This window comes from Shewanella sp. 10N.286.52.B9 (assembly GCF_002873635.1).
Lineage (GTDB): Bacteria > Pseudomonadota > Gammaproteobacteria > Enterobacterales > Shewanellaceae > Shewanella.
Map to the genome: position 1 here is coordinate 1 of NZ_MCTY01000006.1, position 47,192 is coordinate 47,192.

The 47,192-nt window shown below is 42.3% G+C and carries 40 protein-coding genes, 1 pseudogene and 1 riboswitch; of the genes and pseudogenes, 19 read left to right on the forward strand and 22 right to left on the reverse strand.

Features of this window, described 5'->3' with window-relative positions:
- Positions 1-203: 203 nt before the first annotated feature.
- Positions 204-1,265 (reverse strand): polysaccharide lyase family 7 protein, encoded by a 1,062-nt coding sequence (locus BCU91_RS00620; RefSeq protein WP_102440716.1) that lies wholly within the window; start codon positions 1,263-1,265, stop codon positions 204-206.
- Between the two features lie 443 nt (positions 1,266-1,708).
- Here BCU91_RS00620 and BCU91_RS00625 point away from each other — a divergent pair, with 443 nt between their 5' ends.
- The 4 genes from BCU91_RS00625 to BCU91_RS00640 all read left to right on the forward strand — a co-directional run bounded on the left by BCU91_RS00625 (position 1,709) and on the right by BCU91_RS00640 (position 7,046).
- Positions 1,709-2,911 (forward strand): ammonium transporter, encoded by a 1,203-nt coding sequence (locus BCU91_RS00625; RefSeq protein WP_102530678.1) that lies wholly within the window; start codon positions 1,709-1,711, stop codon positions 2,909-2,911.
- 316 nt (positions 2,912-3,227) lie between these two features.
- Positions 3,228-3,650, forward strand: a complete 423-nt coding sequence (locus BCU91_RS00630; RefSeq protein WP_102475665.1) for a hypothetical protein — start codon at positions 3,228-3,230, stop codon at positions 3,648-3,650.
- A gap of 385 nt (positions 3,651-4,035) precedes the next feature.
- Positions 4,036-6,351, forward strand: a complete 2,316-nt coding sequence (locus tag BCU91_RS00635) for a TonB-dependent receptor (RefSeq protein ID WP_102530679.1) — start codon at positions 4,036-4,038, stop codon at positions 6,349-6,351.
- Between the two features lie 14 nt (positions 6,352-6,365).
- On the forward strand, positions 6,366-7,046 hold the full coding sequence (locus BCU91_RS00640) for a Fe2+-dependent dioxygenase (RefSeq protein WP_102530680.1): 681 nt from the start codon (positions 6,366-6,368) through the stop codon (positions 7,044-7,046).
- Positions 7,047-7,066: 20 nt separating this feature from the next.
- Here the strand turns inward: BCU91_RS00640 and BCU91_RS00645 are convergent, their stop codons facing one another.
- On the reverse strand, positions 7,067-7,975 hold the full coding sequence (locus BCU91_RS00645) for an AraC family transcriptional regulator (protein WP_102530681.1): 909 nt from the start codon (positions 7,973-7,975) through the stop codon (positions 7,067-7,069).
- Between the two features lie 282 nt (positions 7,976-8,257).
- Here BCU91_RS00645 and BCU91_RS00650 point away from each other — a divergent pair, with 282 nt between their 5' ends.
- Positions 8,258-9,778, forward strand: a complete 1,521-nt coding sequence (locus BCU91_RS00650; RefSeq protein ID WP_102530682.1) for an aldehyde dehydrogenase family protein — start codon at positions 8,258-8,260, stop codon at positions 9,776-9,778.
- 126 nt (positions 9,779-9,904) lie between these two features.
- Here the strand turns inward: BCU91_RS00650 and BCU91_RS00655 are convergent, their stop codons facing one another.
- Entirely contained in the window at positions 9,905-10,612 is a 708-nt protein-coding gene (locus BCU91_RS00655) for a hypothetical protein (protein WP_102440709.1), read from the reverse strand.
- Between the two features lie 326 nt (positions 10,613-10,938).
- On the opposite strand from BCU91_RS00655, the gene BCU91_RS00660 reads away from it, so the two are divergent.
- Positions 10,939-12,969 (forward strand): S9 family peptidase, encoded by a 2,031-nt coding sequence (locus BCU91_RS00660; RefSeq protein ID WP_102530683.1) that lies wholly within the window; start codon positions 10,939-10,941, stop codon positions 12,967-12,969.
- Positions 12,970-13,158: 189 nt separating this feature from the next.
- Here BCU91_RS00660 and traF read toward each other — a convergent pair whose 3' ends face one another.
- The 3 genes from traF to BCU91_RS00675 form a co-directional block, all read right to left on the reverse strand.
- Positions 13,159-14,364: a conjugal transfer protein TraF gene (traF, locus tag BCU91_RS00665; protein WP_157936253.1), complete on the reverse strand. Its 1,206-nt coding sequence runs from the start codon at positions 14,362-14,364 to the stop codon at positions 13,159-13,161.
- 198 nt (positions 14,365-14,562) lie between these two features.
- Positions 14,563-15,087, reverse strand: coding sequence for a hypothetical protein (locus BCU91_RS00670; protein ID WP_102530685.1), 525 nt, complete (start codon positions 15,085-15,087; stop codon positions 14,563-14,565).
- Positions 15,080-15,829, reverse strand: coding sequence for a helix-turn-helix domain-containing protein (locus BCU91_RS00675; protein WP_102530686.1), 750 nt, complete (start codon positions 15,827-15,829; stop codon positions 15,080-15,082). The genes BCU91_RS00670 and BCU91_RS00675 overlap by 8 nt, the downstream gene beginning before the upstream one ends.
- A 557-nt stretch (positions 15,830-16,386) precedes the next feature.
- Here BCU91_RS00675 and BCU91_RS00680 point away from each other — a divergent pair.
- Both BCU91_RS00680 and BCU91_RS00685 read left to right on the forward strand, forming a co-directional pair.
- On the forward strand, positions 16,387-17,196 hold the full coding sequence (locus tag BCU91_RS00680; RefSeq protein ID WP_102440718.1) for a cytochrome C: 810 nt from the start codon (positions 16,387-16,389) through the stop codon (positions 17,194-17,196).
- 17 nt (positions 17,197-17,213) lie between these two features.
- Complete coding sequence (locus BCU91_RS00685) at positions 17,214-17,711, forward strand: hypothetical protein (RefSeq protein ID WP_102440704.1); 498 nt, start codon at positions 17,214-17,216, stop codon at positions 17,709-17,711.
- Positions 17,712-17,799: 88 nt separating this feature from the next.
- Here the strand turns inward: BCU91_RS00685 and BCU91_RS00690 are convergent, their stop codons facing one another.
- Both BCU91_RS00690 and BCU91_RS00695 read right to left on the reverse strand, forming a co-directional pair.
- On the reverse strand, positions 17,800-18,165 hold the full coding sequence (locus BCU91_RS00690; RefSeq protein ID WP_102440703.1) for a response regulator: 366 nt from the start codon (positions 18,163-18,165) through the stop codon (positions 17,800-17,802).
- A gap of 163 nt (positions 18,166-18,328) precedes the next feature.
- Positions 18,329-18,511 carry a hypothetical protein gene (locus BCU91_RS00695; RefSeq protein ID WP_076538754.1) on the reverse strand — a complete coding sequence of 61 codons (183 nt, stop codon included), beginning with the start codon at positions 18,509-18,511 and terminating at the stop codon, positions 18,329-18,331.
- Positions 18,512-18,954: 443 nt separating this feature from the next.
- Between BCU91_RS00695 and BCU91_RS00700 the strand changes: the two genes are divergently transcribed.
- Complete coding sequence (locus BCU91_RS00700; RefSeq protein WP_102440702.1) at positions 18,955-19,800, forward strand: SDR family oxidoreductase; 846 nt, start codon at positions 18,955-18,957, stop codon at positions 19,798-19,800.
- A 302-nt stretch (positions 19,801-20,102) separates the two neighbouring features.
- Positions 20,103-20,417: a DUF3861 domain-containing protein gene (locus tag BCU91_RS00705; RefSeq protein ID WP_102440701.1), complete on the forward strand. Its 315-nt coding sequence runs from the start codon at positions 20,103-20,105 to the stop codon at positions 20,415-20,417.
- Between the two features lie 151 nt (positions 20,418-20,568).
- Here the strand turns inward: BCU91_RS00705 and BCU91_RS00710 are convergent, their stop codons facing one another.
- From BCU91_RS00710 to BCU91_RS00735, 6 genes are all read right to left on the reverse strand, one after another.
- Positions 20,569-21,954, reverse strand: coding sequence for a sodium:alanine symporter family protein (locus tag BCU91_RS00710; RefSeq protein WP_102440700.1), 1,386 nt, complete (start codon positions 21,952-21,954; stop codon positions 20,569-20,571).
- Positions 21,955-22,110: 156 nt separating this feature from the next.
- Positions 22,111-22,243, reverse strand: a riboswitch (glycine riboswitch).
- A 322-nt stretch (positions 22,244-22,565) separates the two neighbouring features.
- The gene (locus BCU91_RS00715) at positions 22,566-24,014 is read right to left on the reverse strand and encodes a methyl-accepting chemotaxis protein (RefSeq protein WP_102440699.1); all 1,449 of its coding nucleotides are present in this window, start codon (positions 24,012-24,014) and stop codon (positions 22,566-22,568) included.
- A gap of 206 nt (positions 24,015-24,220) precedes the next feature.
- On the reverse strand, positions 24,221-24,784 hold the full coding sequence (locus tag BCU91_RS00720) for a chalcone isomerase family protein (protein ID WP_102440698.1): 564 nt from the start codon (positions 24,782-24,784) through the stop codon (positions 24,221-24,223).
- Positions 24,785-24,884: 100 nt separating this feature from the next.
- On the reverse strand, positions 24,885-25,733 hold the full coding sequence (locus BCU91_RS00725; protein ID WP_102440697.1) for a hypothetical protein: 849 nt from the start codon (positions 25,731-25,733) through the stop codon (positions 24,885-24,887).
- Between the two features lie 124 nt (positions 25,734-25,857).
- Positions 25,858-27,048, reverse strand: a complete 1,191-nt coding sequence (locus BCU91_RS00730; RefSeq protein ID WP_241900991.1) for a DUF5692 family protein — start codon at positions 27,046-27,048, stop codon at positions 25,858-25,860.
- Positions 27,049-27,104: 56 nt separating this feature from the next.
- Positions 27,105-28,007: a hypothetical protein gene (locus BCU91_RS00735; protein ID WP_102440696.1), complete on the reverse strand. Its 903-nt coding sequence runs from the start codon at positions 28,005-28,007 to the stop codon at positions 27,105-27,107.
- A gap of 657 nt (positions 28,008-28,664) precedes the next feature.
- On the opposite strand from BCU91_RS00735, the gene BCU91_RS00740 reads away from it, so the two are divergent.
- Complete coding sequence (locus BCU91_RS00740; protein WP_102440695.1) at positions 28,665-28,997, forward strand: DUF6482 family protein; 333 nt, start codon at positions 28,665-28,667, stop codon at positions 28,995-28,997.
- Positions 28,998-29,080: 83 nt separating this feature from the next.
- On the opposite strand, the pseudogene BCU91_RS00745 reads toward BCU91_RS00740, so the two are convergent.
- A pseudogene (locus BCU91_RS00745) lies at positions 29,081-31,040 on the reverse strand (transcriptional regulator); the annotation flags it as partial.
- Positions 31,041-31,343: 303 nt separating this feature from the next.
- Positions 31,344-32,390 carry a phosphotransferase gene (locus BCU91_RS00750; RefSeq protein ID WP_102530688.1) on the reverse strand — a complete coding sequence of 349 codons (1,047 nt, stop codon included), beginning with the start codon at positions 32,388-32,390 and terminating at the stop codon, positions 31,344-31,346.
- A 223-nt stretch (positions 32,391-32,613) separates the two neighbouring features.
- Here BCU91_RS00750 and BCU91_RS00755 point away from each other — a divergent pair, with 223 nt between their 5' ends.
- Positions 32,614-32,874 (forward strand): DUF5062 family protein, encoded by a 261-nt coding sequence (locus BCU91_RS00755; protein ID WP_102437611.1) that lies wholly within the window; start codon positions 32,614-32,616, stop codon positions 32,872-32,874.
- Between the two features lie 84 nt (positions 32,875-32,958).
- On the opposite strand, the gene BCU91_RS00760 is transcribed toward BCU91_RS00755, so the two are convergent.
- The 3 genes from BCU91_RS00760 to BCU91_RS00770 all read right to left on the reverse strand — a co-directional run bounded on the left by BCU91_RS00760 (position 32,959) and on the right by BCU91_RS00770 (position 36,042).
- Positions 32,959-34,785, reverse strand: a complete 1,827-nt coding sequence (locus BCU91_RS00760; protein WP_102437613.1) for a mechanosensitive ion channel domain-containing protein — start codon at positions 34,783-34,785, stop codon at positions 32,959-32,961.
- Positions 34,786-35,053: 268 nt separating this feature from the next.
- Positions 35,054-35,584, reverse strand: coding sequence for a GNAT family N-acetyltransferase (locus BCU91_RS00765; protein ID WP_102530689.1), 531 nt, complete (start codon positions 35,582-35,584; stop codon positions 35,054-35,056).
- Between the two features lie 2 nt (positions 35,585-35,586).
- Positions 35,587-36,042 (reverse strand): cold shock domain-containing protein, encoded by a 456-nt coding sequence (locus BCU91_RS00770; protein WP_241904009.1) that lies wholly within the window; start codon positions 36,040-36,042, stop codon positions 35,587-35,589.
- Between the two features lie 155 nt (positions 36,043-36,197).
- Between BCU91_RS00770 and BCU91_RS00775 the strand changes: the two genes are divergently transcribed.
- The 6 genes from BCU91_RS00775 to BCU91_RS00800 all read left to right on the forward strand — a co-directional run bounded on the left by BCU91_RS00775 (position 36,198) and on the right by BCU91_RS00800 (position 44,134).
- Entirely contained in the window at positions 36,198-37,550 is a 1,353-nt protein-coding gene (locus BCU91_RS00775) for an amidohydrolase (protein WP_102530691.1), read from the forward strand.
- A gap of 101 nt (positions 37,551-37,651) precedes the next feature.
- Positions 37,652-38,146, forward strand: coding sequence for a peptidylprolyl isomerase (locus tag BCU91_RS00780; RefSeq protein WP_102530692.1), 495 nt, complete (start codon positions 37,652-37,654; stop codon positions 38,144-38,146).
- Between the two features lie 51 nt (positions 38,147-38,197).
- On the forward strand, positions 38,198-38,977 hold the full coding sequence (locus BCU91_RS00785) for an EcsC family protein (RefSeq protein WP_102437619.1): 780 nt from the start codon (positions 38,198-38,200) through the stop codon (positions 38,975-38,977).
- A 157-nt stretch (positions 38,978-39,134) separates the two neighbouring features.
- Complete coding sequence (locus BCU91_RS00790; RefSeq protein ID WP_102437621.1) at positions 39,135-40,808, forward strand: VCBS repeat-containing protein; 1,674 nt, start codon at positions 39,135-39,137, stop codon at positions 40,806-40,808.
- Between the two features lie 299 nt (positions 40,809-41,107).
- The gene (gene hcp, locus BCU91_RS00795; protein ID WP_102530693.1) at positions 41,108-42,769 is read left to right on the forward strand and encodes a hydroxylamine reductase; all 1,662 of its coding nucleotides are present in this window, start codon (positions 41,108-41,110) and stop codon (positions 42,767-42,769) included.
- 102 nt (positions 42,770-42,871) lie between these two features.
- Entirely contained in the window at positions 42,872-44,134 is a 1,263-nt protein-coding gene (locus tag BCU91_RS00800) for a hybrid-cluster NAD(P)-dependent oxidoreductase (protein ID WP_102530694.1), read from the forward strand.
- A 106-nt stretch (positions 44,135-44,240) separates the two neighbouring features.
- Here BCU91_RS00800 and BCU91_RS00805 read toward each other — a convergent pair whose 3' ends face one another.
- Positions 44,241-44,567, reverse strand: a complete 327-nt coding sequence (locus BCU91_RS00805; protein ID WP_102437626.1) for a DUF2956 domain-containing protein — start codon at positions 44,565-44,567, stop codon at positions 44,241-44,243.
- 186 nt (positions 44,568-44,753) lie between these two features.
- On the opposite strand from BCU91_RS00805, the gene BCU91_RS00810 reads away from it, so the two are divergent.
- Positions 44,754-45,020: a YecH family protein gene (locus BCU91_RS00810; RefSeq protein ID WP_102437627.1), complete on the forward strand. Its 267-nt coding sequence runs from the start codon at positions 44,754-44,756 to the stop codon at positions 45,018-45,020.
- A 114-nt stretch (positions 45,021-45,134) separates the two neighbouring features.
- Here the strand turns inward: BCU91_RS00810 and gltS are convergent, their stop codons facing one another.
- Positions 45,135-46,358, reverse strand: coding sequence for a sodium/glutamate symporter (gltS, locus tag BCU91_RS00815; RefSeq protein WP_076538815.1), 1,224 nt, complete (start codon positions 46,356-46,358; stop codon positions 45,135-45,137).
- 567 nt (positions 46,359-46,925) lie between these two features.
- Positions 46,926-47,135 (reverse strand): molybdopterin-binding protein, encoded by a 210-nt coding sequence (locus BCU91_RS00820; protein ID WP_076538818.1) that lies wholly within the window; start codon positions 47,133-47,135, stop codon positions 46,926-46,928.
- Between the last annotated feature and the right edge of the window lie 57 nt (positions 47,136-47,192).

Below are 47,192 nucleotides of genomic sequence, written 5' to 3' on the forward strand. Positions count from 1 at the left end.
AGGCAAATGTTTAACAGTTTTGTATAGATAAGAGGCCGGTTGTTTATATCGATAAGCGACTGATTGGCGCAGCTGTTGAGGCAATGAGTCCTGAATCAGGGTTAAAATTAATAATTAACGCTACAAAAAAACGCCCAATGACAATGCATTGGGCGATATAGCTAACGGCGATTTAACGCCATTAAAGATCAATAAAATAGCGGTTACTGATTAAGCTCTAGCTCATAGAAGCTTGCTTGAGCATAGTCACCGGCTTCCATACCACGCCACTCACAGTTTGAGCTGCTGGCTTTGGTATTACATTGATTGTAAACACCGGCTTTGTAGTACATCCAATCAGCTTGGTAACCTTGGTCAACTTCGTGACCTTGGTAATTACCTTCTGCTAGGTTCACATCAAAGGTTTTAACGATTTCGTTTGCTTCACCAGGATTTTTGGTGAAAGTAAGCTTCATGATGTCACCTTCAACATTCACTTCATAAGAGAATATTTCTCCTAGACGGATACCATCTTGTGGATCGTCATGGTGCTCACGTAGGTTGTAAGTGCCGAATACATTATGGCGAATATCTTTACGTAGCTTCTTGCCGTTACTATCTCTGGCATCTTGTAATTCTGGTATTGGATTTAGCTCATAGTTCCAAGACAGTGAACCAAATTCGTGACCTGGCAGCTTACGATATAAGATTTTTAATGGCTCGTTATCAGAACCATGAATTTGGCCAATAACCACTGCAAAGGCATTGTTCTTGCGGTATTCACCACTGGTACTGACTTGATCAACTGCCAATGTAGCTTTCAGTTGGCCGCCAATTGCGCCGTACTCGCTTGCATCTGGGTGAGAGGCAATTACAAAATTGGTTTTTGGATCATCGTATTTTTCAGCCAACATGCCGCGTAATTCGCTACGGGTGTTTTTACTATTTGGCGTTGTAGGCGCTTCATTTGGTGCAACAAAAACCAAGGCACCGGTTTTAGGGTCGGTATAAAACCACTCAGGGTGAACGTAAGGGGTTTGGGTATTACCAAGGTCGTGGCGATTAATCTCTAAGGCTTTGCCTTTACGCGAGCCTTCTGTAGTTAGCTCAGGAAGGGTGATTTTCCATTTTGTTAGGTCAAAGTTTTGTGCTGGCGCTTTAGTCGCATCAAGATTGTATTTAGTGAGATCGTAGTTGAACTCTTTTTTTACTTGTGGAGCCGGTGAGGTCGCGGAGCAACCTGCAAGAATAGCAACCGCTAGTATACTAAGATGGAGCTTTTTCATTGTTTTTACCCTTAGGATTAACTCTATTTCATTGCTTAAGGATACTACAGTATTATTGTATTACAAAAGTGTGATCGAGATAGGGAAATGAATTTTTTGCTGCACAATTAAGCTAACTTTGTGCACTATTTGAGGTTTAGCCGTGCTGTCAGTGGTTTTCACTGTAAAAATATTGATATCAAGCATGGGTTTGCACCAGTGAGTGGCGGTTAGTTTGTTGAGTGATCCACAATGGTGCAACCCTTGTTATTTAATATTGCTTTAGCGACTAGCTAATCGTTATTTATGCACTTATTTAGGGCGTAATTGGTGCTATTTCACCTTATTCATCAATGTCTTGCACCTTACTGGTACAAATTAGTATGACAAAACCTTAATAACGGAATAATTCTTGCTTTTGTAAGTCCCTGAATTTAATAAAAGAAAAACTTATGGGGATAAGCATGGATAACATTAGTGATGCAATTAGCGTCATGGCACAAAGTGCAAATACATTATTTATCTTACTTGGTGCCATTATGGTGCTGGCAATGCATGCGGGTTTTGCCTTTTTAGAAGTCGGTACTGTTAGGCATAAAAACCAAGTGAACGCGCTGGTTAAAATCTTAACTGATTTTGCTTTTTCAGCGCTGGCGTACTTTGTCATTGGCTACCAAATAGCATATGGCAGTCACTTTTTTGTCAGTGCTGATGCGCTAACGGCTAATAACGGCTACGAGCTGGTTAAGTTCTTTTTCTTACTCACCTTTGCAGCAGCAATCCCTGCCATCGTATCGGGTGGCATTGCCGAGCGCGGCAGTTTTAAACCTTTCTTATTAGCATCAGCTTTGATCGTGGCGTTGGTATACCCACTGTTTGAAGGCATGATTTGGAATGGTAACTTTGGTTTTCAAACTTGGTTAAATGACACCTTTGGCGCTGAGTTCCATGACTTTGCAGGCTCGGTAGTGGTACACGGTATGGGTGGCTGGTTAGCGCTGGTGGCGATATATGTATTGGGCTCTCGCCAAGGCCGTAAACCGGGTGTGGCATTTGCACCCTCTAATATTCCGTTTCTGGCACTCGGTTCATGGATACTGATTGTCGGTTGGTTTGGCTTTAATGTTATGTCAGCGCAAACCCTTGATGGCATTAGTGGCTTAGTGGCTGTAAACAGTTTAATGGCCATGGTTGGCGGCACCATTATCGCGTTGATTGTCGGTAAAAATGACCCTGGTTTTATCCATAACGGCCCGCTTGCAGGCTTGGTGGCTGTGTGTGCTGGTTCTGACTTAATGCACCCAGTAGGGGCATTTATTGTTGGCGGTGTGGCCGGTGGTTTATTTGTGATGGTGTATACCCGTTTACAGCGCAGTGCCAAAATTGATGATGTATTAGGCGTTTGGCCATTACATGGTTTATGTGGTGTGTGGGGCGGCGTTGCTGCAGGCATATTCGGTCAGCAAGCTTTTGGTGGATTAGGTGGCGTAAGCGTAATGTCTCAAGTGGTTGGCACTGTCGCAGGGGTTGCTGTGGCGCTTATTGGTGGTTTTATTGTGTATGGCGTCGTCAATAAAATCTCTAGCTTACGTTTAAGCCAAGAAGATGAATTTATTGGCGCTGATCTAGCGATCCATAAGATTGGTTCTACCAACTCAGATAAATAGTCTGTTACGCACTAATAGCGGCATAAATCTAGCGGCATAAATCTAGCGGCATAAATCGCTTTGGTGAGTAATACTTTAATTAAGGCGCTAATAGGCGCCTTAATTGATCTTATTGCTATATTTGATGAGTCTCATGTATTGTCGATGTTAGTTGTGATTTATAAAAAGCACGCTACGGACACTAAACAGGCCTGTGTTTCTGGTAAACTCAGCTTACTTAGTTGCTAAAGCGTTAGCTCGTAACACATTCGTTCTTGAAACAGTTAATCAGATCGGTTTAAAACTGTTTTTAAATTTTGCTTAAAAGGAATCTCCCATGCGCACATCATTAACCTTATCTGCATCTATCGCTGCTTTATTACTTGTTCAAGGCTGTAATGAGCAAGTTGAACCACAATCTGAGCCAGCACCAGCAGTGGTAAAAGCAGCCCCTGTAGAAAAAACGGCTGAAATGGAAAAACCTGATACTAGCTCTGAAAAAGGGATCGCTATGCAACAAGGGACTGTAAGATATTTTGATCTTGAAGGTGGATTTTGGGGCATTTTAACTGACGATGGTCAGCAAATTCTGCCAAGTAACTTAGCAAAAGAATATCAAAAAGATGGTTTACGTTTGAGCTTTAGTGCCGCTGAAGTGACTGACATGATGACGATTCAGCAATGGGGTATTTTATCGACCCTAAGCAATATTGAAGTTATCGGTCAGGTGGAAAGTAAAGGTGGTAACCCACTTATCTAGTTCTTTAACTAGAACTAGGCTTAGGTCTTTTTAAGACTAGTTTGCTCAGCTTATAAAAATAAGCTTATTTTTTACAATGGGTTGATCTATAACAGGTCAGCCCATTTTTATTGCTGCCGCTTTAATTATTCGCCGCTTTAATCAATACCCCTCTTGAATTAATACCTTCTTTAATCAATGTCTTGTTTAGTCAATGTCTTGTGTAATCCGTAAGTTGTTGCGTGGGACTTGCTAACACAGTTGGTTCAGCAAAACGTCTCACATCACTAAATTTACAATTCAAACACTAATGTAAATGATAATGGTTTCTATTTACATTGTTGTTGCCGCTTTGTTAGTATCGCCTCCTAAATTAGTTGGTTCTAACAAAAGGATTGTTTTTAATATGAAATCTCGCTATCACACGTCGTTATCCCTAGGTGCAAAAGCCGTTGCTACCGCCTTGTTTTTTAGTGGCGCTCCTGCCTATGCTGCTGAAGTAGAAACTGAAGCTTGCGATAAAAGCGAAAATATTGAATGCCAGTCACAAGAAGCCATCGAGCGCATTGAAGTCCACGGGGTGAAAAGTTCGGTGTATTTTTACGATACATCAGGGGATAAACGTCGCGTTGCCGATCTAGTTGATACCCCACAAATGATCACGGTACTGACTCAAGATCAAATTCAAGAATCTGGCTTAACCGATTTAAAAGATATTTTGTCTACCCAAGCGGGTGTGACCTTGGGCACCGGTGAAAACGGTAATGCTTTTGGTGATCGCTATATTATTCGTGGCCATGAAGCCCGCAGTGATGTGTTTGTTGATGGTTTGCGCGATCCGGGCATGACCACCCGTGAAAGTTTTGCCACCGAACAAGTGGAAATAACCAAAGGCCCAAGTTCAACCTTTGCTGGACGCGGATCATCAGGCGGTGCCGTTAACAGTGTCACCAAAAAAGCCTCAACTGCTTATAACTTTGGCCGCGTTGATGCCGCAGTCGGTACCGATGATCACACTCGTTTTACTGTTGATTATAACGTGCCGCTAACTGAAGATGTCGCGCTGCGAATTAACGGCCTGATTGCCGATGAAGATAAGCCGGGCCGTGAAGGCATTAGCTCAGAAAGAAATGGCGCCCAGTTGTCATTGGTGTTTGAAGCTACTGACGACTTGTCATTTATCGCCGATGGTTACTACATGAAGGCCGATGATGTGGCTGATTTAGGTAGCTACTTTGACCAAGATACTCGCAAGCCAATCGAAGATATTCCAGTTTATGCTCAAGATTCTGACTTTCTCAGCTCTGATGTCAGCACGTTTACCTTGCGTACCGAATATGACATTTCAGACAGCTTAACTTTCTACAATGCTACTCGTATTGGTCGCACTGAAAATGGCTATATAACTACGGGTATGAGTGGCACTAATCGCGCAGCCAGCGATGTTGACGCGCCGGGGGCTGAAACCTTAACCATTAGCACCCATCAAGGACGCCAAGATGTTGAATACTGGAACACTCAGTTCAACTTATTCTGGAATACCGATATTTTAGGTATGGAGAATAAGTGGGTATTTGGACTCGAATATAGCGATGAATCAGTGGATAACGGCTTGTATGATATCGTCAATAATAACGCCACTAATTGTATCGTCGATGGCCGCCGAGGCGAGTCTGGTGCTTACTGTATTATTGATGGTAATGGCGATGAAGTTGATAATATCGACCAGCTGATGGGCCGTACTTATTCAAAAGGGGCATCTGATGCCATATATAACATCGAAACCATCTCGGCTTACTTCATGGATACCGTGGCAATCACCGAAGAGGTAGAACTCTTTTTCGGCTTCAGACAAGATAGCTTTGATTACACCAATGACACTTCAAGTAGCCGTAATGGTGATATTTTATATGACTATTCCGACAGCATGTATAACGGCCATGTTGGCTTAGTGTATAGCCTGACAGAAGCAGGCAATATATACGCCAGCTACAGTACCGCGACTAACATCAATGGCGGTGAGTCAGACCTTGGCGCAAGTTGTGGTTATGGTGGACTTTGTGGCACACCTGAGCAAGTACTGGCAGCGGATCCAGAATTGGTTGAGAATATTGAGCTTGGTACTAAATGGATGCTGTTTGACGATAGCGTGATGTTTTCTGCCTCGGTATTCCAAATCACTAAAGATGATGTAATGGAAAGTGTAGGTGATAGCTATTCAACCTTAGGTAGCCTCAATACCGGTAAAAACCGTGTTGAAGGGATTGAAATTGGCATGGTGGGTAACATTACTGATGCCTTTAGTATTCAGCTTTCAGCGTCATTAATGGACTCAGAAGTACTTGAATCATTTAATGAAGATTATATCGGTAAAAAACTGAGTAACTTTGCTGATGAAAGTGCCTATTTACAGCTCCGTTATGAGATTAATGACATGTTTGTCATTGGTGGTGGTTACACTTATCAAGGCGAAATGTACGGCGGACAGCCTGACACAGCAGCAGGATATGACACTGAAAATGGCCGTTACAGCATAGAAGTACCCGCTTACCAAGTGGTGAGTTTATTCGCGAACTACAATGCCACTGAGGACTTAACCTTCCGCGTTAATGTAGGTAATGTATTAGATGAAGAATACTGGACTGCAGCATATCGTTCAGGGTCATTTATGTACCTAGGTGATGCAAGAAACGCCAATTTAACTGCCACATATGAATTTTAATTAAAGGGATTATCATGATTGTTATTGAGAAAATATTGACTGCTGAAGAAGTGAGTTTTTTCAGGCAGCAATTAGCTGGGGCACCATGGTTAGATGGCAAGCAAACCGCCATGGGCATGGCGGCGTCAGTCAAAAATAACCATCAAGCTGATGCCAATGATGATGTGGTGCGCCAACTGGCTAATAAGTTGTTGGCGCAATTTGGTCATAACCCCAAGGTCGTTTCGGCGGCCTTACCCCATAAAATTTTTCCGCCTTGCTTTAATCGCTATGGTATATCTGAAGAATATGGTTTTCACGTTGATGCAGCAGTGATGCGCATTCCGGGCACTAATGAGGTGCTAAGAAGTGATATGTCGATGACCACGTTTTTAAGTGAGCCAGATGAATATGATGGCGGCGAGTTAATCATTGCTACCGAGTTTGGCGAGCAGCAAATAAAGCTGCCTGCAGGTTACGCGGTATTGTATCCATCTAGCAGTTTACATAAAGTCACTGCAGTAACCCGTGGTGAACGAGTGGCTGCCATTACCTGGATGCAAAGCATGGTGGCTGATGGCAGTTTAAGGCAAAACCTGTATCAGCTTGATCAAACCATTCAAACGCTCATCAGCCAAGGTAATACCGATCGCAGTGAGTTAGATAATCTGCACAATGTTTATCATAACTTGATCCGTCAATTTACTCAGCTGTAAGCTTAAATCCGATTTAAAAGCTAACTCGCTAAATGGCGCAGTTTATAATCAACAGGGCAAATGCCATAAAACTGTTTAAACAGGCGACTAAAATGGCTAGCACTGTGATAGCCCAGTGAATAACACACTTGGGTTATTTGCTGGCCTTGCTCTATCAGCGTCGCCGCTTGAGTTAAGCGGCTTTGCTGCTGATAAACCATCGGCGTGCAGCCCAAATGCTGTTTAAATTGCTGAAAAAACTTACTGCGGCTCATACAGGCTTGTCGGCACAAGGCATTAATATCTAATGGCTCGCTGAGGTGCTGCTTAATATAGTGTAGCGCGGCGTTGAGGCCGTTGAATTGTGGATCGTTATGACTGTGATGCAATAAAAAATCCCGAGTTTGATGACGCATCAAGCGCACAATCAATTCTGAAATCGCTAAATCAATCAAATAGCTACGGTCTTGTTCATTCTCGGTATAAATCGCCACAATTCTGTCTAATAGCGCTTGGGTTTGCTGATTATGGTGGGTATGCACTAAAGATTGTTGGTATTGCCAGTGGCCATATTGCTTATCGATAGGGGCGCTCAGATTAAGTTTATCGGCAATTTGCTGCACCCGCTCAGTTGAAATCTCAATGGCAAGACAGGTGGTGGGTTGATGGATTTTAGCCTCAGGAAAATCAATTTCTACGGCCTGATTGGGCGCCATAATAAAGGATTCATGGGGGTAAAAGGCCGCCTCATAATCATTTACCGAATGCATGACTTTTTTACCTGTCACCATGCCGCAAAATAACAGTTGGTCAGATTGAAGCGCCACCTTTGAGGCTTGCTCAAAGGTATCGTAAATACTCAGTTCAGATTCAGGTCCAGCAAAACTAATCTTATTTTCTACCAGTACGTTTGGCTTGCTGCGCTGCAGTTGTAGGCGTCCACTGATCATCTTGTTCCCTCACAGAGTGATACCAAGTCATTTGGTATGTTTGTTCCTGAACAACAATCCTTGCTTATGCTGTGATAGCTTTTCCCTTAAAACTCGGAGCTAATTCGTTAACTTAAATCATTAACTTAGCTCAGCTTATGGGTAATGTCGCCATGAGCTAGACAGTAGTTTCACAATCATTTGTACTGTGAGTCAACAGCTGTGGATTCTCAGAATAGTCACTTTCCAATAATTGATTTAGCTTAATTAGTTATCCAAAAAATACAATTAGAGGAAAGTAGCATGATTTACGCAGCACCCGGCGAAGCAGGTTCAGAAATGAGCTATAAATCGGTATATCAAAACTACATAGGCGGTCAGTGGGTTGAGCCTGTGAATGGCAAATATTTTGACAATATCAGCCCAGTAAATGGCCAAGTTTTTTGTAAAATTCCCCGTTCAGATGCACAAGATATTGAGTTAGCCCTTGATGCAGCCCATAAAGCCCAAGCATCTTGGGGTAAAACCTCAGCCACGGAGCGTTCTAATATTTTATTAAAAATAGCCGATCGCATCGAGAGCAATTTAACCGCTCTGGCTGTGGCCGAAACCTGGGATAACGGTAAAGCCGTGCGCGAAACCCTTAATGCCGATATTCCCTTAGCAGTTGATCACTTTCGTTACTTTGCTGGCTGTTTACGTGCCCAAGAGGGCAGCGCCGCAGAGATTGATGCCAATACCCTGTCGTACCATATTCATGAGCCATTAGGGGTTGTTGGGCAAATTATTCCGTGGAACTTTCCTCTATTAATGGCGGCGTGGAAGCTTGGGCCTGCGCTCGCTGCGGGCAACAGCGTGATCCTTAAACCTGCGGAGCAAACACCAGCATCAATTCTATTTTTAATGGAGTTAATTGGCGATCTGCTGCCTGCAGGGGTGCTTAATATCGTTAATGGTATTGGCGAAGAAGCAGGTCAAGCGCTCGCAACCAGTAAGCGTATTGCCAAAATTGCCTTTACTGGCTCAACTCCTGTTGGATCGCATATTTTAAAATGCGCCGCTGAAAACATTATTCCCTCCACGGTCGAGCTAGGTGGTAAGTCACCCAATATCATCTTTAACGATGTGGTTAACTTTGAAGATGAATATTTAAGTAAGTGCGTAGAAGGCGCGGTACTGGCCTTTTTCAACCAAGGAGAAGTATGTACCTGTCCGTCACGGTTACTGATCCAAGAAGATATTTACCCGCAATTCATGGAAATGCTGATAGAGCGATCAAAAGCGATCAAGCGTGGTAATCCCTTAGATACCGACACCATGGTTGGCGCGCAGGCATCGAAAGAGCAGTTCGATAAAATATTAGGCTACATTGATATCGGCAAAAAAGAAGGCGCTGAAGTGTTATTAGGCGGCGAGATTGCATCTGTGGGTGATAATTTTGATAGTGGTTATTATATTCAGCCAACCTTGCTTAAAGGCACCAATGATATGCGCGTGTTCCAAGAAGAGATTTTTGGCCCAGTGATATCGCTCACCACCTTTAAGGATGAAGCCGAAGCACTCGCCATGGCCAATAACTCTGACTTTGGCTTGGGCGCAGGAGTGTGGACCCGAGACACTAACTTGGCTTATCGAATGGGGCGTAATATTCAAGCAGGCCGAGTGTGGACCAACTGCTATCACATGTATCCAGCCCATGCGGCATTTGGCGGTTATAAAAAATCAGGCGTGGGCCGTGAAACCCACAAGATGGCCTTAAATCATTACCAACAAACCAAAAACTTGCTGGTGAGTTACGACATTAACCCGTTAGGTTTTTTCTAAGCGATTAATCATGGGATAGTTGCAGCTTGATAGTTAAAGGCTATTTTTCAAGGTCATTTTAACAGGCTATTTTCAAGCTAAATATTAATAGGGCAAACAAGTTAGCTTGCTTGCCCTACTTATAATCTAAGACGACTCTCTTTTAGAGAGATGGGTCATGAGTAAATGAATTAACCCCATATACACAAATGCGCTCCAAGAGATGGCATCACTTATTTTATAGTCTAATTCGGCACAATAACCGACACTGCCATCATATTCTTCATTGGCTTCAGCCCAAAGACTGCTGCTGCCACTAAAAACCATCACCAGAATGCCTAAGCTAAATAGGTTGCTGGTTACTCCCCAAAGTGACCATGATACTAGCTCTATTAGTATGATTAGTCCCAGTGCAATAGTCGCCACCACCTTCTTGGTTAGCAGAGTTTTAGGCAAAAAATGGATGATAAACAGCATCAATAAGGTCATTAAGGCCGCATATTGAAAGAAGGTATAAATGGTGTCTGCGGCAACCGATTTCAGCATAAAGCTGAGCAGTATTCCCGCGCCTAAGACAATAACATTGAAGCCTGCAAAGATTTTTATCGGCAACTTTTGGTCTAATAACAGCGCCCCAGCAATGCTGAAGAACAAATACATGGCTAAAATGGGCCAAAAACCGAGTATATTGAACCACTCAATGGGAATATAACTAATTGCTAAATAATTACAGACTCCCCCCCAAATGATGGCCAGAAAAATCAGCAAATTAAATTGTAATTTACTGATTTTATAATCAGTTAAAAAAACCGCTGAAAGCTGCTGTTTTATCTTGTCTTGATGTGAATCAACCATGTTGCACCATTGTTATATTCCCCTTATTAATCAACAGCTAATTTTAATAATGGTAGCTTTTTTTATAAACTGCTTACAATGGTGTTTAGGTCAAAAACTAGCCTGATAAGCTCTAAATTTGTGGTTTTTGCTTATCAATCTCAGGTTTAAGTTTTATTTAAGTGTTAAGCCTGATGATAGTGATGTGATAACAGTAACAACTTGCCAACTGAGCCACTGCTATTTGTTGATGACGATAGAATTTAGTTAACTTTTATCGCCGCATGAACAGACAAAGTTATTAGCAAAAATAAAATAATTAAAACAAAATTTAAAGGAGACGACACGTGAAGAGAGTCGGGATCGTGCTGTTGTGCATGTTTATGCCAATAGCGACAGCGTTTGCAGAGCAAACCAAAACCCTTTCAGTGGATGTATTGTGGCAACTAAGCCGCATCGGTAATCCTACTATTTCCCCCAATGGCGATTACATCATTGCACCTGTCACTAACTACGATGTGCCTGAAGATAAAGGCTCAACTCAATTATGGTTATTTGATAAAGAGGGCAACAGCCAGCGCCCAATTACCGCTCAAGGTTTACGTGTGAGTGAGCCAACCTTCTCACCAGACAGCAATACTTTAGCTTTTATCAGCAAGCGTGATAAAGACGAAGCGGGTCAAGTGTACTTATTACCAATGAACTCACCAGGTGAAGCCCAGCGCTTAACTGAGGTGCCAAGTGGCGCTTATGGAATTAAGTGGGTGGGTGAGCATATTTACTTTATCAGTTCAGTATTTCCAGGTAAAAACTGGGATCAAGTAGCCGAGCAATTAAAAGCTGATAAAGACGATAAAGTATCAGCCCACCAATGGAATGCACTACCTTATTCAAGCTTTGATCATTGGCTGGATGAAGACCGTGAAGCCCATGTGTTTCGTATCCCTGCTAAAGGTGGCGATATTGAGCCAATTACTCAGCCTTTAAACAAGCAGCTACCACGTTCGTCGCAAAGTGCAGCTAGCTATGACATCGATCCAGCTGAGGGTTTTATTGCCTTTAATAGCAACGGTTGGGACAACCAAGTTGACGCTAAAATCGATATCTTTTTCGCTGAAATCGGTAGCGGTAAGGTTGAAAACCTAACCCCGAACAACCAAGCGCCAGATGCAAACCCAACATTTAGCCCAGACGGCAAAACCTTGGCTTTTACCCGCCAAACGATTCATGGTTTTTATGCCGATACTGCCAAGCTAATTTTGCTCGATGTTAACAAGCGCAGCGAAAAAGTGATTGCCAAAGACTGGGATCGCAGCGTCGCGCGTTTTGTGTGGACACCCGACAGCAAAGGCTTTTATGCAGCCATTGATGATGCCGCCACAAGACGCATTTTTCATATCAATGCTAAAAACGGCAAAGTAAAAGCCATCACTAAAGCGACTAACTTTGGTATGCCTGCGCTGGCGAATGACGGCACCTTAGTGGCCGCCAATGACAGCTTTACTTATCCAGCGCGCTTGGTAAAAATCAATCCACGTAATGGTAATAGTACCCGTTTAGACAGCTTTAATGATGAAATTTTAGCGGATATCGATGTGGGCACTTATGAGTCGGTGACCTATAAAGGTTATAACGATCAAGACATTCAAATGTGGGTTCATTATCCTCCGGGTTTTGATCGCAGCAAAAAATACCCATTAATGATGCTTATTCACGGTGGCCCGCACAGTGCGATTTCTGATGGCTTCCATTATCGCTGGAATGCACAAACCTTTGCGTCATGGGGTTATGTGACGGCATGGCCAAACTTTCACGGCTCAAATAGCTTCGGCCAAGATTTTACCGACAGTATTAACCCTGACTGGAAAAATAAGTCATTGGAAGATGTGTTTAAAGCGACTGAGTGGTTTAAGCAAAAAGACTGGATCGATAACGATCGTTTAGTGGCGGGTGGCGCAAGCTATGGCGGCTACTTAACCTCGATTATATTAGGTCAAAAAGAACAGCCTTTTAATGCGTTATTTATCCACGCTGCGGTTTATAACATGTACTCGCAAATGGCGGCTGATTTTTCGGTTCACAGTACCCGCTTTGGTAACTACTGGGACAAGCCTGAAATTTATAAGTCTATTTCACCCCATTACGGCGCAGAAAACTTTAACACCCCAACCCTAGTGGTTCATGGTCAGCTTGATTACCGTGTGCCTGTCGGCCAAGGGTTTGAGTTATTCCGCACCCTACAAACCCGTGGTGTCGAATCGAAGATGATTTACTTCCCTGATGAAAACCACTGGATCATGAAGCCGAACAACTCAATTTATTGGTATAACCAAGTTGAGCAGTGGATGAACCGCTTTGCTGAACCTGGAGCTAAATAGTAAAGGCTAAATAGTAAGGGCTGAATAATGTAAGTTACTCAGTGTCACTTCCTGATTAAATATGACTTATTAAAAAAGGCTGTTGCAGAACTTTCTGCAACAGCCTTTTTATTATCAACGACTGAATGGCCGTATGATGATTGTTTTCTCAAATCTCAGATCAGAAATCTAAAGCCTAAAATCTAGAACCTAAAAAGTGAAGCTGGTTTGCAGTGCTGCCCCCATATTATTTTCATCACTGTAATTGGCTGAAATATCGATATTAAATACTCCAGCAATGGATAAGCCTAAACCGGCAGTCACGCTGTCATCGATATTATCTGTTAAATCTGTTTGGTAGCCGGCGCGCAATTTAGCCCAGCTAGCAGGGCTAAACTCAAGCCCAATAGCCGCGAGTTGGCGATTGTCATTACTGCTATCAAACTGGTTAAGCGTGCCGTCAATATTGCTATAACCTTCAGATTCATTTAACTGCACATCAATGGCTGCGGTGATAAAACGGTTTTGATAATTGGCACTCACTGTATAAGTCGGGCTGATCTCATATTGACCTTGCACGCCATTAATAAGCTCAGTGTCATAGCTATTTTCTATTAAGTTTTTACCTACAAAACCAAAGCCAAATCCGGCGTTGTGTTGATAAGCAACACCGACATCAAGGTTCATATTGCCTTGATCGTTTTGGTAGCGATCATCATCCCAGTCATCAAACTCAAAGTTATCAATGTCGGTAATATAATTAATGGTGTTTACCTGCTGATATTTAGGTGACACCCCATAGTAGATCTCGCCTGTGGCAAACTGATGCGACTTAGCTAAGCTGACACCAATTTCAGTCACGACCACACCCATGGTTAACGCTTGAGAGTTCAACTCTTGGTTGATGATATTGCTTGGATCAAGATCGCTATCAGCAATATCAGCAAACACCAGTGCATCGGCATAGGCTTGGGCAAACAGGTTGACCGATACAAATTTATTGGGGATCGCAATGGCTAACTGGGTGCCCACTTGTAGTTGGGCGTAATTGCCTTGGATCAACTGCAGTTGATCAATCACCACTTGGGCATCAGCTTCAGTTGGCATGCTGATGTTTTTAAAATCATCATAAACATCTGAAAAATCTTCAACATTCTCGATAGTGTCAGTGGGATCGTTAGCGTGTACCCCAAAAGCAGGGAACAATACCGCCACGCCATCGGACTCTTTAAAACGCGCCGTTAATGCAGGGTTATGAAATGGCGCCGTTAAATAATCGGCGCTGCTAACGCCAACGCCGCCCATGGCATGTGAGCGCGCATCAAAACTGTGATTGTTAGCTTGAACAGAGGTAGCAAAGGCCGCGGCCATGCATAAAGGAAGGTAGCGTAGTGTTCTTGTAGTTATTATAGGCATATTAATCCAGCAACATATTGTTATTAATAGTTTTATTGAAGTTGTTCGAAGCGGGATTATAGCATTGCTTAGGTTTGTTGTTACCAAGTGTTTGTGCTTATGTGAACTGAGCTGCATTGTTTTTATATTTTTTAGCCTATTAGCAAGTGACGGTTTTAAAGCATCACTTTAAAGTGTCACTTTAAATCATTAGCTCAGTTACTTCATTTCCACGAGGTTGCAGGCACAGATATTAGTACTGGGTAAAAAATACAGTAACACGGTATTTTGTTGCGCATTTCGATTAGTAATTTGAATCGTAAGGTTATGGACGCCTTTTTTACTGATATTTCTTTTAGCAAAGGCCTCTAAGTGGCTGGCATGTTGTGGTAATGGCAGCTCAGTATTATGCCTAATTAATTCATTGTGGGTTAAGTTTAAAATGTAGGTGTCTTTCTCTTTATAAGCGCTAAGTACATCGCCTGTTAAATACAGGGTTGCAATAGGATTGCCATCGGTCGTGAAGTAACGGTAGCTGATACTGGCTGAACGTTTTTGTAAGGTAAAATCAGCGATCAGCGAGTGATGTTCAATGGTGTCACTATTAGGGTTTTTCGCCACTAATTCATTGCGACAAGATAGCACCATATCCACTTCGGTTGCTTTGATATGCTGGTAAACAATGACGATGCTGACAATGGCCATTAAGGCCGCCAGTATTCTGAATATGATGCGATTAGTCACAGAGTGATACCTCAGCTAGCCATTTATCGGAGATAAAATTCGGGGTTAAACTAAAATCACTGGTTTTAATATTGCGCATTAAGTTATCGCCATTTGGCTTTTGCCGAGCTAAAGAGATATTTAACACCTGCATGTCGTTAGAAAATGCCAGATACACTTGTTGCCACACTAAGGTGTTGCATTGGTTGAGAGCAGCAATGATTTTTTCTTCAGTGGGCTTATCTTGTTGCATTGATATGCTGGGTGACTCAAGCCACGTCAGTTTTATTTGTTGCTGATTATCTAATTGCACAATGCGGCTATTTTTGACTGGCGTTTGTGCAGGTTTAAACAGTATGTATTGATGCATTGCTGCAATAATGGCGGTTAACACTACAAGCACCAATGCAGTGGTATAGATAAAGTGTTTTTTATGCTTTGCAGATTGCTGAATCCAACTGGCTGCTGGTGGGGTGATATTGAGCCGATAACCTTTACGCGGAATGGTTTCAATTAATTCAGCATAATTTTCGCCAAAGTACTTACGCAAAGTAAATACTGCTTTTGCCACTGCCGATTCACTCATAACAGGGCTTTGGGAGCCAGCACAGGCTAATTGGCCTTTGGTCATGATGCGATTGGGGTGAAGACTTAATTGCTCTAAAACCTGACTTTCGGTGCGGGTAAGGTGCAGCTGAACTTGAGATTCAGTATTGAGTATTTGGCTATTGGCAATATCAAATTCAAAGATTTCAATGCGCATTTAAATCACACTCAGATAAACATTCTATTGTTAAGTTTACTGCAATTAGATAATTACAAACATTCTACAAATCACAGTTTTACCATACAGCACTAACTTTGCAGCTGGCTTTTGCTAAAAGCCACTCATTACTTCTTTGTTATGACCAATAGCCATTGCAGTCGCGGCTGCTCGTATCAAGCTCCCGCGCTTCGGATATTGCTAGTTCTGCTAAGGACAATTAACTTAACGTGATCTGGGTCACATTAGATTTTAAGTAATCTCAAAAGTAAAACTCTGTAATTAGTATTACGTGCTAAATGCGGGTGCTTTTTTGATATTTAACGCTGTTAAGTTGAGTTTTTTCGCTATTTAATCCATCTTTAATTCGATTTTTCTAATGGAGTGATTAACTGAAATATTACTTTGAACTAGCTCCCGTTGCCATTTTTCCTGTCTGTCATGCTTATCTCAAGCCAGAAACGTAAGTGCTGAAGATGTACTTTTTAGCGTTCTGCCAGTTATCAACACTCAGCTTAAAAGTTGGGAATAAATATAAAAATGCGAGGCAAGTGATTATGAAAACTCTAAATAGAAGACAAGCGATCAACCGTATTATTGGTATTTCTACTGCGGCAGCGGGCGGGGCACTTATCGCTAATCCTGTTATAGCGGCAGTGACCAACGTTAGCGGAGATTGGAAATTAGAAGTGGGTACCCGCTTAGCTTATAGCAAACTTGATCCCATGGTTGTGGCAAAACGTGCTTATGAAACCGGTAATGGCTGTATGTTCCAAGTATTTGATAGCATTATTCAAAGCTTGGCAGAATCAGATTCTGTTGATGCTGATAAGTTCGCCCAAGTACCAACCGCCATGGCGCATTATGGCTATGCAGGCATGCTAGGAGAAGGCACTGTTTGTGGCAATATTAACGCCACAGGTATGTTGGTTAATTTATTATCCATTAATGGTGAGCCTGCCAATGCAATGTTAAGTCAAACCATGCGTTTTTATGAATCAGAAACACTACCGTTTCAAACGGCTGAATTTATTGAAGGCATAGGCGCTGACATGACAGAGACCTTAGCTCAAGTCGGTAAACCTACAGCGGCAAATAGCACCCTTTGTCACAGCTCTATTAGTCTTTGGGCCAGTGAAAATGGTAAGTCATTTAGTGAAAAAGGCATGCGCTGTAAACAGCTTTCAGCCTCCGTGGTCTATGAATTAGTTGCAATGCTTAACAAGGCTTTTGATGGTGAGACCGTAAATGATCACCCAGTTTCAGATGCGACTCAAGATTGCCAAGGTTGTCATACATCGTCATCAACATTTGCCCCTAGTGTGCAAACGAATATGTCATGTAATACCTGTCACGGCGGCCACTAATTGCTGGGAGTAATAACATGAAACATCTTAAATTATGTAGTGTCATTGGCTTGAGTTCGATGTTGTTGTTTGGCTGTGGAGGCTCTGATGATGAAACTATCGATCCGCCAATTGAGCCACCTGTAGAGCCTCCGGTATTGACGGTCAATATTGATCAAACTGAGACCTTAACTGCTAGCTTACAATCTGTTGATGCAGAAAATGGCGCAGTGACAGTAAAACTGACAGGTGATGATGATTTGTCGGTCACTGACGCAAGTGCATTTAACCTGATTATTATGGGTTACCCTTCAAAGACGCAGTCGTCAACCAAGTACAATCTGGATTGGCATCAGGCGAGTCATGCAAATTGCATTGAGGCTGAAACCTGCTCACTTGATATCAATGAAGCTGAATCAGGGCTGTATTATTTAACCTTAGACAGTGTGAATTGGAAAACTGCGGTTGAGACTTACCGGGTAGCCTTAGAAGTTAAAGGTGACAAAGCTCATTATGAATTAGTGTTTATGGATTAAGGTACTTACCAATGTACTTTTAAGCTAGCTGTAAAAATGACAAAGCCTTTTCATTATGAAAAGGCTTTTTTACTGCTCAAATGATCGATTAACTCAGAAAGCGATCAATAGTTTTTTGCACATCATTGGGCATGATGGGCTTCGTCAGGTAATCATCAGCACCAATTTTTAAGGCTAACTCTTGATCAGATGCTTCAATGAGTGAGCTGACTACTACGATCGGAGTATTGGCGATTTCAGGCTGATCTTTAATAAACTTGATTACTTGATAGCCATTGATATTAGGCATAGTTATATCGACGAAAATTAAATTAGGGCGAATGCTTGCAAACATTTCGATAGCAGCATCGCCAGAATTTGCTGTCATAACCCGATATTCATCGCCCAAAATTGCCAGTAACAGGCCTGTGCAAACAGGATCGTCATCAATAACTACAACCGTACGTTTTTCCATTAATGCCTCATTAACAACTAGATACTCTTGGTGTTGTATTGTCATTATAGCTTAAAGCGACAGCGGAAAATGAAATATCAAGCCAGAAACAATATTGAGGGGAATTTTGTTTCTGGCATTGTCGTTATCAAACCAAGGTTTGATATTGCGGTAGTTAGTTTGCTTAGAAGGTGGCAATAGAGGCCAGGTGTGCTTCAAGTTCTGCTTCTGTGGTGGGGGTAATCTCAAGTTCAATTGAGAGCGGATCGCTACCATTAAGCATAAATGCCGCTTGTTTGTTGTGATCGTAATGAAACCATTTTCCATTGATACACACGTCGGTATAGCAGTTCGGTAGTAATTCCATGAGTACACCTATTATTTTATGTGATGGAGCTTGTAGGGTTATATTTGTGACACTAAAGCACAGTTTGAATGTGCTTTAGTGATCTTAGTCACCTTTATAAGACAATAGTTAAGCTAGGAGCACCTTGATCTGCATCAATTGAGATAGCGTTTTGTTGGATGGGAAAAGACTTTTCGTAACACAAAACACTAAAAGAGGCTTACTTTAAGCCTTATTTAGATATTAATGCTGCTTTTTGCCTATTCTTTAGGGTTAACCTTTGTTGATGGTGTTCACCAATGGTTATTCGGCTGCGGTTATTCGCTAGCAGTTATTCGCCAGTGGCTATTCGGCTGTGGTTATTCACTAGCAGTTATTCGGCTGCGCAAATAAGCTGCTATGCTTTAATTTTTGTAGATTGGCACTCGCCGATGGATTAAATGCTTTGAACAGGAGAATATCCAATGAATATTGCTGTAACAGCAGCTAGTGGTCAACTTGGCGCTGCAATAGTAAATGCCCTGCTTGCTTTAGGCCCCAATTACAATGTAATCGCCCTTGCTAGAACCGTCGACAATGCCAAACACCTTGGGGTTGAAGTTCGCCCAGGTGATTACGATAATCTCGCTGAGCTTGAGACTTCGCTTAATGGTGTCGATACCTTATTACTGGTATCAGGTATGGCAGCCCCTGAAGCGCGTATTCCTCAGCATCGTAATGTTATTCAAGCAGCCAAGCAGGCAGGGGTTAAAAAAATTGTCTATACCAGCGTTCAAGGCGCTGAGGAAGACACTGCATTTTCTCCGGTTATTCAGAGTAATCGACAAACCGAGCTAGATGTCCAGAGCTCAGGGCTTGAGTGGGTTATAGGCCGAAACGGTATCTATATTGAGCCAGATATTGAGTATATTGATAGCTACAAGGCGGCCGGCTTTATTTCCAATTGCGCTGGCGATGGCAAGTGCGGTTACACCACTCGAAAAGAGCTGGCATTTGCCTATGCCTGCATGTTGACTGAAGATAAACATAACGGCCATGTTTATAACCTCCATGGTGAGTCAATAACTCAATATCAATTGGCTGAATACTTGAATAAGAGTTTTGAGCTTAGCCTTAAATATATTCCTGTTTCAGTGGCGCAATACCGCGACGATCGCACCGCTGAACTGGGTGAATTTATGGGTACGGTGATTGCAGGTATTTACCAAGGCATACTTAATGGTAAATCAGATAACCCCAGCGACTTTACCCAAGCTGCAGGTCGTAAGCATCAAAGTTGGGATGATTACTTCTCAAGTCTTAACGCTTAAGTGTTAAAGCCCAAGCCTTAAAGCTTAATGTCGCCGTTAATGCGCGGCAATTAAAAGTTTAACGTCATAAAAAGCAGGCTGAAACTAACAAGGTCCTAGCTCAAACTAACTGGTTGCGTCTTGCTGAAGCGTAACCAGTTAATCCAAACCCTGTGTAAACCTTATAACAGCTCTCTACTGGTTAACATTGCTACAATTAAATAGTTGACAAAATCAACCAATGCAATTATAGTTGACCTTATCAACTAGTTTTAACTAGTTTTAACTAGTTTTAACTTGTTTCATTAAGCCGGAGAGAGATTATGATCCCTAAAATTAACCGAGAAAATCGCTACCGCATTACCGTTGAAGAGCAGATCTCAGGCCAAGATACTGGCAAAACCTTAAGCTTTGAGTTTCAAGATAGGGAAGACCTATTCAACGCTGTTGAAAATATAAAAAAGGGCAGTGGCTTAGAAGCGCCGCTTGCCACCAGAGTCGCCGTAGCCTTACGACTGTTAGGGCCTGTGATGATGCAAAACCGTAAGCATCCACTATTTTTGGATTTTATGCCTCACTTTAAAACCTTTATGAACAATCTAAAAAGCACAGTAAAACAAACCATCACAGCTAAATAATCCCTAGGTTAATTTGATGCTTATCAAGATGATGTGTGCTGAGATAATCAGCTTTCAAAAAAGGCGCAGTCATTCACTGACTGCGCCTTTTTATTATTTAAGCCTGTTTTTAAACATTAAAAAAGGGCTTAAGGTATTTCAGTAAACCTCGTTACTTAACTGCTGAGTCCAGTGCATTGTAAGAGGCATGTTTACCTAGCTGTTTAGCAAAGTACTTGTTGGTTTCGGCTAAAATAATGTGTCTTAAACCAATAATCCCGATCAAGTTCGGAATAATCATTAAGCCATTAACGGTATCGGCCAGCATCCAAATAAGGTCTAGTTGAATAAACGCGCCGCCGGCAATCAAAGTTAAAAAGATAAACTGATATAGTTTAATACCTTGTTCACCTAAGCGTTTGCTGGTTAGGTAGTACCAACAACGCTCGCCGTAATAATGCCAACCTAGAATGGTGGTAAAGGCAAAACACACTAGAGCAATGGTCACCACATACTGGCCGACAATCACTGAGCCGCCAGAGGCAAAGGCTGCACTGGTCATTGCTGCGCCAGCAGTATCGCCATTCCACACACCGGTGATAATCAGCACTAAGCCTGTCATGGTACAAATCAAAATAGTGTCAAAAAAGGTGCCGGTCATGCTGACTAAGCCTTGCTCGACCGGTTCTTTAGTTTTAGCGGCAGCGGCCGCAATGGGCGCACTCCCTAAACCCGATTCATTAGAGAATACCCCGCGGGCGATACCAATTTGAATGGCTTGCGCCACCGTTGCGCCTAAGAAACCGCCTGCTGCAGCAATAGGGGCGAAGGCTGAGTGTAATACTAATTCAATGGCCGGAATGATTTGCTCAGAAAAGCTAAATAAAATCCACAAACAGGCCAATACATAACCTAGCGCCATAGTAGGTACTAACTTTTGCGCCACATTGGCAATGCGTTTAACGCCGCCGATCGTCACCGCAGCGACAAGGGTGGTGAGTACGAGGGCGGTAACCCAAGTCGGCACATCAAAGGCAATGGTCATGGCATCGCTAATGGCATTCACTTGGGCGAAAGTACCGATACCGAAAAAGGCTACGCCGACACCAAAAATAGCAAAAATATTGGCTAGCCACTTTAAGCCGAGACCACGCTCAATGTAGTACATTGGCCCGCCAGCAATATTACCTCTGGCATCGGTGGTGCGATACTTTACTGCCAGCATACATTCAGCATATTTGGTTGCCATTCCAAAGAAGGCTGCTAGCCACATCCAGAAAAGGGCGCCCGGCCCACCGATTTTAATCGCGGTGGCGACGCCGACAATATTACCAGTACCGATAGTGGCAGATAGCGCTGTACATAAGGCCGCGAAGGAAGATAAGTCGCCTTTGCCGCTAGCAGGTTTAAATAATAAGCTTAAGGCCAGTGGCAGCTTAAGGACTTGGAGTAATTTTAGGCGAATGGTGAGATATAGCCCGGTGCCGATCAGTAAGCATAGGGTTATAGGGCCCCAAACAATGGCATTGATATCGGCTAAAAGCGCGTGAAAATTCATGGTATTCCTCGAATATTAAACAACAAAATTAATATGGAGGAGGAAAAGAAATGGCTGGATTTGTGGTACTGAGGAATACAGCTCACGCAGGTGTTCATCATGATTGATGACATTAGGCACAGCAGAAAACGACAGTGACCATAAATGAATACAGTCATCCTCTCCTCTGTCCTTTTGCCTGAGCGTTTCGCGGCAGTTGAATTAATTCAACTGCCACTTTCGCCTTCGGCGCTGTAATGACATTAAGCTGCGAACCACTAATGCTTACAGTCTCTCCAGAGGCTCGTCCAGTAACAGTCCTCACCACTAAGTGGCACCTGAAAGAGTGGTTTATTAAATGATATCAATACCATCCAACAAACTTGCCTCGTCGGTGTGGGGTTGCTCCCCACTCTCCTGCTACCTTCATCCGAACGGATCTTTTTGCTAAGCGATTAAAAAGTTTAACAAAAAGGACTGACAGCATGCGTGATGTTACCCATGTGCTCAAGAGATCTGTATCACAGTTTTATCAACAGGCTGTTTAACTGGTTTATATTTGAACGAGTGCTAATTTCGAGTGTTCTTTGTTAGCGCTCTTTGTTAGGGTTCGCATTTACAGCTTGGCAATACTAGCTACTGACTGCCATATTCAAATCAGTTGCTAACCTTTTTAGCGTTTCAACCTGGTGGGTAAGCTTCTCGCCTTGGTTGGCAACAGACTCTGATACTTGATGAGTTTTAACAACACTGCTAGCAACTTCGGCGCTGGCAGTATTAAGTTCTTGAACTGCCTGAACTTGATGCACCATGGTATCGGCAAGTTGATTGATATCACTGAGGGTCTCTGCGACCTTAGCGATAATACTGGTGAGCTCATTACTGGATTGCTCAATGACACTTTGGCCGTGCAGCACTTCTTTTTGGCTACGATCTAACAGGCTGCGAATTTCGACTGCAGAGGTATTACTCTTAGCTGACAGCTCGCGCACTTGTTCAGCCACTACTGCAAAACCGCGCCCATGCTCACCAGCGCGAGCCGCTTCAATGGCAGCATTGAGTGCCAATAAGTTGGTTTGGTCTGCCACCGAGGTAATTAAATCTGCCACTGACATAATTTCTTTATTACTGACTAAAATTTTGCTGATAGCTTCTGTAGTAGCCGCCAGTGATGAGGCACTTAGCTGAGCCTGATCATTGATAAGTTGGCTGCGATTACGTAAATCGACCACAAATGATTCTGACTGCTCAACATCTTGAGTCATCCGGCTAAGCTGTTGGTTCATTTCTTCAGCGGCGCTGGCCTGAGATTGGCAGTTTTGATTTAAATCATCCACTTGATGATGCAAGTCTTCAGATTGTGTTTCAAGTACCTCAGCCATGCTAGACAGTTGCACCGCATTGTCACCCGCGCGATGTAAAATCGACGATAATTGCTGGGCGCTTTGCTCTGCATCATTTGCGACTTTTTCTGTTTGATGCTGAGATTTTTCAGCATGCTCAATGGCTTTATTACGTTGCTTGGCGGTAAAGGCTTGGGCGATAACAATTATAATCAGTGGCATTAATAAACCAGACCAAGCCTCTGTCATGTATGCCGTATCAGACAGTTCCATAACCGGAATGCTCACCCCTTGTAACTCTAACATTAGCATCCAAGATGACGCTGCGATCACCAGCGCACTCCAAATCGTCGCCATTAAAATACCTGCAGTTAAAAAGAAGGCGATCAGTAATACCGTTAACCATAGGCTCTGACTTGAATTGAGCACACCACCGTCCTGATAAATAAGGTTCAGTGCATGTAGAGCCATACCAAGGAAACCGACATTAAGCGCGAGGGTCGGCATTTTTGCCAAGCGCAAAATTAAGCCTGCACTTATCTCGGCAATAATTAAAAATATAGAGGTGTAGATCAATAAACTATGATCAAATTGCAGCCATTTAAACAAACTGTAAAGGCCGGTAAATAGTGATAAAAGTGAGAAAAATAGAATGACTTCCACATACCTGAGTTGAGTGTCATTCCAGGTATTATTGGTCGGGAAAAAAGCAGCACGCCACATTGCCAAAGGAGTCATAAAGTTGCCTCTTATAATACAAAGTAGAAAAGGCCTAGGGGATAAAAAACCGAATACTTACCTTAGCCTAAACTAAATAATTAAAATCTAAATTATTGTTTTTTATTGATTTATTAAAATTTGTTCTAGATTTACCATGGCTAAGGTGACAGCGGCAAACAGTTATCGCCTTAGACCATGGTTATCGTCACTTTTATTGTTTTAGATCAACCTTTTAGCATCGATTTTTTTAGGCCTTTATCGGTTGGCTTTTTGCCTAACCAGACACTGAGCACCGCTTTACGGAAGTCTTCACCTGGAGTGACAGCCAATTGCTGGCCATTTTTGTAACTAATCACACCTTCACCGGGCACGCTCATTAAGGTGAATTGATCGCCTGACTTAATGGGATCAGAAAAAGAGTTGATCAAGGATTCAATACTGGCGGCAATCGGCTCCGTTTTGCCGTTTGTTGCCCGATCAAAGCCTTCATTTAAGGCATCGATCATTTTTTCTGAGGTGATCATATCTGAGGTAATATTAAGCCGAATCGCAGTTGGGGAGTCGCTATCAATCACCTGTTGTGCTTGGGTACTGGTGCTGGTGGTAAACAAAGAACCGACATATAAGTCGATAAAAAATTTACTCCGAACTCCGGCGCCGTTTAACACCATAGTGCTGTTATTTAAAGTCACGTTTTCAGGCACACTGACACCTGAAATATCAACGGCAGCTGAGGCGCTGGCACACACGAACATTAAGCTCGTTGCGGTAATAATGCGTTTAATCATGTCATCCTCCATTAAGGATTAAAAAGCGCTGCCAATACTGAAACAGTTTGGTATTTAGCAGCGAAAGAGCATTAGTGGCTATTAGTTAAAAATACACTGGCTAGAATGCGTGGTTATATTCAATCCAATAGCTATCATCAGTGCTATCACTATTGTCTGTTTTATAGTTCACTCGCACGTTTTGGCGTTTGTTCATTTGATATGCCAAAGATAATTCACCGCTAAAGCTTGCCATTTGTAAGCCGCCATCCATGATGTCATCGCTCCATGACTTGCCTTGCATTTCTTCGGTATAAGAAGCGCTTAATAGCATCCACCAGTTATCATTAAAGGCATAACGGGCATAAACCATACCGGTTAAAATGAGTGATGGAACATCAATGCCACTGCTGGTTACCGGGATGTCTGTAGCTGTAATATCTTGCATGTTATCGCCAACGACCACAGCACCGGCATATAAAATTGGCCAAATATAGAAGTTATCAGTAACCGGAATCGTCATCACAGGACCCGCTTGCACCACTGCCATACTGCCATAAAAAGGATGGTCAGCTAGGATGGCGTCAATAGACCAGCCGGTGCCGTTTGTGGTGTTGATAGTGCCATAACGTAAACGGTACGAACGCTTGCTGGTTTCATCATTAAATGTTGGTACAAGGCCGTAATCAGGATGCTCTATCATCCCAGTAAATTTAGGGCTTTTATCACCCTCGTTAAAGATATTTTTAGCTTCGAAAATAACCCCACTCTTTTGACCTGAATCAGCGGTTTTTTCCGACAGCATTAATTGGCCTTTAATGTTCATGCCTTCACTGCCGTATGATGCGCCAATAGAGGTGTAAACATCAGTTGGATTAGACATATCAATATCTGCTTCTGTGTCAGCAGCATAAGTTAAACCAGAAGTCATTGAAGCGAGTATTGCCATACTTAGAATGCGTGTTTTCATGGTAACTCCATTATTTTGTAATTAGTTTTTAATTAGTTTTTATCATTAGCGTTATAAATTTCTGAGGACTAATCCTCGTGGTACTGGCGATAGGTTGCGCCAGTACCCATTACTTCTTCACGTTTTATTGGGCTTGGTATGAACCTGCCATTAAACGGGTGTTGGTATATTTTTTACTAAAGAATACATAAGCATAAGCAGCATTAATGATGAAACTAGCTGCACCTGCTGCCAGCATGAGTTCATCATTGCGTGGTAGTGGAACCACGTTACTTTCGTACATGAATGGGCAGCTGAAGTAGTACATGAACGAGCCTGCTAAAGTGAATGCTCGAGCCTGTAACCAAGTGCCTTTTTTAATGAATAGCGCTGGTAATGTTGCTGCGATTAGCACCATCATTTGCGCCGTCGCAGAGCCTGGGAAATTGAGGTAAACGAACACAATATTCCAAACGTCGTAGGCGATAATCCAAAATGTGGTCATTGCTGGCCAAATCATGTCTTGCTGCTTACTTTTGTCTGAGAAAATTTTCGCCCAACCTGCAAGGGTGATAATAGATAGCACACCACCAGTTGCATTGAGGATATTGGCAAGATTACCCATACTGAAGTCTTGCATTACCGCTTCTGAAATATTAATCGCGAGGAATGCAGCAGCGCCGAATTTTGCCCATTTCATATCACCGACTTTGGTAAAGCGGATTAAGGTAAATAAGGCTGCAGCACCAACAACTGAGTACAGTTTTACCCATTTGAACCAGTAGGTGATCTCATAGCTTGACCACAGTGGAATAAGCGCTATGGGTAAGATGAACCAAAAAACGTAGTTACTCCATTTGTAGCGTCGGCACATTTCGTTTAATGCAATTAAGCCAAATAGCACCAGTAATACATGCCCATAAGCGCGGTATTCATACCATTTGTGAATGTTGAAGCCATCGTCTGCTAAGGTGAAGCGGATTTCTTCACTGTCAACGTAAGTTAATGTTGCCCCATCAAAGTCATTAATCTCATCACCCGCTTGGCTGCTAATCACCACACCTGTGGCAGTTTGCTGCCAACGCTGGGTTTCGACTTTATTAAAGCCGCCAGATTGTTTAGTGACACTGACAAGATTGTTTTCAGCAAATTCCATTCGATAAAACAAGCTACCTTCGCCGGGTTTGCCGTCTCTGGTGCCTTGCCATATTTGCCCTGGTAGCGGCTGAGTTTCTACTTGATGATTAATGGCGTCATCAGCGTTAGCTACGCTGGTGATGCTTACCATCATTAACGCAAAAACCGCGCTAAATAGTGTTATTAGTTTATGTTTCATAACAACGTCTCGTGTTGTATTAACCGAATACCGATGTGGTATTCGGTTGGAGGTGATTAGGCTGTTGCTAATTTCTTATCTTGAGCCGTTTGATCATCTTCTAATTCGCTGACTAATGGTGGTGGAGACTTTTCACCAAATGGTGGTTCACCATTTTTCTTCTGCATGGTGAAGTACCAAATTGCGAAAGGAACGTGTAAAGCAAGGTTGATGACGCCCCAGTAATACAGCACGTTATCGTTGGCCCAGCTGCTTGAATCCATTAGTGGTACAAACACGTCGCTGTTAGCGCGGATCAGTAGGTGGAATGCCAAGGTGTAAACACGCGCGATTACGTAAAGCTCTGGTCGACCTTTGATTAATGGGTATAGCTCTGCCGCCATCAAGATACAGAATGAACTTGCGAAGAACGCAGGGCTCTCACCGAATACAAAGGCTAGGTTCCAGGTGGTATAGAGGAAGTTCCATGCCGCTGTGGAATAAAACAGTAAGTCGTTTGGTTTGTCTTTACCGATAACCCAATAGACACGTTTACCATTTTTGTAGCGTGGGAAAGGAATAGTGACACAAAGAATGACACCACAGATTGCGTTAAAGTAGTTTGCTGTAGCAAAGTCTTTTAATGTGGCTTCTGCAATGTTTAACACTAAAACTGCATATAGAAATTTTAACACCCAGTCGCCGCGGAAAAACGCCAGCACCTTGTGTGGGTTTTGATGATATAGCCACGCGATACGGGCACCACCAACAACAATTGCAGTGGGGATTAATACACTGACCGTCTTAACCCAACGGAACCATCCGTCAAGTTGATCTGCCCATAGTGGGGCTGTCACTAATGAAAGTAGCCAAAAAGCGGCGGTTAATCTTGGTGTTCGGCGCATACCTTCAACCAAAACGAGTAATAAAACAATATAACCTGTCATTGATACGAAATATTGCCAGACTGGGATGTCCATAATGCCTCCGAGAGCATGTTATTTAGCAATCTATAGCTCCTAACTGATGGAGCTATGTTCAAAAAAATTCACGTTTTTGTTTAGTTCTTATTCGAATAGATCTTCAACATCCAAAGTTAGAGCAATAACTCTACTTTAGAGTCTTTACTCTAACTTAGGGTTTTAATTAGACCTTGATCTAAATCAAGTAATGATTCTGTTTTGGTTGTTACCTAAAGGTATTTAGCTTGTTAATGTGACCGAGTTAACAGGTTGTTTAATCGCTAAATAAGTGACTATTAATTCATGGTTTCGTTAAATTTATATATTAGGTTGCCATAATTTATTCAATATTTTCAGTAAATTAGAAATTATACAAATTACTTATGTGTGTGGGAGCCACTTTGGGAAGGGAATCGCTTTCAAGTGCTACGGGGCGGGATATATATTGGCTATTGTTGTAAACATTTCAGTAACAATTTCACTTTTAAGTGTGGGTGAAAAAGGGATTGTGACTGTGGCTGTAGTCATTGTAGTGAACAATTTTTGGACATTGAACGTAATTTATTTAACAACTCAGTGCTGAGAGCAGTCATTAAGTCTTAAATTGCCGCAGTTAGTCGCTGCAGTTAATGAAGCTTGATTTTAAGCATCAGTTATTACATCCGAGGAACCACTATGCCTAGTATAAATAAAGCCGTTAATAACCCAAGAGATACGAGTCAACATGGGCTGAATACCTTCGAGCAGTCTGTGTATAACGACAGTCAGCCAACGATCATCGGTGTGGCAGATTCGACTCACTATCTGGTGGGCGTAGTGGATGCGGATAATAACTTTTCAGGACTGACAGCAGGCAGCGCTTGCACAGTAGTTAATTCACTCGCAGAGGCTAAGACGCTGCTGCGAAGCCATTATTATTCCAGGGCTAATGTGGTATATCAAACAGCTTATGATGAAATGTGTGGTTTGGCTGCAAATGGTCATTATCATGAAAGCATAAAGCTATAACAATTATCCTTTGGTTACCAATGCTTTGAACTGTGCGGCTTGGCCTGCGAATGGCCACTATTAACCAGTACGAAAGCATAACGCTGTAACGAGAGCTCAAAATAATTTTTTGCTTGGATGAAATCTTGCAGTTTTTGTGACACTGAACCTAAGGAGTTATGAGCGTAAGATAGCTCCATTAAGGCTTCGGTATTTTCAGGAGCTAAGTCATACATCATTTGGCTGTAACTAAGATATTGCTTAAACCACAGCGCAGTAGCAGCCCAATCACTTATGTCATAATCTAATTGCCCCAGCCAAAAAGCATTGGCGCCCAGTGTTTTAAGAATATCTAAATCTTGTGATTGTTCATCAAGCATTACCAGCAGCTTGGTGCGAGATGACAGCAGTGCTTGCTTGGCTTCGTCGACTTTACCGCGCGAGTAAGCCACTTCGCCTATGGCCTCTAGCGTTTGCGCATGCTGAAACCGTGCTGCAAAACTTAAGCTGTCATCATTGGGGGATGATGCCTCAGTAAAATATTCTAAGGCTTTATTACTGATGCCATCGAGTAAATCCATCCGGCCAATGCCGCGCATTTTATCGGTGAAATCACCGACCATGAATCCCAGTAAGTTTTCTGCGGCTATGCGTTTATCTTGGGCCATTTTCTCGGCTTCAAAGCTTTTTACACTGGCAACAATAGAGGTCAGTGTCAGTACCAGTAGCAAAGAGATGGTGAAGGTTTTTTGCCAGCGTTGACGTTTTTCATGGTTATTGGAGGCGCTGATTAATGCCAACTCTTGTGGTGTTAGATCTTGAGCAAACAACGGGTTATGTTTAAGTGCTTGGGCTTCTTTTAGCGGTTTTCCTTCTGCTAGCAAATAGGCTTTATGCTTATTTTCTGCCAGCCAGCGTTTAGTCAGATGATGTAAGCGACTTTTTATTCGCAGGCTATCATTGTGTTCGTTAATCCAGGCGGTTGCCCGTGGCCAGCGCCTTAATAATGCTTCGTGAGCAATGCTAAAACAGGCTTGACCATTTTGCAGGTGGGACACAAATAAGCGGCTATTGACCATAGCTTGGGTCAATGTGTGCTGTTCTTTGCTTTGCAGTTGTGACCAGGTTGCAGTGCGGCTAGTGATGGAGGTTTCATCCTCTCGCAGTGTTACCAATAGGGACAATACTTGGGGTAAGCAGGCTTGCTGTGAGTCAGTTAATTGCGCCATGGCTTCATCGGCATTTTTACCTATTGCGCCTTCGATACCGCCTAATTGTTGGTAAACACTAAACAATAATTGATTGTCTTTACTGCGTTGCAGGTATAGCGCTTGCAACATGTATTGCAACATAGGTAATGCATCAGGATTACTGGCGGCCTCTGTACAGAGTATTTCATCTAGCGGCATGGCTGTTTCAGGATCGACACTCCAGCTTAAATTGGCTGCAATTGCTGGCAGGCGGATCATTTGCAGTAATTCATTACGCGAAGGCGGCGCTAAATCAAAATGAGCCCCTTTACCTTTACCCGCCATTAAACTGGGATAAGTCACTAGTAATGGGTAAAACTCATTACGACAAGCACTGATAATCAATACCACAGAAGAGTTGGCCAGTTTTTCTAAGACCTCAATAAATGCATAACGTTGATCATCTGTAAAGATCGGCGATGACAGAAAGACTTCTAAGCGATCAATAAACAATGCTAAGTGAGTTTCGTTAGTGCTGCTGAGTTTGATGGTCAATGGGGAAATTTACCTTAGCAAGAGTGCGATAGCCGCGCTTGCGAATGGTTTCAATATAGCTGGGTTCAGTGGCTTTATCGCCCAATGCGCGGCGTAATTGGTTAATGACTTTATGCAGTGGATTATCGCCAATATCGGCTTCTGGCCAGCATTGATTGACAATGTCATCACTGCTGAGTACCTCGCCTTGCTGTTGACATAACAGCAATAAAACATCCATTGCCTTAGGCTCAAGTTGTTTGGTTTTTTTACCTTGTCTAAGGGAGTTACTATTAGGGTCAACCTGCCAGTCACCAAAGAAAAATATATCTTTGCTCATTATTACAATCCATTGAATATCAGCTATTTTTCAATGTCGTGAGTTAAAAAACGACAAGATTTTGATATGCAAAATTAGTACATTAGACATTAGTTATATCAATAAATGGTTGTTTTTGTAAGCGATCGCCAAGCAAACAGAGTGGATATCTTTGTCAGGCGATTTTGCTTGGCTTTTATTCTGTAGATTTTGCGAGGCTAGTTTTTATCGCTATGTCTTTTGTCGCTATGCTTGTTAATAAAACCGTTGTTATCTAGATAGTCGTTGTCGATATTGTCCTTAAAAAGTCACTAGTAGGTTTGGCTACTTTGATGATGTCGTTAGCTGGCTTAAGGCCTGTGCGGTTAACATTTCTGTATAAGCGTTTATTTTGACATGCTTTGGGCTCCAGCCTTTAATAAAGCGCTGAAAATCGGCCCATGCTATGCAATACAAAGGGCGCCAAGTTTGTTCAACCTCTTTAGGATTAATATCTGGCTGATGGAGATTAATGCTGCTGGCGAGCTGACTAAAATAGTAATCCAAATATTGCTCGATTAGTTTATGTGGTTCAGTAAATGTCAGCGTACTGCTTAGCAGTAAAATCACATCTTTCATGCCGCAACCTTGGCCCACATATTGAAAGTCCACCGCAGCAGCTTTGTCGTGGTGAGTATTAAAACAAAAGTTAGCGAGTTTGGCATCGCCGTGGATTATTGTTTGGTATGGCGTCTGTTTTAAAGCGCGATCGATTGTATTGGCTGCCATTTTTAACGGCTGATCGCTGAGTGCCTGTAATTCATCGGGGCGAGTATCTAAATGCCAGTAGCTGCCTGTGGGCCATAGGTCGGTGGTATTCACGGTTGATGGCTGGCTAGTTGTAAATTGATTAGCCATAAATTGGCCGTGAAAATGCCCCAGCCATTTAAGGCTGGCCAAAATGGCTGTGTGATCGGCATGGGTTAATACTTGATCGAAACCTAAAGTATGTAAGTCTTCAAGGATCAGTAAGGTTTCTAGTTCGCTGCGCTGAATGTATAAACATTGAGGCACGCTGTTTTCGCTTTGACGATCATTATCACTGCCACTGCCACATAGCTGAGCGTAGTGCTGATACCAGTTAGCTTCAACTTGATAAGATTTGAGTTTACGTTGATGTGATAGGGCGCTATTCCAGCCCTTGGGATGCGACTCTGGCTGTGGCAGTTTAATGTGTTTAACGATAACAGATGAATATTGGCTACCAGTAAGCTTAGCGCGAAATAGTTCGCCATAACCGCCCCATAGGGATTGAATTACCTCAATCTCGCTTATACTTTGAGCTTTTAATGCCGTGGTAATCTTGCTAATAACTGCTTTATCTATCGTCATTAAACCCTTACTTTCCCTTTTTGATGTTGTAGCCACTTCATAAAACCATAATCTAGCTATTGTGCCAGAATTTTACTTAATAGCTAAAGTGATAAGCTAATCGATTGATAATTGCTCAACTAAGAATAAAACAAGTTATTGGCTGCTGTTTTTACGCAGCAGTGATTGAATTTTATCCCCAATAGCGTAGTTTTAGCGTAAAGCCCCAAACGAGAGTGCTTATATGAAGCCAGGTAAGAACGATACTAAATTGCTTAAACTCGCAATGGAAATTGGTGAGGGTTATGCAAAACGTCGCGGTTTTGAAAACTTTGGTGTTGGTATATCGCCAAAAGATAAAGTGGAATGTATTTACCGTTTATTGGTGCAAGATGGGCTAATTCAAGCATTAGCTGAAGATAATGATGATGGCCCAAATCGTAAGCATAAATTGATTTTGTGGATCAGTCGCCAACTTCCTGAAGATCATCCCCTTAAAAACTAACCCATGGGTGAGTTGCTTAGTTATTCCGATTACGTAAAAAGCCGAGATGTTCTCGGCTTTTTAATGGCGACTGGAATGTAAAACTTATCCTTTCAGTTCTACTTCAATGTCAGTTTCTTCTGGTGATTTCATCACATCTTTAGGTTTAGTGACACTGCCCACAGGTGGGTAGGGCACTGTGCCTTTAAATTCATCACGGGTAGCTTCGCTGTAATTGGGAAAAGGTAAGGCATCTTCCTCGATTAATTGTTTAATGGTTTGCTCCGCTTGTTGTTGTACCTCGACGTCTGCGCTGCTGGCATTTTGTAGCATGACATTTTGACCAATAGGGGCAATTTTAATGTCTAACTGCTTTAAAATATTCAGTAAGTGAAAGTTTAAATCCTCAGCAATACCAAAATATTCATTGATATCACCGGTATCGATATAGGCATTTACGTTGACGACAAACGCATCACGCTCAATGGCAAGAAAACGCGCCCGCTGAGCAATCTCTAACACTCTGGGGTGTGACAATAATAATTTTCGCAGTTCCATTAACAGCATTTGCAGTTGCTCTTTACTGGTATCAAGGCTAATGCGCAGATCGTGCTTATAGCGGCGACGATCGATAACAGAGAAGTTTTCTAACTCTTGGGATGAAAATACCGAGTTAGGGATATGCACTACGGTGCGATCGAGTTTTCTGATCCGTGTCGAGCGTAAGCCAATTTCTTCAACTACGCCCATAGTGGTGCCAAAGCGGCAAAAATCCCCCGGTTTTATTGGTCTTGCAGCATATAAAGTTAATGCGCCGAAGACATTTTCTAATGGTTTTTGCGCCGCCAAGGCAATGGCTAAACTGCCGACACCTAGGCCGGTTAAAATGGTGGCCATGTTGTATCCTGAGCTTTCAAACCACATTAAGGCAATAACCACCACAATGACGATTTTTAATATTGCTACCATAGGCCTGAGTAAGGCCACGGAGTAGCTTTTATCTTGATCGTTTAATTGCTTGGATTTTATTGCGGAATACAATTCCACTAAACCTAAAATTAGAATGGTGTTGGCGATATACAGCAAGGTGCTGTTATCAAACCATACACGTGCCCTAATCGATAAACCTAATGACAGCGCCACATATTGCAAGCTCGAAAGATATAAAAACCAGCGCAAGCTGTTGCCTGAAAAACGGGTTAATCCAGCCAGTTTATGTTCAAATTTAGCGGCAATGGTTTTGGCGGCAATGCTGATTAATCCGGTGGCGATCCAACCAAAGAAAATACACAGAATAAAGATCAGCAGTTGCCAGTTTTCCATATGGAACATGGTGAATTGCGGTAAAACGTTAGCCAGTGCTTCGATTTGCGGGCTGTAGCCATATTCGTCCCATAGCTCAGGAACTTGGGCTATAGTGGCGTTAGAGATCTTCCAAATTTTGCCTTTTTTACCGTCTGGAACTCGCTGTAAATAGACCGGAACAGGGCCTTTACTGGTTTCTAGTACCCCTAACAAATCACGATAGCTTGGCAGTTTATCGTTAAGGTGTCCTTCTGGTTGATCGCTGATCTGCGAAAGGTCGAGGATGTTTTGTTTATTCCATAATATCGCCAGTTTACGCAGTAAATCGGCACCATCTTCGGGATTAATATCTTTGGGCAGGTAACGCAGATCAATAAACTCAGTGGCAGCTTCCCAGTCGTTTTCTTGTACCGCTCGACCGATTTCAATGAGGGCTGATAAAGGAGTTTCGCCATCTCGGGCGAGGGTGAGTCCACCTTGAGCTTCGGCTATGGCTTCACTGCGCTTTTCTGCTTCAGCAACTTTTTTTAAATTGATATCGTCCGCAGCCATGGCGGTTGGCATTAGGCTCGACATCGATAACAACACAAAAGCAGTAAAAAGCGTTCGCCATGTTGTTTGCAGCATGATTTTATCCCTAAAAGCGCAATATCTAGCTCAAATATATGTGTTTTAGCCTCAGACTGCTAGGGCGGCACACTTCTAAGTAAGTAAAAGTTACATAAATGGGTGTCTCAACTTTATCACCAAGATAACTTTTCATATGATACAGCTTCCCAAGGTTTTGTTATCGGCTGGGCAGCGTATTTTTAGCCTTAACTAACGATAAAGAGTTGGATGGATAAAGGGCGCCCTAATAGAAGTCGTTGGCGCTTTTTTTGTGCTTTGAATCCAATTAATCAGCTGGCAGCGGATTACCTTTTAACGAGATTGCGTATCGTAGCAGGGTAAAACCTTCGTCTTCATATTGTCTGATAAACGTCATACCTAACTTTTCAATGATGTTGACTGAGCCAAGATTAAGGTTGACGACTTCGCCGTAAATAATATCTAAATCCATATGTTTCTTAGCATACTCAATACTGGCAAGGTTAGCTTCTGTGGCATAGCCCTTACCCCAAAAATCTGGGTGTAAGCGATAGCCTATATCTACTGCATTAATACGTAAATCATATTTAAACCCACAAAAGCCTATGACTTGTTTGGTTGCTTTTAATTCTACAGCCCAACGAGCAAAACCATATTTCTGGTATTCTGCTAACCAGATGTCCTGAATAATGTTTTTTGCATCTTCGATGTTATTACACATGCCTGCATCGCCAGTGTAGCGGTTGACTTCCTCTGAATTAAACTCAAGCACAGCCTTTGTATCGCCAAGATTAAATTCACGAATGATTAGGCGTTCAGTTTCGATTATTATTGTCACTTTTATTTCCTTGGTTCTTGGATTGGTGCATCTGCTCCAGATGCACCTGCTCCAGATGCATTAGTGATGTCATAGTAAGCTTGATAAGCAAAGCGGCCGATGGCGATAACGATCAGAATAATAATGATCCGGCTCATGGTGCCAGAAGCCGTGGTGGCTTTTTGCATTTTGATCGGGCCTCGTTTTTTAGGTGAACCTGGCTTTTTCTGCTGGTTTTGAGCTGTTGATGTTGAGCCGCTTTTTACTGCTACGCCTTCAATGTTGGCTTCGATCGCCTTAATTTTACCGTCAGCTTGCTGCGCTACGATATACGCAATTTGATCACCTTGAATGGGCTTTCTCGCCATATGTTTAAGGGTTGAAATATGAATAAACACGTCCTTGCCACCTTCATCAGGCTCAATAAAACCGAAGCCTTTACTGCTATTCCAGCGAACTAATCGACCTGTTTCCATCATCACGAGTATGTTTCCTTTTTGAACGGCTAAATGTTTACAACACATTATAAAATTGACCAAGGCTATGCTAGGTTATTAATTCAATATAATAAATAGTAATTATCAGCGACTACGACTTTTAGCAGTCAAGATGAACAGTCAACAAGGAAGACACCATGACATTATCAGCACGCTTAACAGCCATACCAACAGCATTGTCGATATCACTGGCTTTAGCTGCAACGATAACCACCACCTCGTTACGCGCTGTAGATCTTGATGATTCAGTGACCAAAGCATTACCACAACTTGAACAGCTTTATACTCACCTTCATCAACACCCTGAACTGTCCTATCAAGAGAAAAATACCAGTGCCAGAATGGCAAAAGAGTTACGGCAATTAGGTTTTGAAGTCACTGATAATTATGGCGGCTACGGCGTGGTGGGCATATTCAAAAATGGCGACGGGCCTACGGTGATGATCCGCGCCGATATTGATGCTTTACCTATTATTGAACAAACGGGCAAAGCTTATGCATCGACAGTGACAACCCAAGATGCACATAACAATACTGTGGGCATTATGCATGGCTGTGGCCATGATATTCATATGACCAGCATGATTGGCGCAGCCGAGCAATTGATGTTGCACAAGTCAGCTTGGCAAGGCACTTTGATGATGGTAGCCCAGCCTGCAGAAGAAATGGGCGGCGGCGCAAAAGCCATGCTCAAGCAAGGTTTATTTAGCGAGTTTCCCACTCCTGATAAGGTGTTAGGTTTGCATGTCAGTGCATCTATTCCTGCTGGTAAAGTCGGCTCTATTAGTGGTTATGCATTGGCCAATGTGGATTCGGTGGATATCAGCATTAAAGGCAAAGGTGGCCATGGTGCTTACCCCCATTTAACCATAGACCCTGTGGTTCTGGCGGCGCGCACAGTATTAGCATTGCAAACCATTCCAAGCCGTGAAGTGTCACCCCTTGAGCCAAACGTGGTCACAGTAGGTTCAATTCATGGCGGCTCAAAACATAATATTATTTCCAATGAAGTGAAGCTGCAATTAACTCTGCGATCATATAACCCTGAAGTACGTGAGCAGCAAATCGCTGCCATAAAACGTATCACTAAGGGCATTGCGATTAGTGCGGGTTTACCTGATGAACTGATGCCTGAAGTGTATGTGCATGAAGATGAAAAAATACCTTCGACTTATAATGACCCAGCATTGGCTGCCCAAGTTAAGGCCAGCATTGAAGCTGAACTAGGAAAAGATAATGTGGTGCTAGCGCCGCAGGTCATGGCCGGAGAAGATTTTGGCTTATATGGCCGAACTGAGCAAAATATTCCGATTACCTTATTTTGGTTAGGTGCGGTTACACCAAGCGTGTATCAAGCCAGTATTGCTAGCGGTGACAGCTTGCCATCATTGCATTCAAGCAAATTTGCCCCAGATTATCCGTTAACCATCAGTACCGGTGTGCGGGCAATGACGCGAGCGGCAATGGATTTGTTTAATAGCAGTAAATAAGCTTACTTTATCTGACTTAAAGCATGACGCTTATTTATAGCCTGAAGCATAGGATAAACGCTATAATTCAGCTTAACTTTTCGTTGTTAAATTGAGATCCCATGACCGTTATTTTTACCACCAATGTTGGCGATATCCATATTGAACTGGATATGGAAAAAGCCCCTGTTAGCTCAAAGAATTTTTTACAGTACTGTCAGGATGGCTTTTATGATTACACTATTTTTCATCGGGTGATCAAAGGCTTTATGATCCAAGGTGGTGGCTTTACTGCCAAGATGAAAGAAAAACCGACTCGCGATCCAATCGTTAATGAAGCTAATCGCGGCTTGAGTAACACGCTCGGCACCATAGCAATGGCAAGAACCGATGCGCCGCATTCGGCCACCGGGCAGTTTTTTATTAATACTGCTGATAATAGCTTTTTAGACCACACAGCGACCACCAACAGCGGTTGGGGTTATGCGGTATTTGGCAGAGTGGTTGCCGGTATTGAAGTGGTCAAAGAAATTGAAAAAGCTAAAACAACCACGGTAGCAGGTCATGACGATGTGCCTAAAACGGCGATAGTGATTGAGAAAGTCACCATTATCTAGTGAGCTATTAGCGCTGTTGTTAATCGTGCGGCTGTGAAAGAAGGGAAAGCCATGAGTCTATCTGTAGAAGATAATGCCCAATTAGTGCAGGCTAAGCAGTTACTTGAAAACCCCGGCTTAGCAGCCAAAATCACAGATTTTATTGGCTCGCCCATTGAGCAAGGTTTTGCGCTACTGCCTAAAAGTGTCAGTAATGGTATTGGCAAAGTCACAGAAATGGCGTTGATGAAAGCCTCGGATGCGGCGCTATTTACCATGAAAAACATCCCCCATGAGCAATCTTCTGATCGTTGGCACAAACTCGGTGTTGCAGTGAGTGGTGGTGTGGGGGGCTTTTTCGGCTTAAGCGCATTGGCATTAGAGCTACCGATTTCAACCACCATCATGTTGCGATCCATTGCCGATATTGCTCGCAGTGAGGGTGAGCAACTCGATGAAGTGGCCACTAAAATGGCCTGCATAGAAGTCTTTGCCCTAGGGGGGGAGTCAAATGATGACGATCAAGCTGAAAAAGGCTACTTTGCGGTGCGCACCGTGTTAGCCAATTCAATTGCTGAAGCCGCTGAATACGTTGCCACTAAAGGCTTTAGTAAAGAAGCTGCGCCAATGATGGTTAAATTAGTGACCGTGGTGGCAGAGCGCTTTGGCGTGCAGGTGACTCAAAAGGTGGCCGCTCAAGCTGTACCTGCCATAGGCGCTGCGGGTGGGGCGATCATTAACACCTTATTTATCGATCATTTTCAAGACATGGCAAGAGGTCACTTTATCGTGCGTAAACTTGAGCGTAAGTACGGTGAAGAACTAGTAAAGCTAACCTATCAGACACTTTGATCTTGGCAAGATAAGTTGTTAGTCAATTCCTATTCCTTTTACAGCTTGAATCGTTCTCGATACGTAAGTGGTAACAATTTCATTGTATGAACTTTATTCAATCAAGGTTATCTTAACTATATAAGTTAAAGATAATGTTTAAGGATATGTTTTCAGGATGAATAAATTAACCCGCGCGCTATTGGTAGCAAGCTGTTGTATTTTACCTTTTATCCATCCAGCTTTTGCTGCAGATACAGAGCTAAAATTCACCACTTTTACAGTTGATACCGAATTTGAACTGACTCATCCAGTATTAAGCGTTAACTTACTCGATAATGAGGGCAATGAGTTACTAGCACTGGGTGTTGATGATGAACATCAGCGCTGGTTTGCTGTATACGGCATTGTCGATAAGCAATTAGTGATGCTAGATAAAGTATTATTAAACAAAGATATTTATAGCTTTGATATTAATGAAATCGACTCTAATACTGATAGCATGCTTGCGCTGCAACAGCTGTATTTCGTCACTGCAGAGCAATTACTACGTTATGCCCCAGTTACGGCTAATAGCGCTATTAACAAGCTAGATGTGAGTATGCTCCCAGCAGATGCGATCTCCGCTGATGACATGCTAGTGCAAGATCCTTCAGCTTCACTTTCACCTAAACAAATTACCAGCCAACAAACAGATACTGCAGCAAAACCGCTTTCTGGTGAGTTAGTTGCCGTTGCTGATATTAATTCATTAGCTGTTACAGGCCATGCTGATTTTATCTCTCGTGGTGATTTTGTCAGTGATATTAATAATGATGATATTGCTGATGTACTGATAAGTGACTTTAGAGAAATGCATGTATTGCTCGGTGCTGGTAATACTCAATTCATCCGACAATCACTGCCGTTACTGCCTCAAGTTGAGCTGACCAATAATGGCGCTGAATATAGCCGCGCTACGCTTTATCACAGTGATATGAACTTTGATGGTCGCGATGATATTGTCAAAGTCGGTGAGGGCTCGCTCGAAGTGTATTATCAAAACGATCAAGGGCAGTTCGCCGCGATCGCAGAATATATTTCGGTGAGTCAACCCATCAGTGGTATTGATTGGTGGAATAAGCGTGATGCCTATGGCAAATCATTAGATCAAAGTGATTTGCTATACCGTAAAGTTGAGCGTATTGGTGATGTGAATGGCGATGAGATTACTGACTTGGTGGTCAGATATACCAAAAGCTCTGGGGTGTTTGATCGTACCAATGACTATGAAATTTACTTAGGACGTAATAACGATGGCTTGGTGGCTTTTGGCCGCGAACCTGAGACGATTATTAAAGCTGAAGGTACCTTAACAGGGCTACGTTTTGATGATATTGATAATGACAATGTCGATGAGGTGATTGTGTCAGGTTTTGATATTAGTATTTCGCAGATCGTCAGCGCCTTGCTGTCTGGCAGTATTGATCAAGATGTTCATGTGTTTAAAATGAATAGTGCGAATAAATTTGGTGAAAAGGCCAATGCCAGTAAAGAAGTTGAATTAAACTTCAGCCTAAGTTCTGGCCAAAGTGGTGAGCCTGTCGTGGCCTTAGCGGATATCAATGGCGATGGTTATAAAGAGTTATTGTTGTCTGATGATAATGAAACCTTAGATATTTATTTGGGTCAGGCAGGTAGCGCGCCTTTTAGTAAACGATCTCAGCAATGGGATATGATCATTCCAGTTGAAGGTTCGATGCTGTCGGCAACCGATATCAATGCCGATGGTAAAGATGATTTATTAGTTAAATTTGGCAAACAAGATCCTGACAATCTGCAGCGAAGCTTCTCAGTACTATTGGCGCAGTAATCAGTTTTAAGGCTTATAACGCCTCAAAACACACACGAAAAGAACCAGCAATCACTTGCTGGTTTTTTTGTGCTTTCAATTTGGTTTTGGCGATTAAATGAACTACAAAATGACTAATTAAATGATGCCTTTATTGATAAAACCGATGTGAATAGGGCTAAATATTAGTGAATGCTGAAACTGATCTAGATCATAAAATCGATTAAATATTGTAAAAATCAGTTTAGATTTTTGCTGATCTAAGTACACTGCATCTAAACATGTAAATATTATGCATGATTAAATTCAGGAGCAAAGTGATGTTTTGTATTCAATGCGAACAAACAGTTAGAACCCCAGCAGGCAACGGTTGTAGTTATTCTCAAGGTATGTGCGGTAAGTTAGCATCTACGTCAGATCTACAAGATTTATTAATCTACATGTTGCAGGGCGTTTCTGCTTATGCGGTTAAGGCGCGTCAGTTCGATATCATCGATGCCGAGATTGATACCTTTGTTCCTAAGGCATTTTTTGCCACATTAACTAATGTGAACTTTGATGATGGACGTTTAGCTGATTACGCACATCAAGCGCAAACTTACCGTAACAAGTTAAAAGCGGCATACGAACAAGCCTGCGCTGAAAAAGGCGTTGCTGCTGAAGAAGTGATAGCTCAAGCTGAATTTAACTTAGCGGCTTCTCAGCCTGAAATGCTACTACAAGCTCCAGTTGCACTGCCAAACCGTGGTGACGATGTTAATGAAGACATCATGGGCTTACGTTTACTTTGCTTATATGGCCTTAAAGGCGCAGCAGCTTACATGGAGCATGCACGTGTACTTGAGCAAACTGATGCCGATGTGGCCGGTGAATTTCACCAAATCATGTCATTCCTTGGCGAAGACTCAGTTGATGGCGACAAGCTATTTGCTACCGCAATGGAAATCGGTCAATTAAACTATCGCGTAATGGCGATGTTAGATGCGGGTGAAACGACGGCATTTGGCCACCCTGAGCCAACTGAAGTAAACACCAAATCATTTAAAGGTAAGGCGATTTTAGTGTCAGGTCATGACATGAAAGATTTAGAACTTATCTTAGAGCAAACTCAAGGTAAGGGCATTAACGTCTATACCCATGGCGAAATGTTACCGGCATTAGCTTATCCTGCATTTAAAAAGTTCCCACACTTAGTGGGTAACTACGGCAGCGCATGGCAGAACCAACAGCGTGAATTTGGCACTTTCCCAGGCGCTGTTGTGATGACCTCAAACTGTATTATTGACCCTAATGTGGGCGATTATTCAGATCGTATATTCACCCGTAGTATTGTTGGCTGGCCTGGTGTTGCTCACATCGAAGGTGAAGACTTTAGCACTGTGATTGACAAAGCCCTTGAGCTTGAAGGTTTTAGCTACGATGAAATCCCACATGCGATTACGATTGGTTTTGCACGTAATGCCTTAATGGAAGCGGCACCAACAGTAGTTGAGAACGTGAAAAATGGGTCTATTAAGCACTTTTTCTTAATCGGTGGTTGTGACGGCGATAAATCTGAACGTAGCTACTTTACTGACTTAGCTAAATCAGTGCCTGATGACACCATTATCCTGACCTTAGGGTGTGGTAAGTACAAGTTCAACAAACTTGAGTTTGGCGATATTAATGGTATTCCACGTTTATTAGATGTGGGTCAATGTAACGATGCTTACTCTGCTATACAGTTAGCCTTAGCATTAAAAGATATTTTTGACTGTGATATCAATGAACTGCCTTTAAGCTTGGTACTGTCTTGGTTTGAGCAAAAAGCGATTGTGGTGTTACTGACACTATTATCACTGGGCGTTAAAAACATTCGTACAGGCCCAACTCCGCCAGCGTTTTTGACTGAAAACTTAGCAAAAGTGTTAGAAGACCAATTTGGTTTACGTAACACCACTGATGTTGAGTCAGATCTTAAAGCGATGATTAATGCGGCTTAAATAGTGGTTATTGGGTGATATAGGCTTAGCGCTTATATCACCTTTTTATTGTCTGTTTTTTACTTTCTACTTCTAACACATGGTTTCCCATACAGGTGCAATATGAGTTCATCAGGATTTTCATTTTCAGCAGCGTTATCAGCCGCCCAATCAACAAAAGATGACAACAAAAAGTCAGTTGCTAAGGTCAGCGCTGCGCCGAGTTTTTCAATATCGGGTGCATTGGCTGCCACAGCAAAGAAAACGGCTGAGGTTACAACTACTGCTGAAGCAAAAAAATCCATCAATGCAAATCAGTTATTATTAAATGCTGATGAGTGGCAACGTGGTGAAGTGCAATTGCGCTGTACTGAAAAATGGCATGAAACCCATGATGTAGTGAGCTTTCGTTTTCAAGGTTTAACCCCTGTTAAGTTTAACTACAAACCGGGGCAATTTATTACCTTCAAATTAGAGATTGAAGGCGAAATAGTTTATCGCAGTTATACCATGTCATCGTCTCCATCTAGACCTTATTCAATTGTGGTCACGGTGAAGCGCATTGCTGGTGGCAAAGTGTCAAACTTTTTAGCTGATAAGGTTAATCAAGGCGATATCATCACCTTAGTCGGCCCAGATGGCGCCTTTAACTTAGTGGATATAGCGGCTGAAAAGTATTTATTTTTAAGTGCTGGCAGTGGCATTACCCCAATGTATTCAATGTCACGTTGGCTGCTCGATACCAAAGTAGGCAGTGATATTGCCTTTGTGCACAGCGCTCGAACAGATGAAGATATTATCTTTGCTGATAGCTTAGGTGCGATGGCTTATCGCAGTGCTCAATTTCAATTAAGTTACCTGCTTGAAAATGCAGATGAGCTTGTTGAAGGCGTTAATCATACTGGCAACGACAGCCGTATGTTAGGCCGTATCGATATTGAAAAGCTGCAAGCATTAGTGCCTGATTTTATGACTCGCACCATTTTTGTGTGTGGCCCAGAGCCTTACATGGTGTCAGTTAAATCCTGGATTGAAACCAGTGGTTTCGAGATGAAAAACTTCCATCAAGAAAGCTTTACTGGCGCGGTTAAATCACCCCCAAGCAGCACAAATACTGCGGCTACAACTAGCAACTTCATGCTTTCAATCAAGGATAAAAAAGTTGCATTATCGGCTGAGCAAACCTTACTTGATGGCATAGAGTCTGAAGGGCTACCGATAATCGCAGCGTGCCGAAGTGGTGTGTGCGGCGCCTGTAAGTGCCAGGTGACCTCAGGGACTACTGAATCTAGCAGTACCATGACATTAACAGCTGAAGAAATTGCCGCAGGGTATGTATTAGCGTGCTCGACTAAAATCACTTCAGATGTCAGCTTAAAAATGTAAGCTAATTTGCAGCAAGATTTAATTTAAGAACAGTCAGCTATGCTGACTGTTTTGCTTTGTGGCAAAAATAATAAATGGGGCGCCTTATCCCCTTAGCTAAGAATGATCAGTTTGCTTGCAGGACATGAGATGCAATAAATCCGACCCAACTGGCGATAAGCAACACCCAGGGTAAATATGACTTCTGAGACTGTGGCGGCTGCTGCTGTTCAACTACATCATGGTTGAGCTGGTTTTTAGCTTTAAGATTCTGTTTCCGCTGTTTATCAGCCCCACGAGCTTTGGCTTTCTGCAACTTCTTATATTCAGCTATACCTTTCTCAATACCTTGAGCGATGAGTTTGGTCTGTTCTTTGGTTTGTGAAGGTTTTTGAGTAGCCTTAGCCATTTTCATTGCTTCAGCTTGGGTTTCTTGAGAGATACTTTTTGCCATGTTGCTCTACTTCTTGATTAGATTGCTGCTTAGTTACTACTTTAACAGCCTCGTGGGCGGCTCACTATAGCCAATCAGCGTCTAGATGATAATTCAGTAGGTTAATTTTTGTTAAACCATGAGCTAACGCAATAGTGGAATAGTGATTGTGTCGTAAAATAGCTTTTTAACTGTTGAGGAATTCTAATGTCAAAATCAATTCATGGTCGTAACGTTATCAAATTGATGAAAGATCAAAATACCCCGCAGCCACAACAACAATGGCTGGCGTTGATGGCAGCAGAATTTGGTGAAAATGCAGAGTTTCATACTTGTCGTGCCAGTGATATGAGCGCCGCACAGTTAGTTGAACTGTTTATTAGCAACGGTCGTTTAACTGAAACTGAAGCTGGTTTTGTGATTAATCAATGTGGTCACTGTGCAGGTAAAGAAACCCAAGAGGCAACGGCTTAGTCGCGGATTCGGTTTTCTTTAAGACAAAAATGCCAGTCACTGACTGGCATTTTTGTATCTGTGTTTAGCTTTAACTAAGCCCTAAAGCGAGCGGTTAAACTCGCGTATTAAGCGCTAGCCCATAAAGCTTAAATAGCCTTGCAAGATAATGGCATTCACAATATCAATAAAGAATGCCCCTACAATAGGCACTACCATAAAGGCTTGTGGCGACGGACCTGTACGTGAAACTAATGCGCCCATGTTCATTACCGCAGTTGGGGTTGCGCCCATACCAAAACCACAATGACCACCAGCCATCACTGCAGCGTCATAGTTTGAGCCCATTAATCTAAAGGTAACAAAGTAGGCAAACACCGCTAAAATAGCCGCTTGAGACACTAAGATGATTAATAGCGGTACCGCTAAATCAAATATTTCCCACAGCTTTAGGTTCATCAATGCCATTGCTAAAAACAGTGACAAGGACACAGTACCTAAAATATCAACACATTCACTGTTGATTTTGTAGCCGCGACTCAACTCAGTGGCGTTGGTGATGACCACGCCAAAGAATAAGGCATAAACAAAGTCAGGCATTTTTAACCATGCAATATCCATGGAGCTAACAAATTTGCCGAACCACTTAGCCCCTGCCACACATAGCAGCAGAATGAATAGCACTTCTAAAATTTTCTTACCGGTAACGCGATCAATTTCTAATTGGTCATAGGTTACTAAGTCAGGATGATCTACGTGATGATTACCACCCACACCATATGAAGAAACAAGATTATGTTTATTGATAAGGCGCTGGGCAACTGGACCACCAATAATACCGCCCATGACTAGACCAAAGGTGGCCGCTGCCATGGCAAACTCTAAAGTATTAATACCATAGTTGTCTTGGAAGGTTTGCGCCCAAGCAGCACCCGTGCCGTGACCACCTGATAAGGTAATTGAACCAGCGATTAAGCCCATTATCGGCTCTAGCCCTAAAGCGCTGGCTAAGCTAACGCCCACCGCATTTTGAATAATGATATATAAAGATGCAATGCCTAAAAAGACAATGACCTTAGTACCGCCTTTCATTAATAGCTTATAACTTGCCGCTAACCCCACGGTACTGAAAAACATCAGCATCAAGGTATTTTGCATTGAAAGAGTAAATTCTAAACTGATTTTGTTGAAGTGTAATATGGTGATTACGCCTGCAACGATAAGTCCACCCACGATGGGTTCTGGGATATTATATTTTCTGAAAGAAGGTACGTGTCGATTAATTGTATGGCCAATGAATAGTACCAAAATTGCCACGAGGAAAGATTCAAGCTCTCCAATAGAATAAACAGTATTCATGGAACTCCTTTTGTTTTGCACTGAATGAGTTACACAATGTGATTAGATATCACAATTAGATATGCATAAATATTTTGCTTTAATTTATTAGTTATATTGATTATAGAGGAACTTAGCGGTAAATATCATGGGGATTGCCTTAAAAGGCCAAGTGTCGTTCATTTGTTGAGCTGATTTAACAAGTTATTAAAAGCTAAACCCTTGATGTTAATTGTAAAGGTGGTTTTGTTAGCTTAATTGCACTGCTTATGTTGTGAATTTGCAGGTGGAGAATCTGAGTTTTGAGGAATAAAAAGTCACTTTAGTGACTGTATCTGGCTCTGTTTAAGATAAATAATTGCCGCTAGACTCAATCAAAGCAGATTACATAGTATGTTTTATGGTGTGTGCTATTTATTCTAAAACTGAAAAATTGCTCATTGGAGTGGTTTGCCGATGCTGATGTTTATAGATATATGAGCGAAATAAAAGGAAGTTCATTTCGCTCATATAGCGCTGGCTAAAGCGGGCGAATAGGTACTTTTATGTACTTTAAATAAACCTGTAACAGCCAAATGCTAAAGGGTATTAATCAACAGCAACCATAACATTACTGGCTTTAATAATAGCGTAAGCATTGCCACCCACGGTTAAGCCAAGTTGCTGACAAGATTTTTTAGTGACTACTGATGTGATCTCAACTCCAGGTGCAAGTTCAATGACCACCTCATTGTTTACAGAACCCTCTTCGATTGAGGTGATTTTACCAACCAGTGAATTACGAGCGCTGATTTTCATAATATTTAAATTTCCTATTAATGAGTCAATATGCTGATATTAATTATAAAAATAAGG

What these genes read in the sequence shown, in the direction of transcription:
- BCU91_RS00780 (WP_102530692.1), top strand. Translation starts at nt 37,652, where the DNA reads ATGACCGTTATTTTTACCACCAATGTTGGCGATATCCATATTGAACTG.
- BCU91_RS00820 (WP_076538818.1), bottom strand. Translation starts at nt 47,135, where the DNA reads ATGAAAATCAGCGCTCGTAATTCACTGGTTGGTAAAATCACCTCAATC.
- BCU91_RS00735 (WP_102440696.1), bottom strand. Translation starts at nt 28,007, where the DNA reads ATGGACATCCCAGTCTGGCAATATTTCGTATCAATGACAGGTTATATT.
- BCU91_RS00700 (WP_102440702.1), top strand. Translation starts at nt 18,955, where the DNA reads ATGAATATTGCTGTAACAGCAGCTAGTGGTCAACTTGGCGCTGCAATA.
- BCU91_RS00680 (WP_102440718.1), top strand. Translation starts at nt 16,387, where the DNA reads ATGAAAACTCTAAATAGAAGACAAGCGATCAACCGTATTATTGGTATT.
- traF (WP_157936253.1), bottom strand. Translation starts at nt 14,364, where the DNA reads ATGCCTATAATAACTACAAGAACACTACGCTACCTTCCTTTATGCATG.
- BCU91_RS00730 (WP_241900991.1), bottom strand. Translation starts at nt 27,048, where the DNA reads ATGAAACATAAACTAATAACACTATTTAGCGCGGTTTTTGCGTTAATG.
- BCU91_RS00655 (WP_102440709.1), bottom strand. Translation starts at nt 10,612, where the DNA reads ATGGTTGATTCACATCAAGACAAGATAAAACAGCAGCTTTCAGCGGTT.
- BCU91_RS00800 (WP_102530694.1), top strand. Translation starts at nt 42,872, where the DNA reads ATGAGTTCATCAGGATTTTCATTTTCAGCAGCGTTATCAGCCGCCCAA.
- BCU91_RS00645 (WP_102530681.1), bottom strand. Translation starts at nt 7,975, where the DNA reads ATGATCAGTGGACGCCTACAACTGCAGCGCAGCAAGCCAAACGTACTG.
- BCU91_RS00755 (WP_102437611.1), top strand. Translation starts at nt 32,614, where the DNA reads ATGAAGCCAGGTAAGAACGATACTAAATTGCTTAAACTCGCAATGGAA.
- BCU91_RS00640 (WP_102530680.1), top strand. Translation starts at nt 6,366, where the DNA reads ATGATTGTTATTGAGAAAATATTGACTGCTGAAGAAGTGAGTTTTTTC.
- BCU91_RS00705 (WP_102440701.1), top strand. Translation starts at nt 20,103, where the DNA reads ATGATCCCTAAAATTAACCGAGAAAATCGCTACCGCATTACCGTTGAA.
- BCU91_RS00695 (WP_076538754.1), bottom strand. Translation starts at nt 18,511, where the DNA reads ATGGAATTACTACCGAACTGCTATACCGACGTGTGTATCAATGGAAAA.
- BCU91_RS00785 (WP_102437619.1), top strand. Translation starts at nt 38,198, where the DNA reads ATGAGTCTATCTGTAGAAGATAATGCCCAATTAGTGCAGGCTAAGCAG.
- hcp (WP_102530693.1), top strand. Translation starts at nt 41,108, where the DNA reads ATGTTTTGTATTCAATGCGAACAAACAGTTAGAACCCCAGCAGGCAAC.
- BCU91_RS00740 (WP_102440695.1), top strand. Translation starts at nt 28,665, where the DNA reads ATGCCTAGTATAAATAAAGCCGTTAATAACCCAAGAGATACGAGTCAA.
- BCU91_RS00690 (WP_102440703.1), bottom strand. Translation starts at nt 18,165, where the DNA reads ATGGAAAAACGTACGGTTGTAGTTATTGATGACGATCCTGTTTGCACA.
- BCU91_RS00805 (WP_102437626.1), bottom strand. Translation starts at nt 44,567, where the DNA reads ATGGCAAAAAGTATCTCTCAAGAAACCCAAGCTGAAGCAATGAAAATG.
- BCU91_RS00770 (WP_241904009.1), bottom strand. Translation starts at nt 36,042, where the DNA reads ATGATGGAAACAGGTCGATTAGTTCGCTGGAATAGCAGTAAAGGCTTC.
- BCU91_RS00710 (WP_102440700.1), bottom strand. Translation starts at nt 21,954, where the DNA reads ATGAATTTTCACGCGCTTTTAGCCGATATCAATGCCATTGTTTGGGGC.
- BCU91_RS00635 (WP_102530679.1), top strand. Translation starts at nt 4,036, where the DNA reads ATGAAATCTCGCTATCACACGTCGTTATCCCTAGGTGCAAAAGCCGTT.
- gltS (WP_076538815.1), bottom strand. Translation starts at nt 46,358, where the DNA reads ATGAATACTGTTTATTCTATTGGAGAGCTTGAATCTTTCCTCGTGGCA.
- BCU91_RS00715 (WP_102440699.1), bottom strand. Translation starts at nt 24,014, where the DNA reads ATGACTCCTTTGGCAATGTGGCGTGCTGCTTTTTTCCCGACCAATAAT.
- BCU91_RS00650 (WP_102530682.1), top strand. Translation starts at nt 8,258, where the DNA reads ATGATTTACGCAGCACCCGGCGAAGCAGGTTCAGAAATGAGCTATAAA.
- BCU91_RS00720 (WP_102440698.1), bottom strand. Translation starts at nt 24,784, where the DNA reads ATGATTAAACGCATTATTACCGCAACGAGCTTAATGTTCGTGTGTGCC.
- BCU91_RS00750 (WP_102530688.1), bottom strand. Translation starts at nt 32,390, where the DNA reads ATGACGATAGATAAAGCAGTTATTAGCAAGATTACCACGGCATTAAAA.
- BCU91_RS00620 (WP_102440716.1), bottom strand. Translation starts at nt 1,265, where the DNA reads ATGAAAAAGCTCCATCTTAGTATACTAGCGGTTGCTATTCTTGCAGGT.
- BCU91_RS00725 (WP_102440697.1), bottom strand. Translation starts at nt 25,733, where the DNA reads ATGAAAACACGCATTCTAAGTATGGCAATACTCGCTTCAATGACTTCT.
- BCU91_RS00675 (WP_102530686.1), bottom strand. Translation starts at nt 15,829, where the DNA reads ATGCGCATTGAAATCTTTGAATTTGATATTGCCAATAGCCAAATACTC.
- BCU91_RS00810 (WP_102437627.1), top strand. Translation starts at nt 44,754, where the DNA reads ATGTCAAAATCAATTCATGGTCGTAACGTTATCAAATTGATGAAAGAT.
- BCU91_RS00760 (WP_102437613.1), bottom strand. Translation starts at nt 34,785, where the DNA reads ATGCTGCAAACAACATGGCGAACGCTTTTTACTGCTTTTGTGTTGTTA.
- BCU91_RS00790 (WP_102437621.1), top strand. Translation starts at nt 39,135, where the DNA reads ATGAATAAATTAACCCGCGCGCTATTGGTAGCAAGCTGTTGTATTTTA.
- BCU91_RS00625 (WP_102530678.1), top strand. Translation starts at nt 1,709, where the DNA reads ATGGATAACATTAGTGATGCAATTAGCGTCATGGCACAAAGTGCAAAT.
- BCU91_RS00775 (WP_102530691.1), top strand. Translation starts at nt 36,198, where the DNA reads ATGACATTATCAGCACGCTTAACAGCCATACCAACAGCATTGTCGATA.
- BCU91_RS00685 (WP_102440704.1), top strand. Translation starts at nt 17,214, where the DNA reads ATGAAACATCTTAAATTATGTAGTGTCATTGGCTTGAGTTCGATGTTG.
- BCU91_RS00630 (WP_102475665.1), top strand. Translation starts at nt 3,228, where the DNA reads ATGCGCACATCATTAACCTTATCTGCATCTATCGCTGCTTTATTACTT.